This is a genomic window from Streptomyces sp. UF-297 (assembly GCF_058245575.1).
In genome coordinates this window covers 1-55041 of record NZ_JBSIBZ010000024.1, presented here as the reverse complement: position 1 = coordinate 55041, position 55041 = coordinate 1, and the positions used below count along the sequence as shown (strand labels likewise).

At 72.0% G+C, this 55041-nt stretch carries 57 protein-coding genes and 1 pseudogene (1 of these 58 only partly in view); 35 read left to right on the top strand and 23 right to left on the bottom strand.

Annotation, left to right across the window (positions count from 1 at the left end; all coding sequences use genetic code 11):
• Positions 1-22 carry the end of an enoyl-CoA hydratase/isomerase family protein gene (locus AC4IJH_RS16620; protein WP_490852484.1) on the top strand. The gene continues 758 nt to the left of window position 1, outside the view, so the window shows 22 of its 780 coding nt (coding positions 759-780); its start codon lies beyond the left edge, outside the window; the stop codon is at positions 20-22.
• A gap of 160 nt (positions 23-182) precedes the next feature.
• Here the strand turns inward: AC4IJH_RS16620 and AC4IJH_RS16615 are convergent, their stop codons facing one another.
• Positions 183-899, bottom strand: a complete 717-nt coding sequence (locus AC4IJH_RS16615; RefSeq protein WP_490852483.1) for a hypothetical protein — start codon at positions 897-899, stop codon at positions 183-185.
• A 189-nt stretch (positions 900-1088) separates the two neighbouring features.
• On the opposite strand from AC4IJH_RS16615, the gene AC4IJH_RS16610 reads away from it, so the two are divergent.
• The 5 genes from AC4IJH_RS16610 (at position 1089) to amaP (ending at position 3600) form a co-directional block, all read left to right on the top strand.
• Complete coding sequence (locus AC4IJH_RS16610; RefSeq protein ID WP_490852482.1) at positions 1089-1580, top strand: Asp23/Gls24 family envelope stress response protein; 492 nt, start codon at positions 1089-1091, stop codon at positions 1578-1580.
• Positions 1581-1618: 38 nt separating this feature from the next.
• Positions 1619-1816 (top strand): hypothetical protein, encoded by a 198-nt coding sequence (locus AC4IJH_RS16605; RefSeq protein ID WP_490852481.1) that lies wholly within the window; start codon positions 1619-1621, stop codon positions 1814-1816.
• A 6-nt stretch (positions 1817-1822) separates the two neighbouring features.
• Positions 1823-2236 carry an Asp23/Gls24 family envelope stress response protein gene (locus AC4IJH_RS16600; RefSeq protein WP_490852480.1) on the top strand — a complete coding sequence of 138 codons (414 nt, stop codon included), beginning with the start codon at positions 1823-1825 and terminating at the stop codon, positions 2234-2236.
• On the top strand, positions 2233-2928 hold the full coding sequence (locus tag AC4IJH_RS16595) for a DUF6286 domain-containing protein (RefSeq protein ID WP_490852479.1): 696 nt from the start codon (positions 2233-2235) through the stop codon (positions 2926-2928). The genes AC4IJH_RS16600 and AC4IJH_RS16595 overlap by 4 nt, the downstream gene beginning before the upstream one ends.
• A 72-nt stretch (positions 2929-3000) precedes the next feature.
• Positions 3001-3600 carry an alkaline shock response membrane anchor protein AmaP gene (gene amaP / locus AC4IJH_RS16590; RefSeq protein WP_490852478.1) on the top strand — a complete coding sequence of 200 codons (600 nt, stop codon included), beginning with the start codon at positions 3001-3003 and terminating at the stop codon, positions 3598-3600.
• A gap of 35 nt (positions 3601-3635) precedes the next feature.
• Here the strand turns inward: amaP and AC4IJH_RS16585 are convergent, their stop codons facing one another.
• From AC4IJH_RS16585 to AC4IJH_RS16565, 5 genes are all read right to left on the bottom strand, one after another.
• Complete coding sequence (locus AC4IJH_RS16585; protein WP_490852477.1) at positions 3636-4391, bottom strand: SDR family oxidoreductase; 756 nt, start codon at positions 4389-4391, stop codon at positions 3636-3638.
• A gap of 4 nt (positions 4392-4395) precedes the next feature.
• Positions 4396-6213, bottom strand: coding sequence for a glycoside hydrolase family 15 protein (locus AC4IJH_RS16580; protein WP_490852476.1), 1818 nt, complete (start codon positions 6211-6213; stop codon positions 4396-4398).
• 29 nt (positions 6214-6242) lie between these two features.
• Positions 6243-7070 (bottom strand): SURF1 family cytochrome oxidase biogenesis protein, encoded by an 828-nt coding sequence (locus AC4IJH_RS16575; RefSeq protein ID WP_490852475.1) that lies wholly within the window; start codon positions 7068-7070, stop codon positions 6243-6245.
• Positions 7071-7170: 100 nt separating this feature from the next.
• Entirely contained in the window at positions 7171-8205 is a 1035-nt protein-coding gene (locus AC4IJH_RS16570) for a DEDDh family exonuclease (protein WP_490852474.1), read from the bottom strand.
• Between the two features lie 200 nt (positions 8206-8405).
• Entirely contained in the window at positions 8406-9059 is a 654-nt protein-coding gene (locus tag AC4IJH_RS16565; protein ID WP_490852473.1) for a TetR/AcrR family transcriptional regulator, read from the bottom strand.
• A 104-nt stretch (positions 9060-9163) separates the two neighbouring features.
• On the opposite strand from AC4IJH_RS16565, the gene AC4IJH_RS16560 reads away from it, so the two are divergent.
• The 8 genes and pseudogenes from AC4IJH_RS16560 (at position 9164) to AC4IJH_RS16525 (ending at position 17955) form a co-directional block, all read left to right on the top strand.
• Positions 9164-9961 (top strand): acetoacetate decarboxylase family protein, encoded by a 798-nt coding sequence (locus tag AC4IJH_RS16560; protein WP_490852472.1) that lies wholly within the window; start codon positions 9164-9166, stop codon positions 9959-9961.
• Positions 9961-10854: an SDR family NAD(P)-dependent oxidoreductase gene (locus tag AC4IJH_RS16555; protein WP_490852471.1), complete on the top strand. Its 894-nt coding sequence runs from the start codon at positions 9961-9963 to the stop codon at positions 10852-10854. The genes AC4IJH_RS16560 and AC4IJH_RS16555 overlap by 1 nt, the downstream gene beginning before the upstream one ends.
• A gap of 89 nt (positions 10855-10943) precedes the next feature.
• The gene (locus tag AC4IJH_RS16550) at positions 10944-12230 is read left to right on the top strand and encodes an amidohydrolase family protein (protein ID WP_490852470.1); all 1287 of its coding nucleotides are present in this window, start codon (positions 10944-10946) and stop codon (positions 12228-12230) included.
• On the top strand, positions 12227-13483 hold the full coding sequence (locus tag AC4IJH_RS16545; protein ID WP_490852469.1) for an amidohydrolase family protein: 1257 nt from the start codon (positions 12227-12229) through the stop codon (positions 13481-13483). Before AC4IJH_RS16550 ends, AC4IJH_RS16545 begins: the two co-directional genes overlap by 4 nt.
• 129 nt (positions 13484-13612) lie before the next feature.
• Positions 13613-14531: pseudogene (locus AC4IJH_RS16540) on the top strand (AurF N-oxygenase family protein).
• A gap of 84 nt (positions 14532-14615) precedes the next feature.
• The gene (locus tag AC4IJH_RS16535) at positions 14616-15581 is read left to right on the top strand and encodes a sterol desaturase family protein (protein WP_490852468.1); all 966 of its coding nucleotides are present in this window, start codon (positions 14616-14618) and stop codon (positions 15579-15581) included.
• Positions 15578-16285, top strand: a complete 708-nt coding sequence (locus AC4IJH_RS16530) for a lysoplasmalogenase (RefSeq protein WP_490852467.1) — start codon at positions 15578-15580, stop codon at positions 16283-16285. Before AC4IJH_RS16535 ends, AC4IJH_RS16530 begins: the two co-directional genes overlap by 4 nt.
• A gap of 71 nt (positions 16286-16356) precedes the next feature.
• On the top strand, positions 16357-17955 hold the full coding sequence (locus AC4IJH_RS16525; RefSeq protein WP_490852466.1) for a TIGR03086 family metal-binding protein: 1599 nt from the start codon (positions 16357-16359) through the stop codon (positions 17953-17955).
• Between the two features lie 123 nt (positions 17956-18078).
• Here the strand turns inward: AC4IJH_RS16525 and AC4IJH_RS16520 are convergent, their stop codons facing one another.
• Positions 18079-19596 (bottom strand): S8 family peptidase, encoded by a 1518-nt coding sequence (locus AC4IJH_RS16520; RefSeq protein ID WP_490852465.1) that lies wholly within the window; start codon positions 19594-19596, stop codon positions 18079-18081.
• 606 nt (positions 19597-20202) lie between these two features.
• Here AC4IJH_RS16520 and AC4IJH_RS16515 point away from each other — a divergent pair.
• The 3 genes from AC4IJH_RS16515 (at position 20203) to moaA (ending at position 23356) form a co-directional block, all read left to right on the top strand.
• Complete coding sequence (locus AC4IJH_RS16515) at positions 20203-20562, top strand: DUF485 domain-containing protein (RefSeq protein WP_490852464.1); 360 nt, start codon at positions 20203-20205, stop codon at positions 20560-20562.
• A complete protein-coding gene (locus AC4IJH_RS16510) occupies positions 20559-22202 on the top strand; it encodes a solute symporter family protein (RefSeq protein WP_490852463.1) in 1644 nt (547 codons plus the stop codon). Before AC4IJH_RS16515 ends, AC4IJH_RS16510 begins: the two co-directional genes overlap by 4 nt.
• Before the next feature lie 164 nt (positions 22203-22366).
• On the top strand, positions 22367-23356 hold the full coding sequence (gene moaA, locus AC4IJH_RS16505) for a GTP 3',8-cyclase MoaA (protein WP_490852462.1): 990 nt from the start codon (positions 22367-22369) through the stop codon (positions 23354-23356).
• Positions 23357-23363: 7 nt separating this feature from the next.
• Here moaA and AC4IJH_RS16500 read toward each other — a convergent pair whose 3' ends face one another.
• Both AC4IJH_RS16500 and AC4IJH_RS16495 read right to left on the bottom strand, forming a co-directional pair.
• Entirely contained in the window at positions 23364-23621 is a 258-nt protein-coding gene (locus AC4IJH_RS16500; protein WP_490852461.1) for a hypothetical protein, read from the bottom strand.
• Between the two features lie 207 nt (positions 23622-23828).
• Positions 23829-24203 (bottom strand): DUF3099 domain-containing protein, encoded by a 375-nt coding sequence (locus tag AC4IJH_RS16495; protein WP_490852460.1) that lies wholly within the window; start codon positions 24201-24203, stop codon positions 23829-23831.
• A gap of 219 nt (positions 24204-24422) precedes the next feature.
• Between AC4IJH_RS16495 and AC4IJH_RS16490 the strand changes: the two genes are divergently transcribed.
• A complete protein-coding gene (locus AC4IJH_RS16490; protein ID WP_490852459.1) occupies positions 24423-24698 on the top strand; it encodes a GlsB/YeaQ/YmgE family stress response membrane protein in 276 nt (91 codons plus the stop codon).
• An 89-nt stretch (positions 24699-24787) separates the two neighbouring features.
• On the opposite strand, the gene tyrS is transcribed toward AC4IJH_RS16490, so the two are convergent.
• From tyrS to AC4IJH_RS16475, 3 genes are all read right to left on the bottom strand, one after another.
• Complete coding sequence (gene tyrS, locus AC4IJH_RS16485; protein ID WP_490852458.1) at positions 24788-26188, bottom strand: tyrosine--tRNA ligase; 1401 nt, start codon at positions 26186-26188, stop codon at positions 24788-24790.
• Between the two features lie 86 nt (positions 26189-26274).
• Entirely contained in the window at positions 26275-27678 is a 1404-nt protein-coding gene (locus tag AC4IJH_RS16480; protein WP_490852457.1) for a metallopeptidase TldD-related protein, read from the bottom strand.
• Positions 27675-29222 carry a TldD/PmbA family protein gene (locus AC4IJH_RS16475; protein ID WP_490852529.1) on the bottom strand — a complete coding sequence of 516 codons (1548 nt, stop codon included), beginning with the start codon at positions 29220-29222 and terminating at the stop codon, positions 27675-27677. The genes AC4IJH_RS16480 and AC4IJH_RS16475 overlap by 4 nt, the downstream gene beginning before the upstream one ends.
• 220 nt (positions 29223-29442) lie before the next feature.
• Here AC4IJH_RS16475 and fabG point away from each other — a divergent pair, with 220 nt between their 5' ends.
• The 3 genes from fabG (at position 29443) to AC4IJH_RS16460 (ending at position 31431) form a co-directional block, all read left to right on the top strand.
• Positions 29443-30147, top strand: a complete 705-nt coding sequence (gene fabG, locus AC4IJH_RS16470; protein WP_490852456.1) for a 3-oxoacyl-[acyl-carrier-protein] reductase — start codon at positions 29443-29445, stop codon at positions 30145-30147.
• A gap of 5 nt (positions 30148-30152) precedes the next feature.
• The gene (gene fabI, locus AC4IJH_RS16465) at positions 30153-30932 is read left to right on the top strand and encodes an enoyl-ACP reductase FabI (protein ID WP_490852455.1); all 780 of its coding nucleotides are present in this window, start codon (positions 30153-30155) and stop codon (positions 30930-30932) included.
• A 139-nt stretch (positions 30933-31071) separates the two neighbouring features.
• On the top strand, positions 31072-31431 hold the full coding sequence (locus AC4IJH_RS16460) for a hypothetical protein (protein WP_490852454.1): 360 nt from the start codon (positions 31072-31074) through the stop codon (positions 31429-31431).
• 86 nt (positions 31432-31517) lie between these two features.
• On the opposite strand, the gene AC4IJH_RS16455 is transcribed toward AC4IJH_RS16460, so the two are convergent.
• Positions 31518-32201, bottom strand: a complete 684-nt coding sequence (locus AC4IJH_RS16455) for a FadR/GntR family transcriptional regulator (protein WP_490852453.1) — start codon at positions 32199-32201, stop codon at positions 31518-31520.
• A gap of 85 nt (positions 32202-32286) precedes the next feature.
• On the opposite strand from AC4IJH_RS16455, the gene AC4IJH_RS16450 reads away from it, so the two are divergent.
• The 4 genes from AC4IJH_RS16450 (at position 32287) to AC4IJH_RS16435 (ending at position 34819) form a co-directional block, all read left to right on the top strand.
• Entirely contained in the window at positions 32287-33591 is a 1305-nt protein-coding gene (locus tag AC4IJH_RS16450; protein WP_490852452.1) for a CynX/NimT family MFS transporter, read from the top strand.
• 22 nt (positions 33592-33613) lie between these two features.
• Positions 33614-33730, top strand: a complete 117-nt coding sequence (locus AC4IJH_RS16445; RefSeq protein ID WP_490852451.1) for an SGM_5486 family transporter-associated protein — start codon at positions 33614-33616, stop codon at positions 33728-33730.
• 275 nt (positions 33731-34005) lie between these two features.
• Entirely contained in the window at positions 34006-34224 is a 219-nt protein-coding gene (locus AC4IJH_RS16440; protein ID WP_490852450.1) for a hypothetical protein, read from the top strand.
• 76 nt (positions 34225-34300) lie between these two features.
• A complete protein-coding gene (locus tag AC4IJH_RS16435; RefSeq protein WP_490852449.1) occupies positions 34301-34819 on the top strand; it encodes a SixA phosphatase family protein in 519 nt (172 codons plus the stop codon).
• Between the two features lie 80 nt (positions 34820-34899).
• Here AC4IJH_RS16435 and serB read toward each other — a convergent pair whose 3' ends face one another.
• Entirely contained in the window at positions 34900-36147 is a 1248-nt protein-coding gene (gene serB / locus AC4IJH_RS16430; RefSeq protein ID WP_490852448.1) for a phosphoserine phosphatase SerB, read from the bottom strand.
• Between the two features lie 97 nt (positions 36148-36244).
• Complete coding sequence (locus AC4IJH_RS16425; protein WP_490852447.1) at positions 36245-37993, bottom strand: streptophobe family protein; 1749 nt, start codon at positions 37991-37993, stop codon at positions 36245-36247.
• A 255-nt stretch (positions 37994-38248) separates the two neighbouring features.
• Between AC4IJH_RS16425 and AC4IJH_RS16420 the strand changes: the two genes are divergently transcribed.
• Positions 38249-40858 carry an ABC transporter ATP-binding protein/permease gene (locus AC4IJH_RS16420; protein WP_490852446.1) on the top strand — a complete coding sequence of 870 codons (2610 nt, stop codon included), beginning with the start codon at positions 38249-38251 and terminating at the stop codon, positions 40856-40858.
• 79 nt (positions 40859-40937) lie between these two features.
• Here AC4IJH_RS16420 and AC4IJH_RS16415 read toward each other — a convergent pair whose 3' ends face one another.
• The 4 genes from AC4IJH_RS16415 to AC4IJH_RS16400 form a co-directional block, all read right to left on the bottom strand.
• Positions 40938-41660, bottom strand: a complete 723-nt coding sequence (locus tag AC4IJH_RS16415) for a transglycosylase SLT domain-containing protein (protein WP_490852445.1) — start codon at positions 41658-41660, stop codon at positions 40938-40940.
• A 320-nt stretch (positions 41661-41980) separates the two neighbouring features.
• Positions 41981-42682, bottom strand: a complete 702-nt coding sequence (locus tag AC4IJH_RS16410; protein ID WP_490852444.1) for a nitroreductase family protein — start codon at positions 42680-42682, stop codon at positions 41981-41983.
• Between the two features lie 17 nt (positions 42683-42699).
• Positions 42700-43791 carry an S-adenosylmethionine:tRNA ribosyltransferase-isomerase gene (locus tag AC4IJH_RS16405; protein ID WP_490852443.1) on the bottom strand — a complete coding sequence of 364 codons (1092 nt, stop codon included), beginning with the start codon at positions 43789-43791 and terminating at the stop codon, positions 42700-42702.
• Positions 43788-44501 carry an SDR family NAD(P)-dependent oxidoreductase gene (locus AC4IJH_RS16400; protein WP_490852442.1) on the bottom strand — a complete coding sequence of 238 codons (714 nt, stop codon included), beginning with the start codon at positions 44499-44501 and terminating at the stop codon, positions 43788-43790. Before AC4IJH_RS16400 ends, AC4IJH_RS16405 begins: the two co-directional genes overlap by 4 nt.
• Before the next feature lie 204 nt (positions 44502-44705).
• Here AC4IJH_RS16400 and AC4IJH_RS16395 point away from each other — a divergent pair, with 204 nt between their 5' ends.
• From AC4IJH_RS16395 to AC4IJH_RS16380, 4 genes are all read left to right on the top strand, one after another.
• The gene (locus AC4IJH_RS16395; protein ID WP_490852441.1) at positions 44706-45869 is read left to right on the top strand and encodes a GAF domain-containing sensor histidine kinase; all 1164 of its coding nucleotides are present in this window, start codon (positions 44706-44708) and stop codon (positions 45867-45869) included.
• The gene (locus AC4IJH_RS16390) at positions 45862-46509 is read left to right on the top strand and encodes a response regulator (RefSeq protein ID WP_490852440.1); all 648 of its coding nucleotides are present in this window, start codon (positions 45862-45864) and stop codon (positions 46507-46509) included. Before AC4IJH_RS16395 ends, AC4IJH_RS16390 begins: the two co-directional genes overlap by 8 nt.
• A 160-nt stretch (positions 46510-46669) precedes the next feature.
• Entirely contained in the window at positions 46670-46915 is a 246-nt protein-coding gene (locus AC4IJH_RS16385; RefSeq protein WP_490852439.1) for a chaplin, read from the top strand.
• A gap of 264 nt (positions 46916-47179) precedes the next feature.
• Positions 47180-47425, top strand: a complete 246-nt coding sequence (locus tag AC4IJH_RS16380) for a chaplin (protein ID WP_490852438.1) — start codon at positions 47180-47182, stop codon at positions 47423-47425.
• A gap of 79 nt (positions 47426-47504) precedes the next feature.
• Here the strand turns inward: AC4IJH_RS16380 and AC4IJH_RS16375 are convergent, their stop codons facing one another.
• Positions 47505-48308 carry an Rv1486c family protein gene (locus tag AC4IJH_RS16375; protein ID WP_490852437.1) on the bottom strand — a complete coding sequence of 268 codons (804 nt, stop codon included), beginning with the start codon at positions 48306-48308 and terminating at the stop codon, positions 47505-47507.
• A 90-nt stretch (positions 48309-48398) separates the two neighbouring features.
• Between AC4IJH_RS16375 and AC4IJH_RS16370 the strand changes: the two genes are divergently transcribed.
• The 4 genes from AC4IJH_RS16370 (at position 48399) to AC4IJH_RS16355 (ending at position 51611) form a co-directional block, all read left to right on the top strand.
• Positions 48399-49208 (top strand): ABC transporter ATP-binding protein, encoded by an 810-nt coding sequence (locus AC4IJH_RS16370; protein WP_490852436.1) that lies wholly within the window; start codon positions 48399-48401, stop codon positions 49206-49208.
• 101 nt (positions 49209-49309) lie between these two features.
• On the top strand, positions 49310-49720 hold the full coding sequence (locus tag AC4IJH_RS16365) for an NfeD family protein (protein WP_490852528.1): 411 nt from the start codon (positions 49310-49312) through the stop codon (positions 49718-49720).
• Between the two features lie 125 nt (positions 49721-49845).
• Positions 49846-50781, top strand: coding sequence for an SPFH domain-containing protein (locus tag AC4IJH_RS16360; RefSeq protein WP_490852435.1), 936 nt, complete (start codon positions 49846-49848; stop codon positions 50779-50781).
• A gap of 62 nt (positions 50782-50843) precedes the next feature.
• Complete coding sequence (locus AC4IJH_RS16355) at positions 50844-51611, top strand: sulfite exporter TauE/SafE family protein (protein ID WP_490852434.1); 768 nt, start codon at positions 50844-50846, stop codon at positions 51609-51611.
• A gap of 30 nt (positions 51612-51641) precedes the next feature.
• On the opposite strand, the gene AC4IJH_RS16350 is transcribed toward AC4IJH_RS16355, so the two are convergent.
• The 3 genes from AC4IJH_RS16350 to AC4IJH_RS16340 all read right to left on the bottom strand — a co-directional run bounded on the left by AC4IJH_RS16350 (position 51642) and on the right by AC4IJH_RS16340 (position 53946).
• The gene (locus tag AC4IJH_RS16350) at positions 51642-52145 is read right to left on the bottom strand and encodes an HNH endonuclease (protein ID WP_490852433.1); all 504 of its coding nucleotides are present in this window, start codon (positions 52143-52145) and stop codon (positions 51642-51644) included.
• Between the two features lie 426 nt (positions 52146-52571).
• Positions 52572-53111 carry a YbhB/YbcL family Raf kinase inhibitor-like protein gene (locus AC4IJH_RS16345; RefSeq protein ID WP_490852432.1) on the bottom strand — a complete coding sequence of 180 codons (540 nt, stop codon included), beginning with the start codon at positions 53109-53111 and terminating at the stop codon, positions 52572-52574.
• A 52-nt stretch (positions 53112-53163) separates the two neighbouring features.
• The gene (locus tag AC4IJH_RS16340; RefSeq protein ID WP_490852431.1) at positions 53164-53946 is read right to left on the bottom strand and encodes a sporulation protein; all 783 of its coding nucleotides are present in this window, start codon (positions 53944-53946) and stop codon (positions 53164-53166) included.
• A 163-nt stretch (positions 53947-54109) separates the two neighbouring features.
• Here AC4IJH_RS16340 and AC4IJH_RS16335 point away from each other — a divergent pair, with 163 nt between their 5' ends.
• Complete coding sequence (locus tag AC4IJH_RS16335) at positions 54110-54760, top strand: DNA-3-methyladenine glycosylase (RefSeq protein ID WP_490852430.1); 651 nt, start codon at positions 54110-54112, stop codon at positions 54758-54760.
• Positions 54761-55041: the final 281 nt, after the last annotated feature.

Sequence of the window (55041 nt, the reverse complement as noted above, 5' to 3'; positions counted from 1 at the left end):
CCTCGCGGGCATCGGCGACTGAGGCGCCTGTGGCGGATCTCCGCCGGAAGCACGGTCATGTCTCCGTCGGAAGCGCGGTCATGCGGGCTGGTCGCGCCCACGCGGCGGAGCCGCACATCCACGCGGCCCCGCGCCCCTGACGGAGCCCGGAAGCGCACCGGACCCGGACAGGTCCCCGCGGCTCAACCTTCCCGGCCCGGTGCGCCGTCCACGGCGGCGATCAGTACCGCCACCGTCACCGGGCCGTCGGCCGCGGCGGCGACCGCTGTGCGGACCGCGAGGGCGACGTCCAGGGCCCGGTGGTCCGCGCCGACGGCCAGTTGGACCATGACATGCCCGTCGGCGGCGCGTACGGGCCGGGACAGCGCGCCGAGCGCCGGGGCGAGCCGGGTCACGCCCGCCACACCCAGGGCGGCCGCGGCGAGAGGGTCGGCCGCCTCGTCGTCGCCCTCACCGCCGGCGGCCGCAGCCTCCTCGCCGTCCTGCGCCCCGCTCTCCTCGGTGTCGTCGAGGAGAGCGCTGACCCGCAGGTCCACCGCGGTCACCACCAGCCCCAGGGCGTCCGCCGCCGACGACAGCAGCGTCTCCCGTACGTTCTCGGCCGTTGCCGGAAGCGGACGGTCCGCGGTGGCCGCGAAGTCCGCGGCGATGCGCAGCGCTCCGCACGGCAGCGCGCTGGGCGGGGCCGGCACGCTCGGGGCCACCGCGGCATCCGGGTCGGCCAGGGACAGCCGCAGGGCGCCGGCGCGGACGCCGGGCAGTGCGTCGGCCGCGGCCCGCAGCGCGCCCGCCGCGGCCCGCTCGGTGATCCAGGACCCGTCCGCAGGACCGCCCAGCGGCAGCAGCCGCCCCAGGCCGAGCTGCTGCCGGACCGCCTGCGTCAACTGGTTCGCGGCCACCGGCCGTCACCCCTTTCCCGAGCTGACCTCCAGCCTGCCGTACGCCGGTACCCGCGGCAGGGCGGTGCACGCGAATGGACCGATACTGTCCCCCCGCTGCCGCATCCCCAGGGCGGTTCGGGGCAAGCGCACCTACTGTGGGGACCGGAGCGGAATGCCGCTCCTCCCCTCGGAAAGGGACGATTGGCGATGACGGACACCGCACACCGGAACCGGCCCGAGCCCCCTGCCGGCGAGTCGCAGGGCGAGGGCGCGAAGAAGACCCTGGGGTCCAAGCGGGGCGGCGGCGACCCCGCCTCCCGAGGGCGCACCACCATCGCCGACGGCGTGGTGGAGAAGATCGCCGGACTCGCGGCCCGCGACGTGGTGGGCGTGCACGCGATGGGCAGCGGGTTCGCCCGCACCTTCGGGGCCGTGCGCGACCGCGTCCCCGGCGGCGGCAAGTCCGTCACCCGCGGGGTGAAGGCCGAGGTCGGCGAGGTGCAGACCGCGCTGGACCTGGAGATTGTCGTCGACTACGGGGTCTCCATCGCGGATGTGGCCAGGGCCGTGCGCGAGAACGTCATCTCCGCCGTCGAGCGGATGACCGGCCTGGAGGTCGTGGAGGTCAATATCGCGGTCAGCGATGTGAAGCTGCCCGACGAGGAAGAGGAAGAGGAGCAGGAGCCGCGGCTCCAGTGACCGGGGGCCGTGCCGGGGTGGTAGCGAAGGAGCGCAGGATGAGTATGGCTGTGGTCGGCCTTCTGGCCGGGATGGCGCTGGGCTTCGCCGGATACTTCGGCGGCTTCGGAGCCTTTTTGCTGGTGGCGGCGCTGGGCGCCGTCGGGTTCGTGGTCGGGCGGTTCCTGGACGGGGACCTGGAGCCCGGCGACTTCTTCCGTACGCGCAGCGGCGACCGCGACGACCGGCGGCGGTGAGGCCCGGTGGCACTGGTGACCCAGGCCGCCGCGGCGCCCGTGGTGCAGGCGGGGGAGCGGGGCGCGACACGGATCGCGGACCGGGTCGTGGCGAAGATCGCCGCCCAGGCCGCGCGCGAGGCCCTGCGCTCGGCCCGCGAGGACGCCGATGTGCAGACGGGCGCCGGGCCCACCGACGCCCACGCGTCGGTGACGGTGCGCCACAGGGACGGGCGGGCGGACTTCGGCGAGGCCCGGGTGCGGGTCGCCGTGGAGCTGGGCTATCCCTCCGACATCGGTGCGCAGTGCCGCGCGGTGCGTCGTGAAGTCGCCGAGCGGGTAAGGGCGTTGGCGGGTATGGACGTACCCGAGGTCGCGGTGGAGGTGGAGCGGCTGCACTCGCCGCACACCGATCGGGCGGACCAGGGGAGGGTGCGGTGAACGGTCCCCGAGACCAGGAGCACGCGGGCTTTCCCGAGGAGAGCGCGCACACCGAGCGGCTGCCGACGCTGGAGAAGGCGGCGGACGGCACGCCGGAGCGGGACCCGGCCCGGACCCGGCCGGCCGCCTACGAGCCGGTGGCCCGGGACCGTACGGCCAAGCGGTTCTGGGCGGCCCGGCGGGTGCCGTCCGTCCTGGTGGCGCTGGTCGTCCTGGGCGCGGCGGGGCTGCTGCTGTACGACGTGGCCGCGGTACGCGCCGACCGGCCCGCGATGGCCTGGCGCAAGCGGCTGGCCGAGGAGCTGTCCACCCGGCATCTGGACGATGTCTGGGTGCTGGCCGGCGCCGCTGTGGCCGTCGTCGTGGGCGGGTGGCTGGTGGTGCTGGCGCTGACGCCGGGGCTGCGCGGGCTGCTGCCGATGCGGCGCACCGCCCCGGACGTACGCGCCGGGCTGGACCGGGCGGCCGCCGCGCTGGTGCTGCGCGACCGGGCCATGGAGGTGCCGGGCGTCCAGTCGGTGCGGGTGACCGTGGGGCGCCGCAAGGCCGGCGCGCGGGCGGTGGCGCACTTTCGTGAACTGGACGAGGTACGGGGCGACTTGGACGCGGCGCTGGGCGAGGGACTGCGGCAGCTGGGGCTGGCCCGCCCGCTCTCGCTGTCCGTCCAGGTCCGCAGGCCGGCCAAGCGGTGAGGGGCGCGGCGGTGACCGGCTGGACGAGAACCGGCGGCGTCAGGGCCGCCGCGACGGCGAGGTGAGCGCGGGATGCGACAGGTGCTGCGGAGCGTGAACAGGGTGCTGCTGGGGCTGGCCGGGCTGGCGCTCATCGGCGTCGGAGGGCTGGTGCTGCTCGGCGGCGCCGATCTGTCCCGGCGCTGGGGACTGCCCGCCTCCTGGCCGTGGTCCCGGCCCGACCACGTGCTGCTCGGCGACGCGGACCGGACCCGGTGGACCGACCAGGGCTGGTGGTGGCCGTCGGTCATCGCCGCGCTGGCCGTACTGGTCCTGCTCGCCCTGTGGTGGCTGCTGGCCCAGTTCCGGCGGCACCGGCTGGGCGAGATCCTGGTGGACAGCGGGGACGGCGAGGGCGCGCTGCTGCGCGGGCGGGCGCTGGAGGGCGTACTGGCCGCGGAGGCACAGGCGCTGGAGGGCGTGGAGCGCGCCGACGCCATGCTGACCGGGCGGCGCCTGGAGCCCCGCGTACGCCTGCGGCTGCGGCTGGCGGCGCACGCCGACCCGGCCACGGAGATGGCGCGGCTGACGGACGACACGCTGGCGCAGGCGCGCGGCTCGGCGGGCCTGGAACGGCTCCCGGCCGAGGTGCGGCTGCGCGCGGTCAAGCACCGTGCGGAGCGCGTGAGTTGACCGCGCTCCGCACCTGAGCCCGTACTCCCGCGGCCTCAGAACCCGCGCAGCGCCCCGCCGTCCACCGGGACCATCACGCCGGTGATGTAGGAGGCGGCGGGGGAGAGCAGGAAGGCGGCCGCGCGCCCGAACTCCTCGGGGGTGCCGTAGCGGCCCAGCGGGATGCTCGCGGTGCTGCGCGCGCGGGCCGCCTCCGGGTCGCCGGACAGCTCGTCCAGCTGCCGCAGCCGGTCGGTGGCGATCCGGCCCGGCAGCAGGCCCAGGACCCGCACCCCGCGCGGACCGGCCTCGTCGGCGAGGGACTTGGCGAAGCCCGCCAGGCCCGGCCGCAGGCCGTTGGAGGTGGTCAGCCCGGTGACCGGCTCGCGCACGGAGCTGGAGAGGACAAAGCCGATCACCCCGCCCTCGCCGAGTTCGGCGGCCGCCGTACGGGCCAGGCGGACCGCGCCCAGGAAGACGGCCTCGAAGGCGTCCTGCCACTGGGCGTCGGTGGTGCCGGCGGCGGAGCCCGGCGGGGGCCCGCCGACGCTGATGAGCATGCCGTCGAAGCCGCCGAAGCGCTCCCGGGCCGCGGCGATCAGGCGGGCCGCGGTCTGCGGGTCGGCGTTGTCCGCGCCCACGCCGAGCGCCCGCGGGCCGAGCGAGGCGGCGGCCTCGGCGGCCGCTTCCTCCGTGCGGCCGGTGACGAGCACGTTCGCCCCGTCGGCGGCCAGCTCGCGCGCGGTGGCCAGGCCCAGGCCCCGGGTGGCGCCGGTGACGATGTACGTCCGGTCTTTCAGTCCTAGATCCATGCGGTCAGTCTGCCTTGGGCGCCCCGAGCAGGGTGAAGGCGGTCCCGATCAGGCCGATGTGGCTGAAGGCCTGCGGGTAGTTGCCCAGGTGGCGCCCGGCCACCGGGTCGTACTCCTCGGCGAGCAGCCCGAGGTCGCTGCGCAGCGCGAGCAGCCGCTCGAACAGGGCGCGGGCCTCCTTGTGGCGGCCGGTCAGATGCAGCGCGTCGGCGAGCCAGAAGGAGCACACGAGAAAGGCGCCCTCGTCGCCGGGCAGCCCGTCGACGGTGGCGCCCTCGGTGGAGTAGCGGCGCAGCAGCCCGATGGGAGCGCCGTCGGAGCCCTGGGGGTCGTGGGGGAAGGTGAGTTCGCGGCGGACCGCGTCGACCGTGCCGATGACCCGCGGGTCGGTGCCGGGCAGGAAGCCGACGCGGGGGATCAGCAGGGTCGCGGCGTCCAGATCGGCCGAGCCGTAGGACTGGGTGAAGGTGCCGCGCTCGTGGTCGTACCCGCGCTCGCACACCTCGCGGTGGATCTCCTCGCGCATCGCGCGCCAGCGGTCCGCATCGCCGGGCAGCGAGGGGTGCTCCTCGACGGCGCGGACCGCGCGGTCGGCGGCGACCCAGGCCATGACCTTGGAGTGCACGAAGTGCCGGCGCGGGCCGCGCACCTCCCACAGCCCCTCGTCCGGCTCGCGCCAGTTGGCCTGAAGGAAGTCCATCAGCGCGCGCTGGATGTCCCAGGCGTGCGGCTGGGGCGGAAGACCCGCGCTGCGCGCGATGTGGAAGGAGTCCAGCACCTCGCCGTAGACGTCCAGTTGGCACTGGTCGACCGCGGCGTTGCCGATGCGTACGGGCGTGGAGGCGGCGTATCCGGACAGCCAGGGCAGCTCGGCCTCGGGCAGCCGGCGCTCGCCCGACAGGCCGTACATGATCTGCAGGTCGGCGGGGTCGCCGGCCACCGCGCGCACCAGCCAGTCCCGCCAGGCCGCGGCTTCCTCGGTGTACCCGGCCGACAGCAGGCAGTTCAGGGTCAGGGTGGAGTCGCGCAGCCAGCAGTAGCGGTAGTCCCAGTTGCGCACCCCGCCCAGGTCCTCGGGCAGGGAGGTGGTGGGGGCGGCGACGATGCCGCCGGTGGGAGCGAAGGTCAGGGCCTTGAGGGTGATCAGCGAGCGGGTCACGGCCGATGCGTACGGGCCGTCGTAGCGGCACCGCGCCGACCAGTCGTGCCAGTCCTCGAGCGTGGACTCCAGCGCTTCGTACGGGTCGATCTGCCGCGGGCGCGGCTCGTTGGAAGGGTGCCAGGTCAGGATGAACGCCACCCGCTCGCCCGCGCCGACGGTGAACTCCGAGCAGGTGCTCCTGTCGCGCCCGTAGGTCTCGATCTCGGGTTCGGTGCGCAGCCAGACCGAGTCGGGCCCCGCGACGGCGACCCGGCAGCCGTCGGCCCTGCGCACCCAGGGCACGATACGGCCGTAGTCGAAGCGCAGCCGCAGGACGCCGTGCATCTCGACGCTGCCCTCGACGCCCTCCACGATGCGTACGAGATCGGGCGCCCGGTCGCGCTGCGGCATGAAGTCGGTGACCTTGACGCTGCCGGTGGAGGTGCGCCAGAGGGTGTCCAGGACCAGGGAGTCACCGCGGTAGGAGCGTTCGGAGCGGGCGTGCGGGTCGCGGGGGGACAGCGACCAGTGCCCGTTGTCCCGGTCGCCGAGCAGGGCGCTGAAGCAGGCGGCGGAGTCGAAGCGCGGCAGACACAGCCAGTCGACGGAGCCGCCGCGGGAGATGAGCGCGGCGGTCTGCAGATCCCCGATGAGCGCGTAGTCCTCGATGAGTGGGTGCACTCAGCGCCCCTTCCCGCTGAACAGGGGTGCTATTCGGTCGCGGCGGCTGTACGGGCGACGCTCCCGCCGTCCGCCGGCGCCTCCTCCTGCGCCCCGGCGGCTTCCTTGGCGGCCGTCTCGGCGCGGTCCTTGCGCTCGCGGCGGGCCAGCACCACCCAGCCGACGGGGACGGCCGCGGCGAACAGCCACCACTGGATCGCGTACGCCATGTGCGGGCCGATGGCGTCGTGCTCCGGCTCGGGGACGACCTCGGGCTGGCCCTTGACCTGCTCGCTGATCTCGATGTAGCCGCCCAGGACGGGGCGGCCCAGCGCCTTGGCCCGCTGCTCGCTGTTGATGAGCATCACCTGGCGGGGCGGCAGGCCGCTCTTGTCCTTGATGCCGCTGGCCTCGGTGGTCTCGTCCGCCTTCAGCCGGCCGGTGACGGTGACCTTGCCCGACGGCGGGGCGGGGATCTTGGGGTAGTCGGCCTGGTTGCGGGCGCTGGGCACCCAGCCGCGGTTGACCAGTACGGTGCGCCCGTCGTCCATCCGCAGCGGGGTGATGACGTAGAAGCCGTAGTTCTGGTCGGTGGCGTCCATCCGGCGGCGGACCACGACCTCGTTGTCGGTGTCGTACGCGCCGGTCGCGGTCACCGGATGCCACATGTCCTTGCCCGGCACCTCGTGGCCGGGGGAGGTCATGGAGCCGACCGGGACCGCCTTGGCGGCGAGGCTCGCGGCGATGACCTGGTTCTGCGCGACCCGGTGCTCATGGCGGTGGAACTGCCAGAAACCCAGCTTGATCATCACTGGGATCAGTACGAGACCCAGGAGGGTGAGGATCACCCACTGCCGGGACAACAGGAAGCGGTACACCCCATGACGGTACAACCCGGGCCCACGGCGCCCGGCGGGCGGGGTCGGTCGGCCGCCGCCGCCCGGCTCGGCGAGCGCCGGGCGGGTGGGCCGGTCGGTCCTACGCGGGTGCGGGGGCGACGTCCTGGAGCAGTTGCATGAAGGCGGCCTCGTCGATGACGGGGGTGGCGAACTGGCGGGCCTTGGCGGTCTTGGAGGTGGGGGAGCCGGGGTCGTTGGTGACCAGCAGGCTGGTGAGCCGGGAGACGCTGGTGGCGATGTGCAGCCCGGCCTCGATGGCGCGGTCCTCCAGCAGCTCGCGGTCCACGGAGGTGTCGCCGGAGAAGGCCACCCGCATGCCCTGGACGAGCCTGCCGCCCGGCTCGTAGCGGCCCGGGTTGGGGTAGGGGCAGGCGGGGCGCTTGCGGGAGGGGCGCCAGGTGGTGGGGCGGTAGGCGGAGGACTGGCCGTAGGAGGAGCGGCGGGCGGCGGGCGCCGGGGCGTCCGACCACTCCGTCAGCGGCTGGCAGGCCAGCAGCGGCAGGCGCAGATTGGCCTGGGCGGCCAGCCGCAGGCTGGGCCGGAAGGCCTCGGCCAGCACCCGGGCGTCGTCCAGGGCGTGGTGGGCGTGCTCCTGCACGACGCCGTAGTGGGCCGCCAGGGACTCCAACTTGTGGTTGGGCAGCGGCAGTCGCAGTTCCTTGGACAGGGCGATGGTGCACAGCCGCTGCCGCACCGGGGCCTCGGCCTGTGCGCGGGCGTACTCGCGGGCGATCATCGACCAGTCGAACATGGCGTTGTGCGCGACCAGGACGCGGTCTTCGAGCCGCCGGGAGAGCTCGGGCACGATCTCCGGGAAGAGCGGGGCGTCGGCCAGCACCTCGCTGGTCAGGCCGTGGATCCAGACCGGGCCCGGGTCGCGCTGCGGGTTGACCAGGGTGTACCAGTGGTCCTGGACCTCGCCGTGCGCGTCGAGCTGGTACACGGCGGCGGACACTATCCGGTCGTCGCGCGCCAGGCCGGTGGTCTCCACGTCGACCACCGCGTACCCCTGTGGATACGCGGTCGGCCAGGGGGCCTGCGGTCCCTGCGGAGCCTGCTGCTGCACGATCTTCGGAGTGATCGGGCGGGCTGCTCCCGTGCGGTCTTCGAGCATGGTCACTGAGGATACGGGCCGACACTGACAGCCATCCAACGGCCACCCGGCCCTCACCCTGGCGACCGGCCGCCGCCCGGCGCCGCGCGGGGGCCGTATATGCGGTGGCCGGGAGCCTGCCGCCGCTGCCCGGCCCGCCCCTTCACCGGCGTCGCGGCTGCTCACCCGTACGGATAAGCGTGGTGCAGCACACGTTGTCCTCACTCCGCCGGGCCCGGTGCCTCCTCGCCGGGGCAGCGGTGCGGCAGCAGCGAGGCGACGAGTGCCCGCAGGGACACCAGGAAGAGGCGTTCGGCGTCGGCGGGGCGGGACAGCGCGCGGGCCAGGGCCGGGTCGCCCTCGGCGGCGGGGGCGTCCCACAGCTCGCCCTCGCCGGGGTGCTGGGCGGGGGAGCGCTCGCGGGTGCGCTCGACAAGGACGTACCCGGCGACCTGGAACTGCACGGCCCGTACCGCCTCCGCCGCGCGCGCCCCGCGCAGGCCCGCGGCGTGCATCTCGTGCACCAGCGCCTGCTGCGCGGGCAGGAACATCCGCTCGGTGAGGCCGCGTTCGTGGACCATCGCGATCAGATGCGGCCGCTCGCGCAGCGCCCGGCGCAGCGCGCGGGCCACCGAGACCACCCGCTGTTGCGGGGTGCGCCCCGCGGGCCGGATCTCGCCCATCTCGCGCACGGTGCGCTCCACCAGGGCGTCCAGGAGCGACTCGCGGTTGCCGACGTGCCAGTAGATGGAGGTGACGGCGGTGCCCAGCTCGGCCGCGAGCTTGCGCATGGTCAGCGCCTGCGGGCCGTGCTGGCGCACCAGGCCCGCGGCGGCTCGAAGTACCTCTTCCCGGGTCAGTGACGCTCGCGGCATGATTCCCCCAACTTCGTTGCCCGCACGGCTCTTTACCCTTCATCGAAGTCCGTGTAACCGTGTTACAGACCCCCCGCACGGCAGGACCGAGAAGGGCGGCAGCCATGGCACGTGTACGGTACGGCGCGCGCACCGAGGCCGAGATCCAGGCCGCGCGCACGGCGAACGCGAAGCTCCCCGAGATCTGGTCGACCGGCGTGGTGGCGCTGTGGGAGACCGACCCGGACGCGGTGGCCGCGGTCCTCCCGCCGCCGCTCAAACCCACCGAGCGCCCGCTGGTGCGGGCCAGTGTCAGCAAGGTCGGGCTGCCCCGCTATCCGCTGGGCGCCGGATCGGTCGCGGTCGCCGCCCGGCACGGCGCGCACGAGGGCTGGTACCCCCTGGTCATGCCGATGACCCACGAGCGGGCGCTGATCGGCGGGCGCGAGGTCTTCGGCGAGCCCAAGAAGCTGGGCGAGGTCACCGTCGAGCGCGAGGGGCCGGTGGTGCGCGCCCGCCTGGCCCGGCACGGCATCGCGTTCGTGGAGGTGCGCGGCGCGGTCAGCGGGCCGCTGCCGCTTCCCGAGCCGGCGGTCAAACGGGACTTCTACTTCAAGTTCCTGCCCGCGGTGGACGGTTCGGGCTTCGACGCCGAACCGCTGCTGGTGCACTGCCTGCGCAACGAGAAGGTCCGCGCGCTGCACGCCGTCACCGGCGATGTGGTGCTGCGCGAGTCGATGTACGACCCGGTGGCGGATCTGCCGGTGCACCGGCTGGTGGAGATCACCCTCGGCGAGAAGACCAGCGACCAGAAGGGCCGGGTCGTGGAGCGGGTCAGTGCGCGCGCCCTGCTCCCGTACATCCACCAGCGCTACGACGACGCCCAGCAGGTGCTGGACGGGCCCCCGGAGGGGAGGGGCTGATGCGGCTGCGGGCGGGGCAGGTCGCGGTCGTCACCGGCGCGGCGAGCGGCATCGGGCTCGCGCTGGCGCGGCGGTTCGCGGCCGAGGGGCTCAAGGTCGTCCTGGCGGACGTGGAGGAGGCGGCGCTGGGCACCGCGGCGGACGGGCTGCGCGCCTCGGGCGGCGAGGTACTCGCCCAGGTCACCGACGTCGGCGAGCGGGAGTCGGTGCAGGAGCTGGCGGCGGCCGCGTACGAGGCCTTCGGCGCCGTCCACGTGCTGTGCAACAACGCGGGCGTCGGCTCCGGCGCCGAGGGCCGGATGTGGGAGCACGATCCCAACGACTGGCGTTGGGCCTTCGCGGTCAACGTGTGGGGCGTCTTCCACGGCGTGCAGTGCTTCCTGCCCCGGATGCTGGCGGCCGGCGAGCCGGGCCATGTGGTCAACACCTCCTCCACCGACGGCGGGCTGGCGCCGCTGCCCACCGCCTCGGTGTACGCCGTGACCAAGGCGGCCGTGGTGACGATGACCGAGTCGCTGTACGCCCATCTGAAGGCCGAGCGCGCCCCGGTCGGCGCCTCGGTGCTCTTCCCCGGCCCGCACATGCTCCGTACGGGACTGTGGGAGTCGCACCGCAACCGGCCCGCGCGCTACGCCAAGTCCCGCCCCCGCACGACCCCTTACCGCAGCCTGGAGCAGTGGGAGGCGGCCATGGAGCAGGCCGGGCAGGAGGTGGTCTTCACGCCGGTGGAGGAGGTCGCCGAGCTGGTCGTGGACGGCATCCGCGCCGACCGCTTCTGGATGCTGCCGGCCGGCGATCACAGCGACGCCCAGATACGGGCCAGGGCGCGCTCGATGCTGGACCGCGCCAACCCCGCGTACCTGGAGCAATTCGTCCTGGACCGGCGCGACTGAGCGCCGCCGCGACCGGCACCGCCCGCCCACCGGCTCGCACCGGCCCGTCCGAACCCACCCGCACTCGACCGAGGGGACGCTGAGCGACGATGGCACACCAGCAGGATCCGTACCTGATCATCTCCTCCGACTGCCACGCCGGGCTGCCCACCGAGGAGTACCGGCCCTACCTGGAGTCGAGGTTCCACCGCGCCTTCGAGGAGTTCCTCGGGGAGCGCGAGGCCCGCCGCGCCGCGATGACCCGGCTGGGCGTGCGCAACGAGGCGTTCGCCGCCAAGTGGTTCCAGGACAACGAGGAGGGCCTGCGCGGCGGTTGGGACGCCGCACAGCGCGCCAAGGAGCTGGACGGCGACGGGGTGGCGGCCGAGGTCGTCTTCCCGGACGCGGACGCCGTGGACAGCAGGACGGCCGCGCCCTTCGGGGTGGGCCTGGGCCTGTCCGGCGACCAGGATCCTGAGCTGGGCATGGCCGGAGCGCAGGCCCACAACCGCTGGCTCGCCGAGCTGTGCGCCCACGAGCCCGAGCGCCACTGCGGCGTCGCCCTGCTGCCCGTCACCGGCGAGGTGGACCAGGCCGTCGCCGAGATCCACCGTGCCAAGGAGTCCGGCCTCGGCGCGCTGATGATCCCCGCGATGTGGGTCGACAAGGCCCCCTACCACGACCGGCGTTACGACCCCGTCTGGGCGGCCGCCGCCGAGACCCGGATGCCGGTGCTCACCCACTCCGGAGCGGCGCCCCGCCACGAATACGGCGACCACCTGGGCATCTATGTCTCCGAGGTGACCTGGTGGCCCGCCCGCCCGCTGTGGTTCCTGCTGTGGTCGGGCGTCTTCGAGCGCCACTCCCAACTGCGCTTCGGCGTCGCCGAGTCCGGCTGCTGGTGGCTGCCCAACCTGCTGTGGTTCATGGACCGCCTCTATACGGGCTCGCACGGCGGCAAGAAGCTCTCCCCGTTCGCCGGGCTCAAGCGCCCGCCGCACGAGTACCTCGACCACAACGTCTTCGTCTGCGCCACCAACACCAAGCGGCGCGAGCTGGCCCAGCGCTACGAGATCGGCGTCGACAACATCCTGTGGGGCTCCGACTTCCCGCACCCGGAAGGGACCTGGCCCGCCACCCGTGACTGGCTGCGCCGCACCTTCCACGACATCCCCATCGGCGAGACCCGCCGCATCCTGGGCGAGTCCGCCGCCGAGATCTTCGGCTTCGACACCGCCGCGCTGGCCCCCGTCGCCCGCCGGATCGGCCCCACCCCCGCCGATCTGGGCCAGCCCGCCAACCAGGCCCCCGTCGAGGAGTCCTGGCGCCGCTCCCGCGAGACCGGCCGCCACTGGCTCACCGGCTTCGACTTCCCCTTCGTGGGGGTCGGATCATGACCGGCCGGGCTCCCGGGGACCGCCTCGCCGGCGGTCGCTACACGGTCATCTCCGCCGACTGCCACGCCGGCGCCGATCTCCTGGACTACCGGCCCTACTTGGCCTCGGCGCACCACGACGCCTTCGACGCCTGGGCGGCCACCTACGTCAACCCGTACGAGGACCTGCTCGCCGACACCGCCGACCGCAACTGGAACTCCGCGCGCCGCCTGGCCGAACTCGAAGCGGACGGCATCGTCGCCGAGGTCGTCTTCCCCAACACCATCCCGCCCTTCTTCCCCAGCGCCTCCCTGATGGCCCCGGCGCCCACCCGCGAGGAGTTCGCGCTGCGCTGGGAGGGGCTGCGCGCCCACAACCGCTGGCTGGCCGACTTCTGCGCACAGGCGCCGGGACGCCGGGCGGGCGTGGCCCAGATCCTCCTCAACGACGTGGACGAGGCCGTACGCGAGGTCCGCCGCACCAAGGAGGCCGGACTGACCGGCGGCATCCTGCTGCCCGGCACCCCGCCCGGCTCCGGCCTGCCCGAACTGCACTCGGCGGTGTACGACCCGCTGTGGGCGGTCTGCGCCGAACTGGAGGTGCCCGTCAACCACCACGGCGGCTCGGCCTCCCCGCCGCTGGGCGAGGAACCGGCCGCCCGCGCCGTGTTCATGGTCGAGACGACCTGGTTCTCGCACCGCGCCCTGTGGCACCTGATCTTCGGCGGCGCCTTCCGGCGCCACCCCGGGCTGCGCCTGGTCCTGACCGAACAGGGCTCCGGCTGGATCCCCGGCGTCCTGGACATGCTGGACTACTACCACGGCCGGCTGTCCGCCGCGGCGACCCGGGCGGCCACCGCGGAATCCAAGTTCGGCGCGGGCCTGGCCGCTTCGATGGGCGCCACCCCCGGCGAACTGTGGCACGCCAACTGCTATGTCGGCGCCAGCTTCATGCGCCCCCACGAGGTCCCGCTGCGCACCCGCATCGGCCTCGACAAGATCATGTGGGGCAGCGACTACCCGCACGACGAGGGCACCTACCCCTACACGCGCCAGGCCCTGCGCGCCGCCTACGCGGGCCTGCCGCAGGAGGAGATCGCGGCGATGGCGGGCGGCAACGCGGCCCGGCTGTACGGCTTCGACCTGGCGCGCCTCGGACAGGTGGCGGCCCGGGTCGGACCGACGGCCGAGGAGATCGCCGAGCCTTTGGCGGCGGCCCCTGAGGACGCCACCAGCCCGGCGTTCGCGCCCGGAGGCGCGGTCCGGGTGTGGTGAACGGGGCGCGGGAGGCGGAGCGAGGGGGCTTGACCGGCTTGCTGACGGAGAGTCCCATAAGGGGTGACCGCGGGTAACGCCCTCAAGTGCCCGGAGGTAAGCCAGAGATGAACCGTGCGAACGCCCCCCGTGCCCGCCGCCCGGCCGAGCGACTCCCTCGGCGCGCTGCGCGAGCGCGAGCGGACGGCCGAGCGCCTGTTGGACGCCTCGGCCCGGCACTCCTGCGACCCGGACACCGAACTGGACTGGGACGTACCGTGGGAGGAGGGCAAGTGGTTCACCCCGCCCGAGCTGTGCTCCCTGTACGGCACCCCGCTGTGGGAGCGGATGAGCCGGCGGCAGCGGTTCGACCTCTCGCGCCACGAGGCCGCCCTGGTCGCCGCCTCCGGCGTCTGGTTCGAGACGATCCTGACGCAACTGCTCGTACGCCACAGCTACGACCAGGACCTCACCAGCGCCCATGTGCGCTACGCGCTCACCGGGATCGCCGACGAGTGCCGGCACTCCATGATGTTCGCGCGCGTGGTCGACAAGCTCCAAGCGCCCGCGAACCCCGGGCTTCGTCGACCACCACCTCGGCCGCCTGCTGAAGACCGTCAGCACCCCGGCGGTCACCTTCGCCGCGGCGCTGTGCGTCGAGGAGATCCTGGACTGGAACCAGCGGCTGACCTTCCCCGACGAACGCGTCCAGCCCCTGCTGCGCGGCGCCACCCGCATCCACGTCATCGAAGAGGCCCGGCATGTGCGCTACGCCCGCGAGGAGCTGCGCCGCAGGATGGCCAGGGCCCCGCGCTGGGAGCGCGAGGTGGTGCGCCTGGTGACGGCCGAGGTCATCCTCGCCGCCATGCGCACCCTGAACAATCCGCGCGTCTACGCGGACGTGGGGCTCGACCCGGGGGTGGCGCGCCGGGCCGCCCGGCAGAGCCCGCACCGCCGTCTGATCCTGCGGCGCAGCGCCGAGCGCGTCGTCGCCTTCTTCACCGAGACGGGCGTGATCCAGGGGCGCGCGGTCCGTGCCATGTGGCGCAGGACGCACCTGCTGGCGTGAGACGCCCCAACTGACAGCCTGTCTTACATACTTGTCAGTAACGACCTCTAGCCGTGGCCACGGGTGCGGCCTTATGTTGCGAACATGCCGCACCTGCCCGACGTAGTTCTGTGGTCCGTACCCGCCTTCGTCCTGCTCACGGTCATCGAGATGGTCAGTTACCGCCTGCACCCGGACGAGGAGGCGGCGGGCTATCAGGCCAAGGACGCGGCGACGAGCATCGGGATGGGGCTGGGAAGCCTCGTCTTCGACGCGCTGTGGAAGATCCCGATCGTGGCCATCTACGCCGCGGTCTACGAACTCACCCCGCTGCGGGTGCCCGTGCTGTGGTGGACGCTGATCCTGATGCTGCTGGCACAGGACTTCTTCTACTACTGGTCGCACCGCGGGCACCACGTCGTACGCATCCTGTGGGCGTGCCACGTCGTGCACCACTCCAGCAAGAAGTTCAACTTCACCACGGCGCTGCGCCAGCCCTGGACGACCTGGACGGTGTGGCCGTTCTACGTGCCGATGGTCGCGCTGGGGGTGCACCCGGCGGCGGTCGCCTTCTGCTCGTCGGCGAACCTGGTCTACCAGTTCTGGGTGCACACCGAGCGCGTCGGAAAGCTGCCCGGGCCGCTGGAGTTCGTCTTCAACACCCCCTCGCACCACCGGGTGCACCACGCCTCGCAGGGCGGCTATCTGGACCGCAACTTCGGCGGGATCCTGATCATTTGGGACCGGATGTTCGGGTCGTGGGTGCCGGAGACCGAGCGCCCGGTCTACGGCCTCACCAAGAACATCGACACCTTCAACCCCCTGCGGGTCGCCACGCACGAATACGCCGCCATCGCGCGCGACATCCGGGCGGCCCGCAGCTGGCGGGAGCGCGCCGGGCGGGTCTTCGGCGGGCCGGGCTGGCAGCCGGCCGCGAGCCGTGCCGAGCAGGCCGGAAAGGCCGGGAAGCCTGCGTACGGGACCGGGGCGGACGGCAGGGCCACGCAGGCCAAGGCCGCCAAGCAGGCCCGCGGCGCCCGCAAGCGGCGGGTCAAGGAGCCGGTGGCGTGAGCCGCACGCGTCAGCGCGGCGCCCGGATCGCCCTGGGCGCCTTCGCGGTGCTGACCGCCGTCCACCTCGGCGCGCTGCTCGCCGGGGCCGAGGGCGTCCACCACCTCACCAAGCCCGCGCTGATGCCGGTGCTGGCCGGGTACGTCCTCCTGCGCGGCGGGCCGCCGCCGCTCGTCGCGGCCCTGCTGTTCGGCTGCGGGGGAGACACCCTGCTCCAGATCGGCGGGGAGGCGGCCTTCCTGGCGGGGATGGGGTCCTTCGCGCTGGGCCACCTCTGCTACCTGCTGCTGTTCGCCCGGCGCGGCGCGTATCCGGCCGGCCGCCGGGTGACGGGCGCGCTCGGCGCCGCGTACGGCCTGGCCTGGCTGGGCACCGTCGCGCTGCTGTGGCCGGACCTGGAAGCGGGCATGCGGGTGCCGGTGGGGGCGTACAGCCTGCTGCTCACGGCGATGGCGTACGGCGCGCTGCGCCTGGGCCCGCCGGCCGCGCTCGGCGGACTGCTGTTCCTGCTCTCCGACACCCTCATCGCGACCGGTATCGCCCACTGGCCGCAGCCGCCCGTCCCGCAGTTCTGGATCATGCTGACCTATACGGCGGCGCAGTGCGCGCTGGCCGAGGGGGTGCGGCGGGCGTACGACCGCGCCGGTCCCGGGCGCGTGGGACGGCCGCGGCGGGCGTACGGTGAGGTGCGTACCACCGTCTGACGGCCCCCGCGCCGGAGGGAAACGGTGGCCGGCTTGAGTCTCCCACGGGGGGAGACCCGACAGTGGACGGCATGAACGAGGACGGCACGGACCTGCTGACGATCGGGGAACTGGCCCGCCTGACCGGCACATCGGTCAAGACGGTCAGGAACTGGTCGGACCAGGGACTGCTGCCGCCCGCCGCCCGTACCCCCGCGGGCTACCGGCTCTACGGCCCCGACGCCCCCGCCCGCCTGGAGATCGTGCGCACCCTGCGCGACCTGGGCATCGGTACGGCGGCGATCCGGGCCGTGGTGCGCCGCGAGCGCACCGTCGCGCAGATAGCCGAACACTGGGCGGACGCGCTGGACGCGCAGATCCGCACCCTTCAGCTGCAGCGCGCCGTACTGCGCTCGGTGGCCGCGCGGGGCGCCACAGCAGAGGAACTGCCCGACATGAACAAGCTGGCGCGGCTCTCGGCCGCCGAACGGCGCCGCATCGTCGAGGAATGCCTCGACGAGGCCCTGGCGGGGGTGGACGCCCCGGCCTACCGCGCCGGTCTGCTGGCCGCCGCCCCCGACCTGCCGCCCGAGCCCACCCCCGGGCAGATCGGCGCCTGGATCGAACTCGTCGAGTGCCTCCAGGACCCCGAACTGCACGCCGCACTGCGCCGGTTGGCCGAATTCAGCGCACGGGTGACACCGCGTGATGGGCCACCGGGCGCCGAACAGGACGCGATAAGGGTGGCGGAGCTGATGCGCGAACGCGCCGAGGAGGCGCTCGCGGCCGGCACAGCAGCGGACTCGCCCGCCGCCGAAAAGGTCGTCGCCGAGGTCGTCGCCGCCTGGATCCCCACCCAGGCCCACACCCCCGACCCGCCCGCGAAGGACGGCGCACCGGCGCGCCGACGGCTGCTCCACCAGCTGGAGACGGCCGCCGAACCGCACGTGGAGCGCTACTGGCGGCTGCTGTCCACGGCCACGGGGCGCCCCGCGCCGCCCCGTTGGGACCGCGCGGGCGCCTGGATGGCCGCCGCGCTGCGCGCCCACCGCGAGCCGGGCGGTGTGCCCGTAGGGCGCGAGGCGTTCGCGGCGGCGGACCCCGCCCGGGCCCTTCAGCTGTACGAGACCGTGGCCGGGGAGATCGCCGCACTGGTGGCGTCCGTACCGGCCGCCGCCCTGGACCGGCCGACGCCGTGCGCCGATTGGGACGTACGGCAGCTGATCGGCCACCTGGTCTGGGAGAACCTGATGATCACCTCGATCGCCCGGGGCGCACCGCGCACCGACCCGGACGCCGACCACCTGGGCAGCGACCACGCCGCGGCCTTCGCGCGCTCCGCGCACGAGGTCCTGACCGCCTTCCGCGACAGCGGGGTGCTGGAGCGCACCTACGGCCCGTACGAGGCACCCGGCGCGATGTTCCTCCAGCAGGCGGCGATCGAACTCCTCGCGCACGGCTGGGACCTGGCCCGCGCGCTGGGCGCGCCCACCGACCTGGCGGCCGGGGCCGCGCAGGACGTCCTGGCGGCGGCACGGCAGATGTACGGCGCGGCGCCGCGGGCCGAGGGCGGCTCCTTCGCACCGGAGCGGGCGGCGGGACAGCAGGCGTGCGGCGCCGACCGGCTCGCCGCGTACCTGGGCCGGGACCTGGCGTGGCGCCCGGCGCGTACGGGAGACGCCCCGGCCTGACGCGGGCCGCGCACGGCACGGCCCCGGTCGGCAGCGGCCCCCCCGTACGGCGACGGGCCGGGCGGCCGGTGAACACCGGCAACCGCCCGGCCCGTCAAGGACGTTGAGCCCTGAGGGAGCCCTTTACTGGACCGCGTCCAGCGCGTCCACGATGCCGTAGCCGAAGTGGCTGTTGACATGCGGCGTGCCGGTGCAGGTCTTGTCGGCGGCCGAGCAGCCGGGGTTGTCCGCCTGCATCTTCAGCAGCCACTGGATTTCCTGCGGGCTGGACTTGGGGTGCGTGCTCTTGAGCAGCGCGACGACGCCCGCGACGTGCGGCGAGGCCATCGAGGTGCCCGCCAGGTAGGCGTAGTCGCCACCGGGCATCGTCGAGAGGATGTTGCCGTTCTTGGCGGGCAGGTCGGGGACCTGCGCGCTGTCGCCGCCCGGGGCCGCCACGTCGATGACGTTCCGGCCGTAGTTGGAGTAGGACGACTTGAGCTTCTTCACGCCACTCGCGGCGACCGTGACCGTGCCCGGCAGCTGGGTCGGAATGTCCCAGCAGGTCTTCGGGTCGATGGTGCGCTCGACGGGCTTGGTGTCGTTCGGGCTCGACTTGTCGACGAGCTTGTCGGCGGCCAGGTCCAGGTTGGAGTTGCCGGCCGCGGCGACGTTCACGACGCCCTTGTTCTGCGCGTACTTGGCGGCCCGGCCGACGGCGTCAACTATGGCGCCCTGGTCCAGGTCGTCCTTGCAGTTGAACATCCACGGGTCGACGTAGTAGCTGTTGTTGGTCACCTGCGCGCCGTGGTCGGCGGCGAAGACGAAGGCGCAGACCACGCTCTCGGCGTAGAACAGGCTCGTCTTGGGGTCGCTGACCTTGATCGCGGATATCTTCGCGCCGGGGGCGACACCGGCCACGCCGACACCGTTGCGCGGGGCCGCGATGGTGCCCGCGACATGGGTGCCGTGGTAGTCCTCGTCCGGGTCGTAGGGGCGCCAGGCGCCCGGCGAGGTGTCGGGCACGCCGCCCACACAGTTGGCCGACTGCTTGGCGGAGAAGTTCGCCTTGAGGTCCGGGTGGGTGTCGTCCACACCGGTGTCGATCACGGCGACGGTGACCTTCTTGCTGCCCGGGTTCACCTTCGCGGCCTGGTCGGCCTTGATGGCGGGGATGTCCCACTGCAGCGGCTCCAGCGGCTCCTTGTCCTCGCCCAGGGCCTTGGCGGAGCGGGCCTCCTTGGCGGCCTTGGCCGCGCTCAGCCGCTCGACCTTCTGCGGCTTGCCCACGTCCGTGGTGCCGGACGCCTTCAGCGGCGCGGTGCGGGTAGCGCCCGCGGACTGCACGCCGTTCACGGCCCGGATGGCCGTGGCGAACTGGGGGTTGGCCGAGTGGACGACGATCACGCCTATCTTCTCGTGGGCAGTGATCACCTTGCCGCCGGCCTTGGATATCGCCTTCTTCACCTTGCCGACCGTGGCCTTGCCCGGCGTGGTGTTCACGACGTAGGACAGCAGCGGCCCGTCCGTGGAGACGGCGGCGGCCTGCGCGGCTGCCGGGGCGGCGGTGGCCGCGCCGGGCAGGAAGGCCAGGGAGGCGGTCAGGGCCAGCCCGACCGGTACGGCCAGCGCCCGTGCGCGTCTGGAGCGGGGATGTGCCATGGGTACTCCACATCATCCGTGAGACCGCCCGTACACAGGGCGCGTACGGGCGGATGCATTGGACGTGAAGTTATCCGTGATCAGCGTGGAACATCAATGGAGTTGGGAGAAAACCTGGCACAAGCCGCGGAATCGAGACGGAATGACGCCCCGTCAAGCGGAATGCGTCCTTTCTGGCTTCCTGGTACGGCGCTGACGGGGGGGCCGCGCGGGTCAGCGCGGCCGGCGCAGCGCGCCGATGCTGAGCGGCGGGAGCATCACCCGGGGCCCGTACCAGCGTCTGGGGTCCGCGCAGCAGGGGCGCGGCACGGCGGGTCGCACGGATATCGGAGCGGGCAGCCGTACGATCCCGTACGGGCGTCGGTCGGGCCCTGATGGCTGCAGGGACGGCGGGGGACTCACACCGGGTTCAACGAACCGGCCCTGGCGCGGTGGCGGTTGGAGCCGCTGCTTCCTGTTTGTTTCCTGCGGAATTCAACCAACGCACCCCTGTCGGAACGATTCGCACCCCTCTACGATGCGTGATCCGCATCGCTTATCCGGGCTTTACCGCCGTACTGACTTCGCGCCGCGATCCGCCGCGGCCGCTACGTATCAGGAGAATCCGTGAGCACCGCACCGCCCACTGAACCAGGGCCGTCCGATCCGGGGCCGTCCCGCGCCGTCCCGTTCGAAGAAGTCCAGGCCAGCCCGGAGTTCAGCGAACTGCGCCGCTCCTACCGCTCGTTCGCCTTCCCGCTCACCGTCGCCTTCATCCTCTGGTACCTGCTGTACGTCCTGCTCTCCAACTACGCGGGCGGCTTCATGGGCACCAAGGTCTTCGGCCACGTCAACGTCGCGTTCATCCTGGGCATCGCCCAATTCGTCACGACCTTCCTCATCGCCTGGTGGTACTCCCGCCACGCCGCCGCCAAGCTCGACCCCAAGGCCGAGGCGATCAAGTCCCGCCTGGAGGGCGACGCATGAGCATCGGCACGAACCTCGCACCTCAGGCGTACCAGCTCGCCGCCGAGGGGGCGGGCCAGCACCGCCCGCTGATCATCAGCCTGTTCGCCCTCTTCGTCGTCGCCACCCTGGCCATCACCGTATGGGCCGGCCGGCAGACCAAGGGCGCGGAGGACTTCTACGCCGGCGGCCGCCAGTTCACCGGCTTCCAGAACGGCCTGGCCATCTCCGGTGACTACATGTCCGCCGCCTCCTTCCTCGGCATCGCCGGAGCCATCGCCCTGTTCGGCTACGACGGCTTCCTGTACTCCATCGGCTTCCTCGTCGCCTGGCTCGTCGCCCTGCTCCTGGTCGCCGAACCCCTGCGCAACTCCGGCCGGTTCACCATGGGCGACGTGCTCGCCTACCGGATGCGCCAGCGCCCGGTCCGTACCGCCGCGGGCACCTCCACCATCATCGTCTCGATCTTCTACCTGCTCGCGCAGATGGCCGGCGCCGGCGCCCTGGTCACCCTGCTGCTGGGCATCACCAGCGAGGCCGGGAAGATCCTGGTCGTCGTCCTGGTCGGCATCGTGATGATCCTGTACGTGTCCATCGGCGGCATGAAGGGCACCACCTGGGTCCAGATGGTCAAGGCCGTCCTGCTGATCGCGGGCACCCTGCTGATCACCTTCCTGGTGGCCCTGAAGTTCAACTTCAACATCTCCAGCCTGCTGGGCGCCGCGGCCGAGAACAGCGGCAAGGGCGCCGCCTTCCTGGAGCCGGGCCTGAAGTACGGCGCCAACGCCACCTCCAAGCTCGACTTCATCTCGCTGGGCATCGCCCTCGTCCTGGGCACGGCAGGCCTGCCGCACATCCTGATCCGCTTCTACACCGTGCCCACCGCCAAGGCCGCCCGTAAGTCCGTGAACTGGGCGATCGGCATCATCGGCGTCTTCTACCTGATGACCATCGCGCTGGGCTTCGGCGCCGCGGCCCTGATCAAGCCGGCCGACATCATCGCCTCCAACAAGGCGGGCAACACCGCGGCCCCCATGCTCGCCCAGCAGATCGGCGGCGGCGCGGACTCCACCGGCGGCGCGATCCTGCTCGCGGTCATCTCCGCCGTCGCCTTCGCCACCATCCTCGCGGTCGTCGCGGGGCTCACCCTCGCCTCCTCCTCGTCCTTCGCGCACGACATCTACGTCAATGTCATCCGCAAGGGCAAGGCGACGGAGAAGGAGGAGGTCCGCGCGGCCCGCTGGGCCACCGTCGGCATCGGTGCCGTGGCCATCGTGCTGGGCGTGCTGGCCCGCGGACTGAACGTCGCGGGACTGGTCGCCCTGGCCTTCGCGGTCGCCGCCTCCGCCAACCTCCCCACCATCCTCTACAGCCTGTTCTGGAAGCGCTTCACCACCCAGGGCGCCCTGTGGTCCATCTACGGCGGCCTGGCCTCCTCCGTACTGCTGGTGCTCTTCTCACCGGTCGTCTCCGGCAAGCCCACCTCGATGTTCCCCGGCGTGGACTTCCACTTCTTCCCGCTGGAGAACCCGGGTCTGATCTCCATCCCGCTGGGCTTCCTGCTCGGCTGGCTGGGCTCCCTGCTGTCCAAGGAGGAGCCGGACGTGAAGAAGTACGCCGAACTGGAGGTCCGCTCCCTCACCGGCACCGGAGCGCACTGACGCCCACCGCACGCACAGGGCCCGGCCGCGTCGTAGATCGCCCCCCCCCCCCCCCCCCCCCCCCCCCCCCCCGCCCCCCGCCTGGTGACTTCCCACTCCTGCTCGCTGTCAGAGCCATCGCGTAGGCTCGAAGTGAAGTGATCCGCAAGCGGGGAGGGCGTGCCATGCTCATCGACACCTACGGTCGGGTCGCCACCGACCTGCGCGTTTCCCTCACCGACCGGTGCAATCTGCGGTGTACGTACTGCATGCCCGAAGAGGGCCTGCAATGGCTGGCCAAGCCCGATCTGCTCACCGACGACGAAATCGTCCGGCTCATCCGTATCGCCGTCAGCGACCTGGGAGTCGACGAGGTCCGCTTCACCGGCGGCGAGCCGCTGCTGCGCCCCGGACTGCCCGGCATCGTCGAGCGGGTCGCCGGGCTGACGCCCCGCCCCCAGATGTCCCTGACCACCAACGGCATAGGTCTGGAGCGCACGGCCGCCGCCCTGCGCGCCGCGGGCCTGGACCGCGTCAACGTCTCCCTGGACACCCTGCGCCCCGATGTCTTCCAGGCCCTGACCCGCCGCAAGCGGCACGCCGACGTCCTGCGCGGCCTCGAGGCCGCCCGGTCCGCGGGCCTGACCCCCGTCAAGGTCAACACCGTCCTGATGCCGGGGCTCAACGACGACGAGGCCCCCGACCTGCTGGCCTGGGCCATCGAGAACGACTACGAGCTGCGCTTCATCGAGCAGATGCCGCTGGACGCCCAGCACGGCTGGAAGCGCGATGGCATGATCACCGCCGGTGACATCCTCGCCTCACTGCGCACCCGCTTCACCCTCACCGAAGAGGACCGCGGCGAGCGGGGCTCCGCGCCCGCCGAGCGCTGGATCGTGGACGGCGGACCGCACCGCGTGGGCGTCATCGCCTCCGTCACCCGCCCCTTCTGCCGCGCCTGCGACCGTACGCGCCTGACGGCCGACGGCCAGGTCCGCACCTGCCTGTTCGCCACCGAGGAGACCGACCTGCGCGCCGCCCTGCGCTCCGGCGCCCCGGACAGCGAGATCGCCCGCATATGGAAGCTGGCGATGTGGGGGAAGAAGGCGGGCTCGGGCCTGGACGACCCGAGCTTCCTCCAGCCCGAGCGCCCGATGTCGGCGATCGGCGGCTGAGCGGCGCTCAGTTGGCGCCGGCCTGCCACTCCCGGAGCGTGACCACGTCCTTCAAAAAGCCGCGCAGACCAAGGAAGTTGGACAGGTGCTCGCGGTGCTCCTCGCACGCCAGCCAGGTCTTGCGGCGCTCCGGGGTGTGCAGCTTGGGGTTGTTCCACGCCAGCACCCACACGGCAGCGGCACGGCAGCCCTTGGCGGAGCAGATCACGGCCTCGTCGGCGCTCTCGCCGGAGCTGTTGAAAGCAAAGAGATCAGGGGAGTTCACGGCCTCAACCCTACGTCCGGGCCCGGAGCGCCCGCGCCCGGACATGGCGACGCCGGGCAGCCACGGGGGGAGCCGCCCGGCGTCGGTCCGTCGCTCCGACGGGGGATGCGGAGCGCGTACGCAGTATGTCATGGGGGAGTGGGCCCGGTGCACCGGAACCACATGATTGATCTGAGCTTTTCTTGAGCTTCGCGGACCCCGAAGAGATCAGCTGTGGTCACGCCGCTGATCGGCGGAGTCCTGCCCGGGTGCTTCCGAGAAGGATTCCGCGGGACCGGACGGAGCACCGGGGTTGAGCATCGGCCGCGAGGGCGCCGGGATGAAGCTCGACGGGAGTGAAGGGACGTTCTCCCGCCCGGCGTTGGCGATCACCACCGAGATGTACGGCAACGCCACACCCAGCACCAATGTGGCGATGGCGACGTGACGCTCGATGTTCCAGAGCACGGCCGTGAGAACGACGGCCAGCGTCCGGATCAGCATCGAGATCACATAGCGCCGCTGCCGCCCGCGCACGTCCTCGGTCAGCCCCTGGCGGGCCCCGGTGATCCGGAAGGCCTGGGCGCTGCTCTGCTTCCGCATCACGTTCCACCACCTGCTTGTCGTGCCGGATTCTCCCCGATTCCGGACTGCTCCCACGTTACGCCGCACCTGCGCAGCCTTCGAGACCGGGGCGCTATACGCGGTGGCCGGGTCCGCTGCGGCGTCCTGCGTACGGTCCGGCCCGGCGTGCGGCGTAGCTGATCCGGAGTGACACTGACGGGGCACGGCCATGTGCACCGCGCCGCACGAGGAGGCGACATGAGTTGGTTGTGGGCAATCATCGTCGGTCTGATCCTGGGTCTGATCGCGAAGGCCATCATCCCCGGTAAGCAGCAGATCCCCCTCTGGCTGACCGTCATCTTCGGCATGCTGGGCAGCGTCCTGGGCAACTGGCTGGCCACCGGCATCGGGGTGCACGACACCAAAGGCATCGACTGGACGCGCCACCTGCTCCAGCTGATCGGCGCCATCGTCGTCGTCGGCGTGGGCGACAGACTCTGGGTCGCCATCCGGGGCAACAAGGAAGTCGGCTGACCACGGGCACGGCCGTACCGCCGGCTGATCCCGTACGCCGAGGCGGCCGGCGCGCCCCCCCCCCCCCCCCCCCCCCCCACAGCGTCCGTCTACCGCTCGAGCTGGGCGAGCTTGCGCCCGGCCTTGAGGTAGGCACCGCCCTCGCGCCCGTCCAGCTTCTCGGCCAGCAGCTCGGCCAGCGGGCGGATGGCGTCCGCCTCGGCGAGCACCACCGTCTCCTGGCCCGCCTCGGCCTCGACGACCAGCCGCAGCGCGTTCTGCTTGGCCAGACGGCGGGCGGCCGAGGCGCTCGGCGTGAACTCCAGCACCTTGGTCAGCACATTCGCCACCGTCTCGGCGCCGTGCTCGGCGACGTCCACCACCGGCAGCGTGCCGACATCGGCGAAGGACTTCTTGGAGAACTGCGCGACAAAGCCCGCCCGCGCCGCCATCGCCGCCTCGATGCCGTACAGCACCGTCACGACCTCACCCGCGAGGACCTTTTTTAGGTCCATCGGGTGCAGCGACTTGGCCTCGATCCGGGCAAGAGCGCCGGCGATCTCCTCGTCCGTCCACTCCGTCCACGCCTTGAGGTACGGCTCCATCAGGCGGTCCGGAACCGACATGATCTTGCCGAAGACGTCGTCGGCCGGGGCGGACAGGCCCACGTAGTTGCCCTTGGACTTGGACATCTTGGCGCCGGTGCCGTCCGTGCCCTCGATGAGCGGCATGGTGACCACCAGCTGCGGCTGCTGGCCCTTGAGCTCCATGAGCTTGCGGCCCATCTGGAGGTTGAGCAGCTGGTCGGCGCCGCCCAGCTCCACATCGCACTCCAGCGCCACCGAGTCCAGACCCTGCGCGATGGGGTACAGCAGCTCCGTCATCGTCAGCCCGGAGCCCGCCGCGAGGCGGTTGCGGAAGTCCTCGCGCTGCAGCAGCTGCGAGACCGGCACCTGCGAGAGCAGGCCCAGCAGCTCGGGGAAGGTGTACGGCGCCAGCCACTCGCTGTTCTGCCGGAAGCTGACCTTCTCGAAGTCGAAGAAGGGCCGGACCTGCTCGCGGTAGCTGGCGAGGTTGTGCGCGATGTCGTCGTCGGTCAGCGGCGGGCGCTCGGCCGTACGGCCCGACGGGTCGCCGATCTTGGCGGTGAAGTCACCGATGATCAGCGTGACGTCGTGCCCCAGGCGCTGGAACCGGCTGAGGATGATCAGCGGTACGGCGTGTCCGAGGTGCACATCGGTGGCCGTCGGGTCGATGCCGAGCTTGATGTGCAGGCCCTTGCCCGCGGCCCGGCGCTCCTCGATCCGCTCGGCGAGCTTGTCCACGCCCGGCAGAACCTCCACCGTGCGCGCCGCGATCAACTCGGCCTGCTCCTTGGCCGGCAGGTCCGTCAGGTCGAGATAGCGCCGCGCGCCCGTCTCCTTGAGCAGCTCCTGGACGACTGCGTCCGAGGAGAGGTCCGCGGAGAGAAGCGTGGCGGCGCGGGCGACGGATTCGCCGAGGCGTGTCATGGCGTTCCTGATCGATCGTTGTTCCCGAAACGGGAGGACAGACAGAGATTCTATTCGCCCCCCGGCGCTGCCGGGGGGCGCCCCGGTCACACTCCGCGACTGACCGAGCTCATGTTGAAGTCCGGAATGCGCAGCGCGGGGGCGGCGGCCCGGGTGAAATAGTCGCTCCACTCGCGCGGCAGGGTGCGCTCGCTGCGGCCCGCCTCCACGGCCCGCGAGAGCAGATCCACCGGCGACTCGTTGAAGCGGAAGTTGTTCACCTCGCCGACGACCTCGCCGTTCTCCACCAGATACACCCCGTCCCGGGTCAGCCCGGTCAGCAGCAGCGTCGCCGGGTCCACCTCGCGGATGTACCACAGGCACGTCAGCAGCAGGCTGGGTCCGCGGTGGTCGGTGGCGGCCACCATCTCCTCCAGGGAGCGCGAACCCCCCGCCTCCAGAAGGAGGTTGTCGATGCCGGGCGCCACCGGCAGCCCGGTCAGGCCCGCGGAGTGCCGCGTGGTGACCAGGTTCTCCAGCTGTCCCTCGCGCACCCAGTCCGTGGCGCCCAGCGGCAGCCCGTTGTCGAAGACGGACGCGTCCCCGCCGGAGGAGTGCGCCAGGACGAAGGGCGCGCACTCCAGGCCCGGCGCGTGGGGGTCGCTGCGCAGCGTGAGCGGCAGCTCGGAGAGCTTCTCGCCCAGCCGTGTGCCGCCGCCCGGCCGGGAGAAGACCGTACGGCCCTCGGCGGCGTCCCGGGCCGAGGACGACCACAGCTGGTAGACCAGCAGGTCGGCGACGGCGCTCGGCGGCAGCAGCGTCTCGTACCGCCCTGCGGGAAGATCGATCTTGCGCTGCGCCCAGACGAGCCGCTGGGCCAGCTCGGCGTCCATGGCCTGCGGGTCCACGTCCTTGAAGTCGCGGGTGGCCCTGCCCGCCCAGGCCGAGCGCGTACGGTCGGGGGACTTGGCGTTCAGCTCCAGGGTCCCGGTGGGCTGGTCGTGCCGCAGCCGCAGCCCGCTGGAGGTGCCCAGGTAGGAGGAGGTGACCTCGTGGTTGGCGAAGCCGTACAGCTCGCGGCCCCCGGAGCGGGCCTGCTTGAAGGACTCGCCCAGCGCCGGCGCGAACGCCGCGAAGACCTCCGAGGACGTCTCCGCGGGCGCCTCGGTGAAATCGGGGGAGGCCTCGGCCCCGGAGACCAGCCGCTGCGCGTCCTCGGCCGGACCGGCGTCCCGCGCGGCCGCCTCGGCGGCCCGTACCAGCGGCTCCAGGTCCTGTGCGGTGACCGCGCCGCGGGTGACCACGCCCGAAGCGGTGCCCTCCGCGCCGTCCACGGTCGCCACGACGGTGAGCGTACGGCCCCGGGTGACGCCGTTCGTGGTCAGCGCGTTGCCCGCCCAGCGCAGATTGGCGGTGGAGGTCTCGTCCGCGATCACCACACACCCGTCGGCCCGCGACAGCTCCAGCGCCCGCTCGACGATCTCGTACGGCTTGCTGCTGCGCGGGCTCATCGACCGGCCTCCTGCGTGGTGTTGAGGATGTTCACGCCCTCGAACAGGGCGGACGGGCAGCCGTGCGACACCGCCGCGACCTGCCCCGGCTGCGCCTTCCCGCAATTGAAGGCACCACCCAGCACATACGTCTGCGGCCCCCCGACCGCCGCCATCGACCCCCAGAACTCGGGGGTGATTCCCTGATAGGCGACATCCCGGAGCTGTCCGCAAAGGCGGCCGGACCGGATGAGGTATGCCCTCTGCTGTGTGAATTGAAAGTTGTACCGCTGCACATCGATCGACCACGAGCGGTCGCCGACGACGTAGATGCCGCGTTCCACGCCCGCGATCAGGTCCTCGGTGCAGGGGCCGTCGGGGGCGGGCTGCAGGGAGACGTTGGCCATGCGCTGGACGGGGACGTGGGCGGGGGAGTCGGCGTAGGCGCAGCCGTTGGAGCGGTCGAAGCCGGTCAACCGGGCGATGCGGCGGTCGAGTTGGTAGCCGACCAGGGTGCCGTCCTTGACCAGGTCCCAGGACTGCGCCGCCACGCCCTCGTCGTCGTAGCCGACCGTCGCCAGGCCGTGCTCGGCGGTGCGGTCACCGGTCACATTCATCAGCGCCGAGCCGTACTTGAGCTTTCCGAGCTGGTCGAAGGTGGCGAACGAGGTGCCCGCGTAGGCCGCTTCGTAGCCCAGGGCCCGGTCCAGCTCGGTGGCGTGGCCGATGGACTCGTGGATGGTCAGCCACAGGTTGGAGGGGTCCACGACCAGGTCGTAGCTGCCCGCCTCGACGCTGGGGGCGCGCATCTTCTCGGCGAGGAGCGAGGGGATCTGGGCGAGTTCGGCGTCCCAGTCGTAGCGGCCGTCGGTGAGGTACTCCCAGCCGCGGCCGACCGGCGGCGCGATGGTGCGCATGGAGTCGAACTCGCCGGTCCCGGCGTCCACCGCGACCGCGGTCAGCTCGGGGTGCAGGCGCACCCGCTGCTGGGTGGTGACGGTGCCGGCGGTGTCCGCGTAGAACTTGTTCTCCTGCACGGTCAGCAGCGAGGCGTCCACATGGGCCACGTCCCGGGCGGCCAGCAGCCGGGCGCTCCACTCCGCCAGCAGCGCGCTCTTGTCCGCGTCCGGGACCTCGAAGGGGTTGATGTCGTAGGAGGAGACCCAGGTCCGGTCGGGGTGCGCGGGCTCGTGCGCCAGCTCCACCCGCTCGTTCGAGCCGGAGGCCTCGATGACCTTCGCCGAGAGCTTGGCCATGGCCACCGCCTGGGAGGCCACCCGCGCCGCCGCGTCCATGGTCAGGTCCACGCCGGAGGCGAAGCCCCAGGCCCCGCCGTGCACCACGCGTACCGCGTAGCCCAGGTCCGTACTGTCCGAGGAGCCGGAGGGCCGGGCGTCCCGCAGCCGCCAGGAGGCGCTGCGCACCCGCTCGAAGCGGAAGTCGGCGTGCTCGGCGCCCAGCGCGCGGGCCCGCGCCAGCGCGGCGTCGGCCAGCGCGCGCAGCGGCAGGGCGAGGAAGGTCTCATCGACATCTCGCTGCCCGGAGCCCGGAGCACTGTGGGCGATATGATCGTTTTGCGGTGAATCGGGTACAGCGGCCAAGGCGTCCTCCCGTGGTAGGCGCCTTGAATCATGCCCTGCAAAACAGCCCTGACCCAACACTTTCTGTAGGGACCCGACAGCGTCTCAGGTGCGCGCCTGTTCGGGGCCGATTCTCCGTACGGGCCCGGTGACCGCTAGTTTCGTAGCGAACACACGACGGACAGGACACGGAAAGGGTGATCTCTTGAGCCGCTCGGTTCTGGTCACCGGAGGCAACCGCGGCATCGGCCTCGCCATCGCCCGCGCCTTCGCCGAGGCAGGCGACAAGGTCGCCATCACCTACCGCTCCGGAGAGCCCCCCGAGGGCTTTTTGGCTGTGAAGTGCGACATCACGGACACCGAGCAGGTCGAGCGGGCGTACAAGGAGATCGAGGAGAAGCAGGGCGCGGTCGAGGTGCTGGTGGCCAACGCCGGCGTCACCCGCGACCAGCTCCTGATGAGGATGTCCGAGGACGACTTCACCTCGGTCCTGGAGACGAACCTCACCGGCACCTTCCGGGTGGTCAAGCGCGCCAACCGCGCCATGCTGCGCGCCCGTAAGGGCCGCGTCGTACTGATCTCCTCCGTCGTGGGGCTGCTGGGCTCCGCGGGACAGGCCAACTACGCCGCCTCCAAGGCCGGACTGGTCGGCTTCGCCCGCTCGCTCGCCCGCGAGCTGGGCTCCCGCAACATCACCGTCAACGTCGTCGCCCCCGGCTTCGTCGACACCGACATGACCCGCGCGCTCAGCGACGAGCAGCGGGACAGCATCATGAAGCAGGTACCGCTGGCGCGCTACGCGCAGCCCGACGAGATCGCCTCCGCGGTCCGCTTCCTGGCCTCCGACGAGGCCGCGTACATCACTGGAGCCGTCATTCCCGTCGACGGCGGATTGGGCATGGGGCACTGAGCACGATGACGAACACGAGCGGAATCCTCGCCGGCAAGCGCATCCTGATCACGGGTGTGCTGATGGAGTCCTCCATCGCCTTCCACGCGGCCAAGGTCGCGCAGGAGCAGGGCGCCGAGGTCATCCTGACCGCTTTCCCGCGGCCCACCCTGACCGAGCGCATCGCCAAGAAGCTGCCCAAGCCCGCCAAGGTCATCGAGCTGGATGTCTCCAACCAGGAGCACCTGGACCGCCTGGAGGGCCTGGTCCGCGACGAGCTCGGCGGCCTGGACGGCATCGTCCACTCCATCGGTTTCGCCCCGCAGGACGCGCTCGGCGGCAACTTCCTGAACACACCCTTCGAGTCGGTGGCCACGGCCATGCACGTCTCGGCGTTCTCCCTGAAGTCGCTGACCATGGCCCTGTTGCCGCTGATGCCCGAGGAGGGCGGCTCGGTGGTCGGCCTGACCTTCGACGCGCAGTTCGCCTGGCCGCAGTACGACTGGATGGGCCCGGCCAAGGCCGCCCTGGAGGCCACCAACCGCTACATGGCGCGCGACCTGGGCAAGCGGAACATCCGCTGCAACCTCATCTCCGCCGGCCCCATCGGCTCGATGGCCGCCAAGTCCATCCCCGGCTTCTCGGAGCTGGCGGACGTGTGGAACACCCGCTCCCCGCTGGAGTGGAACATGGCCGACCCGGAGCCCGCGGGCCGCGGCATCGTCGCGCTGCTGTCGGACTTCTTCCCGAAGACGACCGGCGAGATCATCCACGTCGACGGCGGCGTGCACATGATGGGTGCCTGACGCCCGTAACGCACGCGCGATGCCCGTTCCGCTACGCCGGAGCGGGCATCGCTGCTTCCCCGGGTCGTGCGGTCAGGACCGCGACCGCACACTGAGAGGGCCGGGAGACTCCCGGCGCACATGGGGAGGAGGTACCGGCGTGCGCTCGACACCGTGCATACCGTGGCGGCGCGGCCGCCGAACAGCAGTCCTCTCGTTCGCCGTCCCGGCTTTCGTGGCGACCTGCCTGGCCGCGGTCCCCGCGGCGGCGGCTCCGCAGGACGAGCCCCTCAAGGCGCGGTGCAACACCTCCGTGGCGGGCAGTACCGGCACCGCCACCTGCTACAACCCCAACGGCTACGACGACCACGTCCGGCTGCACATCGAATGCCGCCGGTGGTACGACCCGGACGTGGACACCCGGCCGGTCGCGGTCGGCCCGGCCCAGTACGTCACGCTGACCGGCCACTGCTGGCAGGAGATAGCCGAACTGTGGGTGAGCCACTCCCCGCAGGGCTGAGGCGCCGCGCCGCGGCGCGGTGACCGGGCGGTTCTTCCGTGCGGTGACCGGGCGGTTCATCGTCGTGGCGGTCGGGCAGCGGCCCGTCAGCCGCCGTCCGCTGCGGTGATCCGGCAGCCGTAGGGATGCGCGCTCGCCTCGGCCGCGGCCCGCGCCGCGTCGCCCGCGCGGATCGCCTCCACCAGGCGCGCGTGGTCCTGGTGCGCCTCGGGCCGCAGCTGGTCGCCGACATCGGCCCGCAGGAAGTCGCGCAGCACCCCGCCCAGGTCCGCGTAGAGCGCGGCCAGTACGCCGTTGTGCGAGGCCGCCACCACCGTCATGTGCAGCGTCGCGTCCGCCTCCACGAAGGCCGCCGCGTCCCCCGACTCCCAGGTGCGCTCGCGCCGGTCCAGCGCCGCGTCCAGCTGCTTGAGGTCCGCTTCGGTACGGCGCCGGGCGGCCAGGCGGGCCGCCTCGGCCTCCAGCGCACTGCGCAGCTCGGCGATGTGCAGCGGATCGGCGTCCGCGAAGCGGCGGTGCATCACCCCCGCCAGCTCGCTGGTGGCCACGACGAAGGTGCCGCAGCCCTGCCGGATGTCCAGCAGCCCGTTGTGCGCGAGCGCCCGTACGGCCTCGCGGATGGTGTTACGGGCCACGCCGAGCTGCTCGACGAGCTCGGGCTCGGTGGGGATGCGGGTGCCGACCGGCCACTCGCCGGAGGTGATCTGGGCGCGCAGCTGCGCGATGACCTGGTCGGCCAGGGCGGAGCGGCGGGGCGAGGTCAAAGGCATGGCACACCACCGCGACGAGGGGGCCGAAGCAGCGAGCGGAAAGAAGCTGGACAGCCATTCATCCCATGATTCTATGATGCCCTTCATGGCAGACGACGACCTCGCGACCCTCGAATCAGGCGCCGGGCCCCGCGGTGGCGCGGCATCCCGCACCGCCGCTTCCTCCGGTGTGCCGGCGGACTCGGCGCGGGCCGCCGCGGTATCCCGCTGGCTGCCGCGGATCGTGATCGTCGGAATCGTGCTGGCCGCCCTCAACCTCCGCCCCGCCATCACCAGCCTCGGCTCGCTGATGAAGGAGGTCCGCGCGGGCCTGGAGATGAGCGCGTCCGTCGCCGGGCTGCTGACCTCCGTACCCGCCCTGTGCTTCGCCGTCTTCGGCATCGCGGCGCCCCGGCTCGCCAAGCGCTGGGGCTCCGGCGCGATCGTCTGCGCCGGCATGGCCGCGATAGCCGTGGGCCTGGTGGTGCGCCCCTTCACGGGCGGGACCGCAGGGTTCCTGGCCGCCAGTGCCCTGGCGCTGGCGGGCATAGCGGTGAGCAATGTGCTGATGCCGGTGGTGATCAAGACTTGGTTCCCGGACCGCGTCGGGTCCATGACGGGCCTGTACTCCATGGCGCTGGCCCTGGGCACCTCGCTGGCCTCGGCGCTCACCGTGCCCATCACCGGTGCGCTGGGCGGCAGTTGGCAGGCGGGGCTGACGGTGTGGGCGGCGCTGGCGGCTGTCGCCGTGCTGCCCTGGCTGGCGGTGCTGCGGCACCGCCACGGCGCGGCGGGGGCCGCGGGACCCGCGGCGGCGGGCGCCGGGGAGCAGCCCGTCATCCGCATCACCAGGTCGCCGATCGCCTGGGCGCTGGCGTTCTTCTTCGGCCTGCAGGCCACCGGCGCGTACATCACCATGGGCTGGCTGCCGCAGATGTTCCGCGACGCCGATGTCTCGGCGGGGACCGCGGGGGTGCTGACCGCCGTCACGATGGCGATGGGCGTACCGATCTCCTTCGTGCTGCCGCGGCTGGCCGCGCGGATGCGCCACCAGGGGCCGCTGGCCGTGGCCCTGGGCGTGTGCGGGCTGGCCGGCTACACCGGGCTGTGGCTGGCCCCCGCGGCCGGCGCCTGGGCCTGGGCGGTCCTGCTCGGCATCTCCAACTGCGCCTTCCCGCTGGCCCTGACGATGATCGGGATGCGGGCCGGCAGCTCGGCCGGTGTCGTCAAGCTCTCCGCCTTCGTCCAGAGCGTGGGCTATCTGATCTCCATCCCCGGGCCGCTGCTGGTCGGGGTGCTCTACGACCACAGCGGCGGCTGGGGGCTGCCGACGATGATGATCGCCGGGCTGCTGGTGCCGCAGATCGTGGCCGGTGTGCTGGCCGGGCGGGACCGCCGGATCGACGGCTAGGGGAGGGTGCGACACTGGGCGCATGCCAGTGCTCGAACCGAATCCGCAGGGCGGTCAGAAGAAGCTCCTCATCGTGCTGGGCGCGATGCTGGGAGTGACCGTGATCATCGCCATCATCGCTACCCTCGCGTCGCCGTGAGCGCCTGACCGCTGGGGGCGCCGGACTGCCGGTCCGTCAGCGCGCCGGGCGATCTGCCGGCGCGCCGGTCCGCCCCGTAACTACGGCTCCGCGGCGCGGTGGTGGGGTTAACCCCACCATCCCCTAGGGGGTAAGGCTCAGGGTGAAGTAGGTGGTCTCCCGGGTGGGAAGGGCCGCCGAAGATCCGTAGGTTCGAAGTACACCGCGCCGCTGCGGTGGACGCGGCCGCCGAGCGCGGCCGCGTCGCCCTTCGAGACCTCATGGAGGCGATCTTCATGCCCGCCGCCCCCGGCCGACCCTCCGGCGACAGGCCCCGAGGCTTGGGGACGCGGCTGCCGTGGTGGGCGCTGGCCCTGCCCGTCGTCTCCTTCGCGGCCCTGCTCACTCTCATAGCCGCCCCCTCCCCGGCGAGCGCGGCGGGCTCCGAGCAGAGTGCGCAGGGGCTGGCGCCCTTCCTGCAATACCTCGCCCACCTTCTGGGCGTCGGCTCGTGATCTTTCATGTCACCCTGCCGGGGGAGGCCCTCAACACCCCGAGCCAGGCGCCGCGTTTCGTGCGAAGCTGGGATGCATGAGCGTCGATACACCTCGCCGGATTGTCCTGCTCCGACATGCCAAGGCCGACTGGTCGCAGGAGAGCGACCACGAGCGCCCGCTCGCCGAGCGCGGCCGCAAGGACGCCCCGGTCGCCGGTCGCTGGCTGGCCGGAGCCGGGATCACTCCCGATCTGACCCTGTGCTCGACGGCCGCCCGCACCCGCGAGACGTGGAAGCTCGTCGTCCCCGAACTCCCGCAGCGGCCCAAGACCGTCTACGAGGAGCGCCTGTACGAGGCCTCGCTCGGTGAGCTCATCGCGGTCCTGAACGAGACCTCCGAGGATGTGAACGACCTGCTGCTGGTCGGACACAACCCGGGGGTGCACGCGCTGGCCGATGCGCTCGCGGGCGAGGCGGAGGGCGACCTGCTGCCGCGGATGAACCGCAGCGGCTTCCCGACCTCCTCCGTCGCCGTACTCACCTTCAACGGCTCCTGGAAGGCGGTCGAGCACGGCGTCGCCCGGCTGGTCGCCTACTGGGCGCCGCACGCCTGACCGTCCCCGCTCCCCGACGGCACCGAGCGAAGCGGGCCCCGGCGCTCCCGGCGCCAGGGCCCGCGGTCTCAGGCCGGTGCTCAGTCGTCGTGCGTCTGTGCCGCCTCGACCTCTTCGCGGGTGACGCCCAGCAGATACAGCACGGTGTCCAGGAACGGCACGTTCACGGCGGTGTGCGCGGCCTCCCGCACCACCGGCTTGGCGTTGAACGCCACCCCCAGACCGGCGGTGTTGAGCATGTCGAGGTCATTGGCGCCGTCACCGATCGCCACGGTCTGCGCGAGCGGCACCCCGGCCTCGTGCGCGAAGGAGCGCAGCAGCCGCGCCTTGCCCGCCCGGTCCACGATCTCGCCGGTCACCTTGCCGGTGAGCTTCCCGTCGCGGATCTCCAGGGTGTTGGCGGAGGCGAAGTCGAGCCCCAGCTCGTCCTTGAGCGCGTCGGTGACCTGGGTGAACCCCCCTGATACGACGCCGACTTGATAGCCCAGGCGCTTGAGGGTGCGTACGAGGGTGCGGGCGCCGGGAGTGAGCCGTACCTCCTTGCGCACCTTCTCCACCACCGACTCGTCCAGGCCCTCCAGCAGCGCGACCCGGGCGTGCAGCGACTGCTCGAAGTCCAGCTCGCCGCGCATGGCGCGGGCGGTGACCTCGGCGACCTCCTGCTCGCAGCCCGCGTGCGCCGCGAACAGCTCGATGACCTCGTCCTGGATGAGGGTGGAGTCCACGTCCATCACGACCAACCGCTGGGCGCGGCGCTGCAGGCCCGCCGCGACCACCGCGACATCCACCCCCAGGACGGCCGCCTCGATGGCGAGCGCGGTGCGCAGCCGGTCCGGCGCGGCGCCGGAGACCGCGAACTCCACTGCGGTGACGGGGTACTTGGCGAGCCGGAAGATGCGGTCGATGTTGCCGCCGGTGCCCGTGATGACGGCCGCGATGGCGGCCGTCGACTCGGCGGTGAGCGGGTGGCCGAGCACGGTGACATGCGAACGGCCGGTTCCGCGCGGGCGGTTGTCGCCGATGCCGGAGATGATCTCCGCCTGGAGATGCATCGACTCGGCCCAGCTGTGGACGGTGGCTCTCAGGCCGCCTTCGCCGGCGCCGGAGGAGTCCTTGGCGGGGGTGGGGGTGGTGACCAGCACGCACAGGACGATGCGGCCACGGGTCACCACCTGTTCGATGTCCACGACATCGACGGAGTAGGCGGCGAGGGTGTCGAAGAGGCCTGCGGTGATGCCGGGCCGGTCCTTCCCGAAGATCTTGACGAGGAGGGTCGGTACGTCATCGCCCGGTACGGCGGTGGCAGGCGGGGTCTGCGATGCGCTCATGGTGGTCTTACGGTATCCGGCCCGCCTCAGGTCCCGTACAGGTGTCCGTGCTACGGACACGGCCCACTCCCGGCCCTGAAAGCCCGCCCCCGCCATCTCAGCTCCGGCCCTTGGGTCGGCCGGGCGGCGGGGGCTCGTCCGGCGGCTCCTGCCACCGGCGCCGCTGCCCGGGCCGGGACGCGGGCGGATGCGGGGGCGGCAGCGGCAGCCCGCCCACCGTCGGCGCGCTGGAGGGATCGGCGGGACCCTTGCGCGGCGGCAGCGGCAGCGGCAGCCCGCCGACCGTCGGTGCCGTGGAAGGGTCGCCGGGGGGAGCGCCGGGAGGAGTGGCGGGGGGAGCGGCGGGCTGCTCCCGCGGCGACAGCGTCCGCAGATACGGATTCGTATCGGGGTTCGGCGGGCGGTGGAAGGGCGTGGGGGTGTACGGGCCCGGCCGGTCGGCGACAGCCGGGGGCTCGTGCAGGGCCGTCTCCGCGAGGGGCGCGGGTGCCGCCCGCCGCCCGGCGGCCCCGGTCGCGCAGGCCGGCAGCGCCGCCAGGAACCCGGCGCCCGCGCCCCAGGCCGCGCCCAGCAGCAGCGCCATCGGCGCGCTGCCGGACAGCTCCAGGCCCGCGTCCAGCGCATCGATCCCCAGGACGGACAGCGAGGCGTTCGCCGACAGCCCCGTCAGCCACACCAGCAGCGGCAGCGCCAGCGCGGTGACCACGCCCAGCCGCAGCCCGCAGCGCAGCGCGTACGGCAGCACCCCTTTGCCCTCCCGGGGCGTACGCACCGCCGTGAACACCCCCGCCAGCAGCATCATCAGCGCCGCGGCGACGGACAGCAGCCACACCCGGCTGTCCAGCTCCGCCAGGCTTCCCAGCGTGATGGAGCCCTCGCCCCGCCCCGTCAGCAGCCGGTCCAGCGGATCGGGCAGTACGTGCACCAGCACGCCGCTCGCGCTGCCGTGCCAGGGGACGAACAGCCCCAGCGGCACCCCCAGCCACACCCCGTTCGGAGCGCCGAGCAGGGCCGCGCCGAGCACCCGCCGCGGATGGTCGTCACCGATCGCCGCGTACAGCGCCGCCGCCACACCGGCCGCCACCGCGAGCAGCAGGACCGTGGTCAGCGCCGACGCCGCGGGCCGCACCACGCGGTGCGCGCCGGCCAGCGCGCGCGGCAGCGGGGCCGGCCGGGAGGCCAGCAGCGCGATGAGCAGGACGCCCAGCACCCACAGCGCGCCGCCCAGCAGCGAGGCGCCGGTGTCCACCCGGAAGCCGACCGCCGCCTTCGCGCCGATGAGATCGGCGATGGCATCGCCCAGCCCGCCGCCGACGTCCCCCAGCCCGATGTCCCCGAGGTCGAAGCCGCCCGGAAGCTGGATGCCCCCGTCACCGTCCCCGCCGCCCCCGCCGCCCCCGATGTCGTCGGGCACCAGCGCCGCACCGTCGATCGTTATGGAGTCGTGTCCGGCCCAGGCCAGACCGCCCAGCAGCGCGACGAAGAGCGCCGCCAACGCGCCCGCGCGTGCTGCGAGTTCACCCCCGCCGATATACGCGCCCGACCGCCGCAAGGAGCGCACGAACAGCCACCCCAGCACCAGCGCACCCACCAGGCTCACACCCAGCGGCGTGATGTCAATGGCCGATCCGGCCGCTTCTCCCGTCAGCCCCAGGGCGCTGACGTCGCCCGAAGGCGCCACCGTGCCGCCCACGGCCAGCACCACCACGGCCGCCGTCATCGGCCCGAGCGACCCGGCCGCATCGGCGTCCAGCAGATGCAGCCCCAGCGCGGCTACCCCGGCCATCGCGAGAAAAGCCCAGCTCACCGCGGATATTGTGGACAGAACAAGATCGCCGCGACGCATACGTGTGGATTCCCCGGCAGTCATGACAGCCCCCGATCAGTGCCGAGCCGCCCGAATCGCTCGCGATCCTCATGATCCGTGCGCATCCGTGGGCGCTTACCACTGTCCGGGCGCATTTCACCGCCGTCAACGGCGCCCGCTCAGCGGCCCGCCGACGTCCCGGTTTCCGCTCCGAGCGCTGCGCCTGAAATAGTTCCCCCCGATGTGAGCCATCCCTAGACTTCCCATACAGGGCGTCACTCGGGGGACTATGTAATGGGACATGGAGTGCCTGAACTCGTACTCGAATTGAACGGACGGACCTGGACGCTCGACCCGTCCCGGTCCTACACCCTGGGGCGCGATCCCCAGGGCGACATGGTGCTGGACGACGCGAGGGTCTCCTGGCGGCACGCCCTTGTGCGCTGGGGCGGCCGCAGCTGGGTCATCGAAGACCAGGGCAGCACCAACGGCACGTATGTCCAGGGCCAGCGGATCCACCAGATGGAGATCGGCCCCGGCTCGACCGTGCATCTGGGCAACGCCACCGACGGCCCGCGGCTGAATCTGAGCGGCGCCGCGGCCCCGGCCGCCGGCGTCTACAGCGCGCACTCCGCGATGGCTCCGCAGCAGCAGGGCGCACCGGGCTGGGCCGCCGCGGCCCCGGCGCAGCAGCCGCCCGTCCAGCAGCCGCCCGTGCAGCAGGGCTGGCAGGCGCCGCCCCAGCAGCAGCTGCCGCAGCAGCCCGTGCCCCAGCAGCAGGCCCCCTACGCCGCGAAGCCGCAGGCCGCCGCGCCGCAGGCCGCGCGGGCGCAGGGGCCCCAGCAGGGCAGGCCCGCCGGGCAGGTCCCGCCGCAGCAGGACGGGGGATCCCTCCCGCCGGTCTACGGCGACCGCAGCCCGACCACCTTCCACCGCCTGGACCTCGGCCGCGTCATGCGCATCGGCCGTGCGCTGGAGAACGAGCTGGTCGTTTCCGACCTGCAGGTCTCCCGCCACCACGCCGAGTTCCGGGCCACCCCCGACGGCCGCTTCGAGATCCGCGACCTGGGCAGCCACAACGGCACCTACGTCAACGGCCAGCCGCTGGCCAAGTCCAGCACCGCCGTCATCGGCCCCAACGACATCATCGGCGTGGGCCACTCCACCTTCCGGCTGGTCGGCGACCGCCTGGAAGAGTTCGTCGACACCGGTGAGATCTCCTTCTCCGCGCGCCATCTGACGGTCACCGTCGACGGCGGCAAGCAGATCCTCAAGGACGTCTCCTTCGGCGTCCCGGAGAAGTCGCTGGTCGCGGTCATCGGCCCGTCGGGCTCGGGCAAGTCCACCCTGCTCAAGGCGCTCACCGGCTACCGCCCCGCCGACAAGGGCGACGTCCTCTACGACAACCGCAACCTCTACAAGCAGTTCGCCGAGCTGCGCCAGCGCATCGGTCTGGTCCCGCAGGACGACATCCTGCACAAGGAGCTGACCGTCCAGAAGGCCCTCAAGTACGCCGCCAAGCTGCGCTTCCCCGGCGACACCGCCGAGGCCGAGCGCGAGGCCCGTATCAACGAGGTGCTGCGCGAGCTCAAGCTCGACATCCACAAGGACAAGAAGGTCACCTCCCTGTCCGGCGGCCAGCGCAAGCGCGTCTCGGTCGCCCTGGAGCTGCTGACCAAGCCGTCGCTGATCTTCCTGGACGAGCCGACCTCCGGCCTGGACCCGGGCATGGACCGCGACGTCATGCAGCTGCTGCGCGGCCTGGCCGACGACGGCCGCACGGTCCTGGTCGTCACCCACTCCGTGGCCGAACTCGCCCTGTGCGACAAGCTGTTGGTGATGGCGCCGGGTGGCGGCGTGGCCTACTTCGGCCCGCCCGAGGAAGCGCTGAACTTCTTCCAGTACGAGACCTGGGCGGACGTCTTCTCGGCGTTCGAGAACTACCGCGACTACGACTGGATGGGCCGTTGGCGCGGCTCTCCGCACTACCAGATGTACGCCGCCGACATCGACGCCGTCGCCCCGCAGTCGGTGGCGATCCAGGCCCCCTCGGCCCGTGCGCACAAGTCGCAGAGCTGGGGCTCGCAGCTGTGGACGCTGATGCGGCGCTATATGTCCGTCATCGCCTCCGACGGCGGCTTCCTGGCCCTGATGCTGATCCTGCCGATCGTGCTGGGCGTCGTCTCCGTGCTGATCCCCAGCACCTCGGGCCTGGGCTACGGTCCCAAGGGCCCCAACCGCGACGCGAGCACGATCATGCTGATCCTCGCGGTCGGCATGTGCTTCGCCGGCGCCGCCAACTCCGTACGTGAGCTGATCAAGGAACGGGTCATCTACGAGCGCGAACGGGCCGTGGGCCTGTCGCGGTCGGCGTACCTGATGTCCAAGGTGATCGTGCTGGGTCTGGCCACCGCCGTCCAGGGCGTGATCATCTCGGCCATCGGCTTCCTCCCGCGCAAGTTGCCCAAGGAGGGCGTGCTGCTCGCGGACCTGCCGGCCGTCGAGATGGCGCTCGCGGTGATCGCGCTGGGCTTCACGGCCATGATGTTCGGCCTGGTCATCTCCGCGCTGGTCAAGACCGCCGAGAAGACCATGCCGCTGCTGGTCATGTTCGCCATCGTCCAGGTCGTCTTCACCGGCGTGCTCTTCCAGCTCTTCGACACCCCGGGTGTCGCCCAGATCGCCTGGCTGATGCCCTCGCGCTGGGCGGTGGCCGCGATGGGCTCGACCGCCGACATGAACACCCTGCTGCCGTGGGAGGTGGGCAACCCCGACCCGCTGTGGAAGCACGAGCCCGGCGTCTTCGCGATGGACATGGTCATCCTGATCGCGCTGGGTGTGGCCCTCGCCTTCGTCGTGGCCCGGCTGCTGCGCCGCCACGAGCCGGAGGTCATGCGCAAGTAGCGGACCGGCACGTACGAAGCCGAGGGGCGGCACCCGATCGCGGGTGTCGCCCCTCGGCGGTGTCTGTGGTGCGCCAGGCTCAGTAGGCCGAGTTCACGTTGTCCATCGAGCCGTAGGTCTTCGCCGCGTAGTTGCAGGCGGCGACGATGTTGGCGACCGGGTCGTAGATGTCCCAGGAGGTGCCCTCGACGTGGTACGCGCGGAACGTCGGGTCGATCACCTGGAGCAGGCCCTTGGACGGGATGCCCTTGGCGGCGTTGGAGTCGTAGTTGTTGATCGCCCGCGGGTTGCCCGTGGACTCGCGCATGATGTTGCGCTTGATGCCCTCGTACGAGCCGGGGATCCCCTTCTGGGCCATGACGTCCAGCGACTGCCGGATCCAGCCGTCCAGGTTGTTGGCGTAGCTCTTGGCGACCGGGGCGCGCTCGGCGGACCGGCTCGCGGCCTCCTTGTCCTTGCGCTCCTTGTCGGCCTTGGCCTTCGCGTCGGCCTTGGCCTTCGCCTTGGCGTCCGCCTCGGCCTTCTTCTTCGCGGCGTCCGCGTCGGCCTGGGCCTTCTCGGCGTCCTCGGCGGCCCGCTTGGCCACCTCGTCCTGCTGCGACTTCGCGGACGGGTCCGGGGTCACGAAGGCGACCGGCTTCACGTCCTGGACAGCGGCCTGGTCCTTGCCCTGCTCGGCGTCGGCCGAACCCGGTACGACTGCGAAGACCAGAGCCGCGGCACCGGCGGCGGCAACGCCCGCGGCCGAGAGCTTGTGAGTCCGGTTCAGGCGGCTATAACCAGGGATGGCGTTCTTGGGCATGACGGAGTTAGACCTCTTCCAATGGGGGGTGTCGCGATCGCCGTAAGCGGCAATCAGCGCCGTGGGCTGTCATCCACGGCGCTGAGCAACGAGAGCCATTGTTAGCGGTCGAAAATTCGCCGAGCAAAGATGTGACGTACGATCCTGCTTAGTGGAACCGGGTCGCCGCGGAATGCGTCCGAACCGGTCCCAGTCCCGCTCACACAGTCTTTACGGGTCCACTAATCCCGTTCGTAAGTGATCTGCGTCCTATGTGCGGGCTCACACCGGGCAGGGGGTTTGGACACCCGGTGTGATTGCATCAGCACACTGTGCTGCCGCTAGATTTCCACCATGACCTGGTCCAGCGACTTACGGACCAGATCGGGCACCTGGCAGTCCTCTGCCGGATATCCCACGGGGATCACCGCGAACGCCTTCTCATTGGCGGGCCGCCGCAGCACCTCCTGCAGGAAGCGCATCGGGCTGGGCGTGTGCACCAGCGCGGCCAGCCCCGACAGATGCAGCGCGGACAGCAGCATCCCCACCGCGATGCCCACCGACTCGTCCACGTAGTAGTGCTTGTGCTTGGTGCCGTCCTCGCCCAGCCAGTACCGCTGCTGGAAGACGACGATCAGCTGCGGCGCGTCCGTCAGATGCGGCTTGACCTCATCGGTGCCCAGCGGCCGCAGCGCCGCCAGCCACTCCTCGCCCAGCCGCCCGTCATAGGAGATGCGTTCCTCTTCCTCCGCCGCCCGGCGGATGCGCCGGCGCACCTGCGGATCCTTGACCAGCACGAAGGTCCAGGGCTGCTGGTGGGCGCCGGACGGAGCGGTCGCGGCGCAGGCGATGGCGTCCCTGACCACCTGCTCCGGCACCGGATCGGTGGAGAACTGCCGCACGGTCCTGCGCCGGTCCATGCGCTCGCGCAGCTCGGCGGCGCGGGCCAGCGACTCCTGGGCGGGCATCCGCTCGGGGTGGTACGGCACCGGCCGGTAGGGGTCGCCGTGGGTCGGTGTCCAGTTCCTCGTCTCTATGGGCATGCACCCGAGTCTGGTGCTCAGGACGGCAGGATGAGATGGAGATCCCCGAACTCGTGCCATAGGTATCGGCGCTGTACCGCCTCTATATAGGCACGGCCGAGCGCCGCACCCCCGCACAGCGCCTGCAGCATCAGCAGATGCGAGGCCTGCGGCTCGTGCAGCCCGGTCAGCAGCCCGTCCACCGCCCGCACCCCGCGCTCCGGCGTCACCACCACATCCGTCCACCCCGACGCGGGCCGCACCAGCCCGTCCCGGCCGGTCGCCGACTCCAGCGCCCGTACGGCCGTGGTCCCCACCGCGACCGTCCGCCCGCCGCCCGCCTTCGCCGCGTTCACCAGCCAGGCCGTGGCCGCCGTCACCGCGAAGCGCTCCGGGTACGGCGGCTCGTACGCCTCCGCCGAGGCCACCCCCGTGTGCAGGCGCACCGGTGCGAACTGCACACCCCGGCTCACCAGGCGCGCCACCAGCTCCGGTGTGAAGGGCCGGGCGGCGCTCGGCATCTCCGCCGACCCCGAGCCGTCGGGGGAGTGCGTCGCAAACACCGTCTGGTACGCGGACAGCGGCTGGTCCCGCTGCGTGTACCCGTACCGGATCGGCCGCCCGCAGTGCCGCATCACCTCCCCGCCCTCGCCCCCGTGCACCCGCGCCCACCACAGCCGTACGCCACCGGGATCCACCGGGGCCTCCAGCACCAGCCGCGCACCGCCCGCCAGCCGCACCGTGAGACCGGCCGGTCCGCCCGCCCGCCGCCGGGTCCCGCCGTGCCCGTCCGGCGTCCGCAGCTCCACCGCCCACCGGCTGCCCGAGGCCTCCGGCTGGGGATGGCCGCGGTCCGCGCGGGTGGAGAAGTGCACCACCACCGGCTCGCCGCGCCCGCGCCCGTCCCCGACCCGCCCGTCCACGGCGGCCGGCAGCGTCGGCGAGGTGTTCACCACCAGCACGTCCCCGGCCCGCAGCAGCCCCGGCAGGTCCCCGAACGCGTGGTGGGACACCTCCTCGCCGCGGCTGACCAGCAGCCGTACGGAGTCCCTGCCCAGCCCCGGGCCGCGCTGCTCGGCGGGCACAGTGGCGGACAGCTCCGGCGGCACACACACCACCTCGGCGCTCATCGGACGCCCTCCAGCAGGCCGGGCGCACCGTAGCGGCCGCTCACCGCCCGCGCGTCCATCAGCCTGAGCAGCGCCGGCACCACGCTCTCCGGCAGCGGACGGCCGGAGTCGTCGTCGACGGGCACGGCGGCGGCGTACAGATCCGTGCGCATGTCACCGGGGTCCACCCACCACACCTTCAGCCCCGGCTCCTCCACCGCCAGCACCGCCGAGAGCTGGTCCAGCGCCGCCTTCGCCGCCCCGTAGCCGCCCCAGGTCTCGTACGCCTCGGCCGCCGCGTCGGAGCTGATGTTGAGCACCGCGCCGCCCGTCCCCGTATAGGAGGACGCCCGCAGCAGCGCAAGAGCCTCCTGCACGAGCCCCAGCGGGGCCACCACATTGACCTCCAGCGCCGCCCGCAGCCCCGCGAGCGTGTGGTCCTCCAGGCGCACCAGCGGCTCGGCGCCCAGCACGCTCGCGTTGTTCACCAGCAGATCCAGCCCGCCCAGCCCCCGGGCCGCGGCCACCAGGTCCGCCCGGTGGCCCGCGTCCGTCACATCCCCGGGCAGCGCCACCACCCGCGCGCCGTGCGTGCGCAGCTCCCGCGCCGTGGCCTCCAGCGGCCCGGCCGACCTGGCATCCACCACCAGCTTCCAGCCCCGCCCGGCCAGCGCCGACGCCAGCGCGCGCCCCAGCCCCTTCGACGCCCCCGTAATGATCGCTACCGGCATGGCCGTGCCCCCTTCTCTCCCCGATGTCCCTGCCGCGCCCCGGGATCAGGACGCCCTGTGACCTCACCGTAGGAACGCCGCGGCCGCCGCTGCCTCGTGCAGGGGGAGGGGGCGCGCAGGGCACTTCGGCCTAGGCCCCGGGACCTAATCGGCGGCCGTCGGCAGCCCGATACGGCCGCGCCGGCCCGCGGGTACGGTGAGGCCATGACCAACGGACCGGGAGACGGCACGGGGTCCGGCATCTCCGCAGTGAGCACCGCGATCCTCGCCATGAGCAGGCACCTGGAGGTACGCGACGTCCTCAAGACGATCGTCGCCTCCGCCCGCGAGCTGCTGGACGCCGAGTACGCCGCGCTGGGCGTGCCCGACGACCACGGCGGCTTCGCCCAGTTCGTGGTGGACGGCGTCAGCGAGGAGCAGTGGAAGGCGATCGGCCCGCTGCCCCGCCAGCACGGCGTTCTCGCCGCGATGCTGCACAACGCCACCCCCGAGCGCCTGGCCGACGTACGCAAGGACCCGCGCTTCGGCGGCTGGCCCCCGGCCCACCCGGACATGCGCGACTTCATCGGCCTCCCGGTGGCCGACGGCGACGAGATCCTCGGCGCCCTCTTCCTCGCCAACAAGCGCGGCCCGCTCCCCGCCGGCGCGGACAGCTGCGGCTTCACCGCCGAGGACGAGCGCCTGCTGGGCATCCTCGCCCAGCACGCCGCCATCGCCCTGACCAACGCCCGGCTCTACGAGCGCAGCCGCGAGCTGACCATCGCCGGCGAGCGCGCCCGGCTGGCCCACGAACTCCACGACGCGGTCTCCCAGAAGCTCTTCTCGCTGCGCCTGACCGCCCAGGCCGCCACCGCCCTGGTCGACCGCGACCCGGCCCGCGCCAAGTGCGAGCTGCAGCAGGTCACCGCGCTGGCCGCGGAGGCCGCCGACGAACTGCGCGCCGCCGTGGTGGAGTTGAGGCCCGCGGCCCTGGACGAGGACGGCCTCGTGCTGACCCTGCGCTCCCAGGTCCAGGTCCTGGACCGGGCGCACGCCGCCGAGGTCACCTTCGACGCCCAGGGCGTACGGGCGCTGCCCGCCGCCCAGGAAGAAGCGTTGCTGCGGGTCGCCCAGGAAGCGCTGCACAACGCCCTGCGCCACTCCGGCGCCGACCGGGTCGAGGTCACCCTCGCCCGGCGCGGCCAGGGCGCGCTGCTGCGCATCGCCGACGACGGCCGCGGATTCGACACCGGCGCGGTCCGCCGCGCGGGCCGCCACCTGGGCCTGGTGTCGATGCGGGACCGCGCGAGCGGCGTCGGCGGAAAGCTCACCGTGGAGTCGGAGCCCGGCAAGGGCACCGCTGTCGAGATGGAGGTGCCCGGTGGCTGATACCGGCGCGATTCGGGTTCTGCTGGTGGACGACCACCAGGTCGTACGGCGCGGACTGCGCACCTTCCTCGAGGTGCAGGACGACATCGAGGTGGTGGGCGAGGCATCCGACGGCGAGGAGGGCGTGGCCGCCGCCGAGCAACTGCGCCCGGACGTGGTCCTGATGGACGTCAAGATGCCGGGCATGGACGGCATCGAGGCGCTGCGCAAGCTGCGGGAGCTGTCCAACCCCGCCCGGGTGCTGGTCGTCACCAGCTTCACCGAGCAGCGCACGGTCGTCCCCGCCCTGCGCGCGGGCGCGGCGGGCTACGTCTACAAGGACGTCGACCCGGACGCCCTGGCCGGCGCCATCCGCTCCGTGCACGCCGGGCACATCCTGCTCCAGCCCGAGGTGGCCGGCGCCCTGCTCTCCCAGGAGGACGCCAACAACGGCCAGGGGCGCGGCACTTCACTCACCGAGCGGGAGCGCGAAGTGCTCGGGCTCATAGCGGACGGCCGCTCCAACCGCGAGATCGCACGGGCGCTGGTCCTGTCCGAGAAGACCGTCAAGACCCACGTCTCGAACATCCTGATGAAGCTCGACCTGGCGGACCGCACCCAGGCCGCGCTATGGGCGGTTCGTCACGGAATAGGGGCCTGAAGGCGGTCCTCGGGTCACCCCGGACCGTCGTCTTCCGGTCCGAGATTCATACCGTCGTGTAGATGTCCCTCGTGCGGCGTATCCCGGCCGCCCCCGGCCCGTTTTCCAGTGCGTGCTGCGGCGGCTGGCCGCGGCAACCGCTTATGGAGGGTCAAGAGAAGTGAAGAACATCAAGAAGGCCGCTGCCATCACGATGGTGGCCGGCGGTCTGGCCGTCGCCGGTGCCGGTGTCGCCTCCGCCCACGGCGGCGCGCACGCCAACGGCGACGCCAAGAACTCCCCCGGCATCGTCTCCGGCAACCTCGTCCAGGCGCCGGTGCACGTTCCCGTGAACGCCTGCGGCAACACCCTCACCGTCATCGGTGCCCTCAACCCGACCTTCGGGAACGTCTGCGAGAACCTCTGATCGCACCCGCGCGATCTCTTTTCGCGACCGGCCGGCCCCGCAGACAACCGTCTGCGGGGCCGGTCCCGTTGGCCTGGGACCCCGCCCCTGAGCTGCCAAGTCACCCTGATCGTCAGCCTATTGAGCCGATCGGGGGCATCCGTCGTACAAGCCGTGTCATACGGAGCAGTCGTGCGTTGATCAGCCTGCGACCCCGCGGCTGGGGCCGCAGAATCACATCGGGGGCGACCCCGAAGCCCCCTTTAGCAGGAGGAACACTTCCCCATGAACACTGCCAAGAAGGCCGCCCTGGTCATCGCCGCCGCCGGACTCGCCGCGGGTGCGGCCGCCGGCTCCGCGTTCGCCACCAGTGGTGCCCAGGCCGACGGCAAGGCCACCAACTCCCCCGGCATCGGCTCCGGCAACCTGGTCCAGGCCCCGGTGCACGTCCCGGTCAACGCCACCGGCAACAGCGCCAGCATCGTCGGCGTGCTCAACCCCACGTTCGGCAACGAGTCCTCGAACAGCTGAGGTCGAACCTCCGAGGCACTCCCGCCTCCCCCTGAAGGCCCCGCGGACCAGCCAGGTCCGCGGGGCCTTCCCCGTACCCTCACCCCCGTCCGCGCTCCAGCTCCTCCACATACGCGTTGTACGCCGCCACCTGCGCCCGCCGGGCCGTGCGCTCCACCGGCCGCAGCGCCTCGGCCCGCGCCGCGATCTGCGAGGAGCTCACCGCGCCGCCGTGCTCGCGGCCGTCGCCGCCCGCGTGCTGCGCTATCGAGATGAGCGCCCCGACCCGCTGCGCCAGCTCCAACACCCGCACCGCGCGCGGCGGATACCCCGGCGCGAGCACCTGCCGCCCGGCCTCCGCCCGCGCCCGATAGGCCTCCAGCGCCGCCTGCGCCACCGGCCCGGACCCGGCCACGTCCAGTTTGGTCAGCACCTCGGTGCCCTCCCGCAGCGCCTGTGCCAGTTCCCGCTCCGCCTCCCCGAGCGAGGGCACATCGGCCGGCGGCGCGTCCCGTACCGGCAGGCAGCGCCAGACCACCTCCACATGCACATCGCCTTCGGGCCCGGCCTCGTACACCTCCGGTACGAGCCCCAGCGCCACCCCCGAGACGAGCACCGCCTCCTCGGCCTCCAGGGCCCGCGCGTTGAACTCCGGCGGCCCGCTCAGGCCCAGCGGGTGCCCCGGCGCGGGCAGCGCCACCCGCAACCCCCTGGCCCCCAGCGCCCTCAGCCGCCCCAGCGCCAGCGTCAGCCCGACGGGAGCGTCCTCCCCGGGCAGTCCCTCCACGCGGTGCACCGCGTCGTCCTCAGCGATCCGCTCCGCGGCGTCATCGGGTGAGACAAGTCCGGCCAATAGGGCATTTCCCCATGAGGCCAGTCGTCCTGATCGAGGTTCATCGAGCATGGTCCCCAGCCTAAGGACCGGCACCGACAACGAGTGGCGTAGGTTTGCTTGGGGGCCGCGCCTACAGGCGCGCACGACGACCGAGATGCAATGGGAGACAACGCGCTCATGAGCGATGTACTGGAGCTGGTGGACGTATCGGTGGTCCGCGACGGACGGGCTCTGGTGGACCAGGTCTCCTGGTCGGTCAAGGAAGGGGAGCGCTGGGTCATCCTCGGCCCCAACGGCGCCGGCAAGACCACCCTCCTCAACGTCGCGTCCAGCTACCTCTTCCCGACCACCGGCAGCGCCACCATCCTCGGCGAGACGCTCGGCAAGGTCGACGTCTTCGACCTGCGCCCGCGCATCGGCGTCGCCGGCATCGCGCTCGCCGACAAGCTGCCGCGCAGCCAGACCGTCCTGCAGACGGTGCTCACCGCCGCGTACGGCATGACCGCCACCTGGCAGGAGCAGTACGACTCCGTCGACGAGGACCGCGCCCGCGCCTTCCTGGACCGCCTGGGCATGTCCGAGTACCTCGACCGCAAGTTCGGCACCCTCTCCGAGGGCGAGCGCAAGCGCACCCTGATCGCCCGCGCCATGATGACCGACCCCGAACTCCTCCTGCTGGACGAGCCCGCCGCCGGTCTCGACCTCGGCGGCCGCGAGGACCTCGTACGCCGCCTGGGCCGCCTGGCCCGCGACCCGTACGCACCCTCGATGATCATGGTGACGCACCACGTCGAGGAGATCCCCCCGGGCTTCACCCACGTCCTGATGATCCGCCAGGGCAAGGTCCTCGCCGCGGGCCCGCTCGACCTCGAACTGACCTCCTCCAACCTCTCCCGCTGCTTCGGCCTGCCCCTGATCGTCGAGCGCAACAACGACCGCTGGACCGCCCAGGGCCTGCCCCTTTCCTGACGCCGGCGCCCGGTCCGCGGACGTTTTCGGACGTTCGCCGACCGGACGTGCCCTGTCCCCGGACGGCCCTGCGGATCTACCATGACCGTGTGGATCCATGGGTGTGGTGGCTGATCGCCGCCGTAGGACTGGGCATTCCGCTCGTCGTGACCGCGATGCCCGAATTCGGGATGCTCGCGGTCGGCGCCGTGGCCGCCGCCGTCACCGCGGCCGTGGGCGGCGGCACGGTCATGCAGTTCATCGTCTTCGCCGCCGTCTCGGTCGCCCTCATCGCGGTCGTACGCCCCATCGCCAAGCGCCACCGCACCCAGCGCCCGGAGCTGACCTCCGGCGTGGACGCCCTCAAGGGCAAGACCGCCACGGTCCTGGAGCGCGTCGACGGCTCCGGGGGCCGCATCAAACTCGGCGGTGAGATCTGGTCCGCCCGCTCCCTGGACGGCGACCAGGTCTACGAGGTCGGACAGAAGGTGGACGTCGTCGAGATCGAGGGAGCCACGGCTGTCGTGATGTAGCGCGTTCCGGGCCGGTCCTGGCGAACGACCTGCACGCCCCGCCGCGACTCTGAAAGACTCGATCACGCCGCCGGTCACACCGGCGCACACCAGCAAGCCAGCAACCGAAGGGCACGGGAGCCGCTGTGGAACCGATCATCATCGTCCTGATCATCCTGGTGGTGCTCGTGTTCATCGCACTCATCAAGACGGTCCAGGTCATCCCGCAGGCCAGCGCCGCCATCGTCGAACGCTTCGGCCGCTACACCCGCACCCTGAACGCGGGCCTGAACATCGTCGTCCCGTTCATCGACTCCATTCGCAACCGCATCGATCTGCGCGAACAGGTCGTGCCGTTCCCGCCGCAGCCGGTGATCACGCAGGACAACCTCGTCGTCAACATCGACACGGTCATCTATTACCAGGTCACCGACGCCCGCGCCGCCACCTACGAAGTCGCCAGCTACATCCAGGCGATCGAGCAGCTCACCGTCACGACCCTGCGCAACATCATCGGCGGCATGGACCTGGAGCGGACCCTGACCTCCCGCGAGGAGATCAACGCCGCGCTGCGCGGAGTCCTGGACGAGGCGACGGGCAAGTGGGGCATCCGCGTCAACCGCGTCGAGCTCAAGGCCATCGAGCCGCCGACCTCCATCCAGGACTCGATGGAGAAGCAGATGCGCGCCGACCGTGACAAGCGCGCCGCGATCCTGACCGCCGAAGGTATCCGGCAGTCCCAGATCCTGACCGCCGAAGGTGAGAAGCAGTCCGCCATCCTGCGCGCCGAAGGTGAGGCCAAGGCCGCCGCCCTGCGCGCCGAGGGCGAGGCCCAGGCCATCCGTACGGTCTTCGAATCCATCCACGCCGGCGACCCCGACCAGAAGCTGCTCTCCTACCAGTACCTCCAGATGCTCCCGAAGATCGCCGAGGGCGACGCCAACAAGCTCTGGATCGTCCCCAGCGAGATCGGCGACGCGCTCAAGGGCCTGTCCGGCGCCATCGGCAGCTTCAACCCCACCGGCGGCAGCGGCTTCACCAAGTCCAGCGGCCCCGGCACCGAAAAGCCCCCCATCGACTGACCCCCGGCACCCCTGGTGCATGATCGAGGCCCTATGCACCGATCATGCACCGGGGGTTTGGCATGACCATCTGGGAAGTCCTCGCCGTTTTCGCAGCAGGCATCGGCGCCGGCACCATCAACGCCATCGTCGGCTCCGGCACCCTGCTCACCTTCCCCGTACTCCTCGCCGTCGGCCTGCCGCCCCTGACCGCCAACGTCTCCAACAACCTCGGCCTGGTCACCGGCAACATCAGCGGCGTCATCGGCTACCGCCGCGAACTGCGCGGCCAGCGCCGCCGCGTCCTCCGCTTCGGCATCACCGCCCTCATCGGCGGCCTGGCCGGCGCGATCCTGCTGCTGGTCCTGCCCTCTGACGCCTTCGAGGCGATCGTCCCCGCCCTGATCGCCATCGCCCTGGTGCTGGTCGTCCTCGGGCCCAAGCTCTCCGCCGCGATCCGCGCCCGCCGCGAGCGCAACGGCACCACCGCCCACCGCGACGGCGGCCTCGCCCTGCTCACCGGCCTGCTGCTCTCCAGCATGTACGGCGGCTACTTCGGCGCGGCCCAAGGAGTCCTCTACATCTCCCTGATGGGCCTGCTGATGAGCGAGGAACTCCAGCGCGTCAACGCCCTCAAGAACGTCCTCGCCCTGGTCGTCAACGGCGTCGCCGCGCTTTTCTTCCTCTTCGTCGCCGACTTCGACTGGACCGCCGTCCTGCTCATCGCCGTCGGCTCGGCCATCGGCGGCCAGATAGGGGCCACCGTCGGCCGCCGCCTGCCGCCCACCGCACTGCGCGCGGTCATCGTGGTGGTCGGCCTGGTGGCCATCGCCCAACTCCTCCTCAAATAAGGCGAGCCGGGCGACGGCCGCAGTCGCTCATCAGGCGGGCAGCGCCAGCCACTCGGGCAGCTCCTCCCGTACGGCCGCCTCCAGCGCCGCCAGCATCGCGTCCGCCGGAGTCGGCTCGAAGGGCCGCCGCAGCAGCCGCATCCCGGCCTGCTCGGGCGTACGGTCCGCCTTGCGGTGATTGTCCTCGGCGCAGGACGCGACGGTGTTCAGCCAGGTGTCCCCGCCCCCGTGGGACCGCGGCAGGATGTGGTCCACGGTCGTCGCCCGCCGCCCGCAGTACGCGCACCGGTGCTGGTCCCGTACCAGCACACCCCGTCGCGACCACGGCGCCCGTCTTCGGAAGGGCACCCGTACGTACCTGCTGAGCCTGATCACCCGGGGCACCGGAACATCCATCGAGGCGGCCCGGACCCGCAGCCCCGGATGGGCCTGCTCGACCACGGCCTTGTCCTGCATGACCAGAACCACCGCCCGCCGCAGCGACACCGTCGACAGCGGCTCGAAGCTCGCGTTGAGCACCAGCGTTTCCCGCATCCCGTCCACCTCCCGGACCCGTCCTCGCCCCATGACGAAGTGGCTCCACTGTGCAGGCGGACAGATCCCCCGGACAACGCAATTTCCGCATGCGACAAGGGAAATGACGGGTGATCAAAAAGTGAAGGAAGGGCGGCGGAAGCGATCCGGGAAGGGGTCTGAACGCTCCGGGTCCCCACCCCCGTGCGGTATTACGGGACCCGGAGCGTTGGCAGCCGGCGCGGACGCCCGACACGAGTGCGGACTCCGGCAGACGGCAGGCGACACACCTGCGCCCCGCCGCCCCCGCCACTGCGGTGCCGGCTGCCCGACGGCCGTGTACCAGCCGCCAGCCATGTGCACCACTGTGCGTTCGGGGAGCGCCGGGGCGCAACGCATTTACGGGCCGTCGGCCACCCTCGCCGAGGGCGGCCGACCGGCGTGGAATCACCCCTCGGCGGGCACCTCGTACTCACCGATCAGCTGGGCCCGCCCGATGGCCTTGAACCGCAGGTTGAAGCCGACTACCGCGGGCGAGGCGTCCGCGTCCGGCCCGAGCCGGTCCTCGCCGACCGCGTACACGGTGAAGACATAACGGTGCGGACCGTCCCCGGCGGGCGGCGCCGCTCCGCCGAAGTCCCGCGTCCCGTAGTCGTTGCGCACATGTACGGCGCCCTCGGGAAGCCCCTTCATGTCACCGGACCCGGCACCCGCCGGCAGCTCCGTCACCGACGCCGGAATGTCGAACACCGACCAGTGCCAGAAGCCGCTGCCGGTCGGCGCGTCCGGGTCGAAGCAGGTGACGGCGTAACTCCTGGTCCCCTCGGGAGCACCCTCCCACCGCAGATGCGGCGAGGTGTTGCCCTCCGCGTAGACCTGGGCCGCCTGCAGCGTCCCACCCGGCCGGACATCGTCGCTCACCACCGTGAACTCCGGCACCGGCGGGTGGAAATCGTGGGGGAGCGGCCGCCGCTTCAGCTCGGACACTTCGACACCTCCTGGTCGCGTACTGCCTGGTACAGACACCTGCCCGGCCAGACTAGAACCAGTTGCGCTTCCCGCCGACCTCGGCCAGCCACTGGTTGAGGTACGCCGCCCAGTCCGTGCCCTGGAAGTCGGCCAGACCGACCGCGAAGGACCGGAAGGAGTCCGTGCCCTCGGTGAACAGCCCCGGCTTCTTGTCCATCTCCAGCACGACATCCATCTCGCGGTCATCGGCCACGAAGGACAACTCGACCTGGTTCAGCCCGCGGTACTGCTGCGGCGCGAAGAACTCGATCTCCTGGTAGAACGGCAGCCGCTGCCGCGTCCCCCGGATGTGCCCCTGCTCCAGATCCGCGCTCTTGAACCGGAACCCCAGCTGCCCGAAGGCGTCCAGGATCGCCTGCTGCGCCGGCAGCGGATGCACATTCACCGGATCCAGGTCCCCGGAGTCCACCGCACGGGCGATCTCCAGCTCCGTGGTGACCCCCACATGCATCCCGCGCAACTGCTGCCCCAGGAACATCGTGATCGGCGTCTCCCACGGGATCTCCAGCCCGAACGGCACCGTGTGCACCGCCCCGGCCTGCACCTCGAAGGCCCCGCCGAGGCGCACCTTGGTGAACTCGACGTCCTTCTTGTACTCGTTGTCGCCGCTCTCCACCTCGACCCGCGCCTGCAGCCCGACCGACAGCCCCTCGATCTGCTGGGCCACCGACCCGCCCTGGATCCGTACCTCTCCCTGGACGACACCGCCCGGGACGACGTTCTCCTCGAAGAGCACCGTCTCCACCGAAGCGCCCCCGGCACCCAGGCTCGCCAGCAGCTTCTTGAACCCCATGCTCATTCCTCCCCGGACGGGCACCCGCCCGATCCGCCTGATCCAGCCTTGATCCCTACATACGCGAAACGGCACGGGCCGGTTCCACGCGGCACACCATCCCAACCCGGCCGCCCCCTTGGCCAGCCGTGCCTACGGACCGTCTGCACTACGCTCGGACCGCATGATCGTCGTACCTGAACGTATGCCGCTCGCCCGTGACTTCTTCGACCGCCCGGTCCTGGACGTCGCCCCCGACCTCCTCGGCCGCACCCTCGTACGCAGTACCCCCGACGGCCCGATCGAACTGCGCCTCACAGAGGTCGAGGCCTACGACGGCGAATCCGACCCCGGCTCACACGCCTACCGGGGCCGCACCGAGCGCAACGCCTCCATGTTCGGCCCGCCCGGCCACGCGTACGTCTACTTCATCTACGGCATGTGGTTCAGCCTCAACCTGGTCTGCGGCCCCAAGGGCAAGGCCAGCGGAGTCCTCCTGCGCGCCGGCGAGATCCTCACCGGCGAGTCCCTGGCCGCCGAACGCCGCCCCAAGGCCCGCACCCGGACCGAGCTGGCCAAGGGCCCCGCCCGCCTCGCCACCGCCCTCGACATCGACCGCACCCTCAACGGCATCGACATCTGTGCCGGCCCCACCGCCCCCCTCTCGGTCCTGGAGGGCACGCCCGCCACCCCCGACCGCGTACGCAGCGGCCCCCGCACGGGCGTCGGCGGCGAGGGCTCCGTGCACCCCTGGCGCTTCTGGATCGACGGCGACCCGACCGTCAGCCCGTACCGCGCCCACGCCCCGCGCAACCGTACGACCAGGGCCACTTGACTCTGCCTCGGCAACCGCCTAACGTGGCCCGAGCCGCTTGAGACGGGCAGCACTATGTGCGCACACCCGAGGGCGGCACCACCACTACTACGAACGAATCCCAGCCGGGTCTATTTCGCTCTGCCGAAATTCACCCCGGTCGACCCAATTATGAGTCGCCCAAGGAATTCGCTAAAGTAGCGGCCGTGCCGAAGGGCGCGAAAACCCCTCCGACGGGGAATCGGAAACAAATCCGAACCGGAAACGGAACGGAAAAGGATCTGATAGAGTCGGAACCGCCG

Bases quoted from the DNA above. Each gene is read 5' to 3' on its own strand.
- AC4IJH_RS16535 (WP_490852468.1), top strand. From the start codon at position 14,616: ATGCCGCACCTGCCCGACGTAGTTCTGTGGTCCGTACCCGCCTTCGTC.
- AC4IJH_RS16405 (WP_490852443.1), bottom strand. From the start codon at position 43,791: ATGAGCGCCGAGGTGGTGTGTGTGCCGCCGGAGCTGTCCGCCACTGTG.
- AC4IJH_RS16550 (WP_490852470.1), top strand. From the start codon at position 10,944: ATGGCACACCAGCAGGATCCGTACCTGATCATCTCCTCCGACTGCCAC.
- moaA (WP_490852462.1), top strand. From the start codon at position 22,367: ATGCTCATCGACACCTACGGTCGGGTCGCCACCGACCTGCGCGTTTCC.
- AC4IJH_RS16445 (WP_490852451.1), top strand. From the start codon at position 33,614: ATGCCAGTGCTCGAACCGAATCCGCAGGGCGGTCAGAAGAAGCTCCTC.
- AC4IJH_RS16510 (WP_490852463.1), top strand. From the start codon at position 20,559: ATGAGCATCGGCACGAACCTCGCACCTCAGGCGTACCAGCTCGCCGCC.
- AC4IJH_RS16395 (WP_490852441.1), top strand. From the start codon at position 44,706: ATGACCAACGGACCGGGAGACGGCACGGGGTCCGGCATCTCCGCAGTG.
- AC4IJH_RS16415 (WP_490852445.1), bottom strand. From the start codon at position 41,660: ATGCCCAAGAACGCCATCCCTGGTTATAGCCGCCTGAACCGGACTCAC.
- AC4IJH_RS16585 (WP_490852477.1), bottom strand. From the start codon at position 4,391: ATGGATCTAGGACTGAAAGACCGGACGTACATCGTCACCGGCGCCACC.
- AC4IJH_RS16480 (WP_490852457.1), bottom strand. From the start codon at position 27,678: ATGAGCCCGCGCAGCAGCAAGCCGTACGAGATCGTCGAGCGGGCGCTG.
- AC4IJH_RS16400 (WP_490852442.1), bottom strand. From the start codon at position 44,501: ATGCCGGTAGCGATCATTACGGGGGCGTCGAAGGGGCTGGGGCGCGCG.
- AC4IJH_RS16570 (WP_490852474.1), bottom strand. From the start codon at position 8,205: ATGCTCGAAGACCGCACGGGAGCAGCCCGCCCGATCACTCCGAAGATC.
- AC4IJH_RS16520 (WP_490852465.1), bottom strand. From the start codon at position 19,596: ATGGCACATCCCCGCTCCAGACGCGCACGGGCGCTGGCCGTACCGGTC.
- AC4IJH_RS16375 (WP_490852437.1), bottom strand. From the start codon at position 48,308: ATGCTCGATGAACCTCGATCAGGACGACTGGCCTCATGGGGAAATGCC.
- AC4IJH_RS16420 (WP_490852446.1), top strand. From the start codon at position 38,249: ATGGGACATGGAGTGCCTGAACTCGTACTCGAATTGAACGGACGGACC.
- AC4IJH_RS16560 (WP_490852472.1), top strand. From the start codon at position 9,164: ATGGCACGTGTACGGTACGGCGCGCGCACCGAGGCCGAGATCCAGGCC.
- amaP (WP_490852478.1), top strand. From the start codon at position 3,001: ATGCGACAGGTGCTGCGGAGCGTGAACAGGGTGCTGCTGGGGCTGGCC.
- AC4IJH_RS16490 (WP_490852459.1), top strand. From the start codon at position 24,423: ATGAGTTGGTTGTGGGCAATCATCGTCGGTCTGATCCTGGGTCTGATC.
- AC4IJH_RS16350 (WP_490852433.1), bottom strand. From the start codon at position 52,145: ATGCGGGAAACGCTGGTGCTCAACGCGAGCTTCGAGCCGCTGTCGACG.
- AC4IJH_RS16545 (WP_490852469.1), top strand. From the start codon at position 12,227: ATGACCGGCCGGGCTCCCGGGGACCGCCTCGCCGGCGGTCGCTACACG.
- AC4IJH_RS16425 (WP_490852447.1), bottom strand. From the start codon at position 37,993: ATGCGTCGCGGCGATCTTGTTCTGTCCACAATATCCGCGGTGAGCTGG.
- AC4IJH_RS16495 (WP_490852460.1), bottom strand. From the start codon at position 24,203: ATGCGGAAGCAGAGCAGCGCCCAGGCCTTCCGGATCACCGGGGCCCGC.
- serB (WP_490852448.1), bottom strand. From the start codon at position 36,147: ATGAGCGCATCGCAGACCCCGCCTGCCACCGCCGTACCGGGCGATGAC.
- AC4IJH_RS16335 (WP_490852430.1), top strand. From the start codon at position 54,110: ATGATCGTCGTACCTGAACGTATGCCGCTCGCCCGTGACTTCTTCGAC.
- fabI (WP_490852455.1), top strand. From the start codon at position 30,153: ATGACGAACACGAGCGGAATCCTCGCCGGCAAGCGCATCCTGATCACG.
- AC4IJH_RS16455 (WP_490852453.1), bottom strand. From the start codon at position 32,201: ATGCCTTTGACCTCGCCCCGCCGCTCCGCCCTGGCCGACCAGGTCATC.
- AC4IJH_RS16525 (WP_490852466.1), top strand. From the start codon at position 16,357: ATGAACGAGGACGGCACGGACCTGCTGACGATCGGGGAACTGGCCCGC.
- AC4IJH_RS16565 (WP_490852473.1), bottom strand. From the start codon at position 9,059: ATGCCGCGAGCGTCACTGACCCGGGAAGAGGTACTTCGAGCCGCCGCG.
- AC4IJH_RS16435 (WP_490852449.1), top strand. From the start codon at position 34,301: ATGAGCGTCGATACACCTCGCCGGATTGTCCTGCTCCGACATGCCAAG.
- AC4IJH_RS16610 (WP_490852482.1), top strand. From the start codon at position 1,089: ATGACGGACACCGCACACCGGAACCGGCCCGAGCCCCCTGCCGGCGAG.
- tyrS (WP_490852458.1), bottom strand. From the start codon at position 26,188: ATGACACGCCTCGGCGAATCCGTCGCCCGCGCCGCCACGCTTCTCTCC.
- AC4IJH_RS16450 (WP_490852452.1), top strand. From the start codon at position 32,287: ATGGCAGACGACGACCTCGCGACCCTCGAATCAGGCGCCGGGCCCCGC.
- AC4IJH_RS16380 (WP_490852438.1), top strand. From the start codon at position 47,180: ATGAACACTGCCAAGAAGGCCGCCCTGGTCATCGCCGCCGCCGGACTC.
- AC4IJH_RS16605 (WP_490852481.1), top strand. From the start codon at position 1,619: ATGAGTATGGCTGTGGTCGGCCTTCTGGCCGGGATGGCGCTGGGCTTC.
- AC4IJH_RS16440 (WP_490852450.1), top strand. From the start codon at position 34,006: ATGCCCGCCGCCCCCGGCCGACCCTCCGGCGACAGGCCCCGAGGCTTG.
- AC4IJH_RS16410 (WP_490852444.1), bottom strand. From the start codon at position 42,682: ATGCCCATAGAGACGAGGAACTGGACACCGACCCACGGCGACCCCTAC.
- AC4IJH_RS16340 (WP_490852431.1), bottom strand. From the start codon at position 53,946: ATGGGGTTCAAGAAGCTGCTGGCGAGCCTGGGTGCCGGGGGCGCTTCG.
- AC4IJH_RS16370 (WP_490852436.1), top strand. From the start codon at position 48,399: ATGGGAGACAACGCGCTCATGAGCGATGTACTGGAGCTGGTGGACGTA.
- AC4IJH_RS16555 (WP_490852471.1), top strand. From the start codon at position 9,961: ATGCGGCTGCGGGCGGGGCAGGTCGCGGTCGTCACCGGCGCGGCGAGC.
- AC4IJH_RS16355 (WP_490852434.1), top strand. From the start codon at position 50,844: ATGACCATCTGGGAAGTCCTCGCCGTTTTCGCAGCAGGCATCGGCGCC.